Origin of the sequence: Agathobaculum sp. LCP25S3_E8, assembly GCF_052117165.1 — a bacterium.
Lineage (GTDB): Bacteria > Bacillota > Clostridia > Oscillospirales > Butyricicoccaceae > Agathobaculum.
On the sequence record NZ_JBQKJR010000018.1, the window covers coordinates 1 to 54,863 of the forward strand.

49 protein-coding genes, 1 tRNA gene and 1 pseudogene are annotated in these 54,863 nt (G+C 53.9%); 27 read left to right on the forward strand and 24 right to left on the reverse strand.

Annotated elements, in window-relative coordinates; all coding sequences use genetic code 11:
* Nucleotides 1-808, reverse strand: an 808-nt coding sequence (locus ACTQ34_RS08155) for an IS110 family transposase (protein WP_441363351.1), incomplete at its 3' end; no start/stop codon positions are given.
* Between the two features lie 273 nt (nt 809-1,081).
* Between ACTQ34_RS08155 and ACTQ34_RS08160 the strand changes: the two genes are divergently transcribed.
* From ACTQ34_RS08160 to ACTQ34_RS08185, 6 genes are all read left to right on the forward strand, one after another.
* Nucleotides 1,082-1,264 carry a hypothetical protein gene (locus tag ACTQ34_RS08160; protein WP_441363352.1) on the forward strand — a complete coding sequence of 61 codons (183 nt, stop codon included), beginning with the start codon at nt 1,082-1,084 and terminating at the stop codon, nt 1,262-1,264.
* Between the two features lie 228 nt (nt 1,265-1,492).
* Complete coding sequence (locus tag ACTQ34_RS08165; protein ID WP_441363353.1) at nt 1,493-6,661, forward strand: S-layer homology domain-containing protein; 5,169 nt, start codon at nt 1,493-1,495, stop codon at nt 6,659-6,661.
* 466 nt (nt 6,662-7,127) lie between these two features.
* A complete protein-coding gene (locus ACTQ34_RS08170; RefSeq protein ID WP_154473831.1) occupies nt 7,128-7,583 on the forward strand; it encodes a sigma-70 family RNA polymerase sigma factor in 456 nt (151 codons plus the stop codon).
* A gap of 525 nt (nt 7,584-8,108) precedes the next feature.
* Nucleotides 8,109-8,294: a hypothetical protein gene (locus tag ACTQ34_RS08175; RefSeq protein WP_441363354.1), complete on the forward strand. Its 186-nt coding sequence runs from the start codon at nt 8,109-8,111 to the stop codon at nt 8,292-8,294.
* A 138-nt stretch (nt 8,295-8,432) separates the two neighbouring features.
* On the forward strand, nt 8,433-10,127 hold the full coding sequence (locus ACTQ34_RS08180) for a recombinase family protein (RefSeq protein ID WP_340039129.1): 1,695 nt from the start codon (nt 8,433-8,435) through the stop codon (nt 10,125-10,127).
* The gene (locus ACTQ34_RS08185) at nt 10,111-11,751 is read left to right on the forward strand and encodes a recombinase family protein (RefSeq protein ID WP_340039128.1); all 1,641 of its coding nucleotides are present in this window, start codon (nt 10,111-10,113) and stop codon (nt 11,749-11,751) included. Before ACTQ34_RS08180 ends, ACTQ34_RS08185 begins: the two co-directional genes overlap by 17 nt.
* 139 nt (nt 11,752-11,890) lie before the next feature.
* Here the strand turns inward: ACTQ34_RS08185 and ACTQ34_RS08190 are convergent.
* The 3 genes and pseudogenes from ACTQ34_RS08190 to ACTQ34_RS08200 all read right to left on the reverse strand — a co-directional run.
* A pseudogene (locus tag ACTQ34_RS08190) lies at nt 11,891-12,268 on the reverse strand (recombinase family protein); the annotation flags it as partial.
* A gap of 385 nt (nt 12,269-12,653) precedes the next feature.
* Nucleotides 12,654-13,016 carry a VOC family protein gene (locus ACTQ34_RS08195; RefSeq protein ID WP_349141970.1) on the reverse strand — a complete coding sequence of 121 codons (363 nt, stop codon included), beginning with the start codon at nt 13,014-13,016 and terminating at the stop codon, nt 12,654-12,656.
* Between the two features lie 368 nt (nt 13,017-13,384).
* Nucleotides 13,385-13,461 (reverse strand) — tRNA-Arg (locus ACTQ34_RS08200).
* A 748-nt stretch (nt 13,462-14,209) separates the two neighbouring features.
* Here ACTQ34_RS08200 and ACTQ34_RS08205 point away from each other — a divergent pair.
* From ACTQ34_RS08205 to ACTQ34_RS08230, 6 genes are all read left to right on the forward strand, one after another.
* Nucleotides 14,210-15,577 (forward strand): pyruvate carboxylase subunit B, encoded by a 1,368-nt coding sequence (locus ACTQ34_RS08205; RefSeq protein WP_441363391.1) that lies wholly within the window; start codon nt 14,210-14,212, stop codon nt 15,575-15,577.
* Between the two features lie 2 nt (nt 15,578-15,579).
* A complete protein-coding gene (locus ACTQ34_RS08210) occupies nt 15,580-15,903 on the forward strand; it encodes an OadG family protein (protein ID WP_441363355.1) in 324 nt (107 codons plus the stop codon).
* Between the two features lie 14 nt (nt 15,904-15,917).
* Nucleotides 15,918-16,301, forward strand: a complete 384-nt coding sequence (locus tag ACTQ34_RS08215) for a biotin/lipoyl-containing protein (protein ID WP_441363356.1) — start codon at nt 15,918-15,920, stop codon at nt 16,299-16,301.
* A gap of 16 nt (nt 16,302-16,317) precedes the next feature.
* Complete coding sequence (locus tag ACTQ34_RS08220) at nt 16,318-17,469, forward strand: sodium ion-translocating decarboxylase subunit beta (RefSeq protein WP_441363357.1); 1,152 nt, start codon at nt 16,318-16,320, stop codon at nt 17,467-17,469.
* Between the two features lie 160 nt (nt 17,470-17,629).
* On the forward strand, nt 17,630-18,205 hold the full coding sequence (locus tag ACTQ34_RS08225; RefSeq protein WP_441363358.1) for a TetR/AcrR family transcriptional regulator: 576 nt from the start codon (nt 17,630-17,632) through the stop codon (nt 18,203-18,205).
* A 140-nt stretch (nt 18,206-18,345) separates the two neighbouring features.
* The gene (locus tag ACTQ34_RS08230; protein ID WP_441363359.1) at nt 18,346-18,642 is read left to right on the forward strand and encodes a sporulation transcriptional regulator SpoIIID; all 297 of its coding nucleotides are present in this window, start codon (nt 18,346-18,348) and stop codon (nt 18,640-18,642) included.
* A gap of 28 nt (nt 18,643-18,670) precedes the next feature.
* Here ACTQ34_RS08230 and ACTQ34_RS08235 read toward each other — a convergent pair whose 3' ends face one another.
* Nucleotides 18,671-18,913 carry an AbrB/MazE/SpoVT family DNA-binding domain-containing protein gene (locus ACTQ34_RS08235; protein ID WP_302667009.1) on the reverse strand — a complete coding sequence of 81 codons (243 nt, stop codon included), beginning with the start codon at nt 18,911-18,913 and terminating at the stop codon, nt 18,671-18,673.
* Nucleotides 18,914-19,002: 89 nt separating this feature from the next.
* On the opposite strand from ACTQ34_RS08235, the gene ACTQ34_RS08240 reads away from it, so the two are divergent.
* Both ACTQ34_RS08240 and ACTQ34_RS08245 read left to right on the forward strand, forming a co-directional pair.
* Nucleotides 19,003-19,587 carry a nucleoside recognition domain-containing protein gene (locus ACTQ34_RS08240; protein ID WP_441363360.1) on the forward strand — a complete coding sequence of 195 codons (585 nt, stop codon included), beginning with the start codon at nt 19,003-19,005 and terminating at the stop codon, nt 19,585-19,587.
* A 143-nt stretch (nt 19,588-19,730) separates the two neighbouring features.
* Nucleotides 19,731-20,249, forward strand: a complete 519-nt coding sequence (locus ACTQ34_RS08245; protein WP_441363361.1) for a nucleoside recognition domain-containing protein — start codon at nt 19,731-19,733, stop codon at nt 20,247-20,249.
* A 169-nt stretch (nt 20,250-20,418) separates the two neighbouring features.
* On the opposite strand, the gene ACTQ34_RS08250 is transcribed toward ACTQ34_RS08245, so the two are convergent.
* The 10 genes from ACTQ34_RS08250 to ACTQ34_RS08295 all read right to left on the reverse strand — a co-directional run bounded on the left by ACTQ34_RS08250 (nt 20,419) and on the right by ACTQ34_RS08295 (nt 31,030).
* A complete protein-coding gene (locus ACTQ34_RS08250) occupies nt 20,419-21,288 on the reverse strand; it encodes a 3-hydroxyacyl-CoA dehydrogenase NAD-binding domain-containing protein (RefSeq protein ID WP_441363392.1) in 870 nt (289 codons plus the stop codon).
* A 43-nt stretch (nt 21,289-21,331) separates the two neighbouring features.
* A complete protein-coding gene (locus ACTQ34_RS08255) occupies nt 21,332-22,147 on the reverse strand; it encodes an enoyl-CoA hydratase-related protein (RefSeq protein ID WP_441363362.1) in 816 nt (271 codons plus the stop codon).
* 124 nt (nt 22,148-22,271) lie between these two features.
* Nucleotides 22,272-23,459, reverse strand: coding sequence for an acetyl-CoA C-acetyltransferase (locus ACTQ34_RS08260; RefSeq protein ID WP_441363363.1), 1,188 nt, complete (start codon nt 23,457-23,459; stop codon nt 22,272-22,274).
* A gap of 180 nt (nt 23,460-23,639) precedes the next feature.
* Nucleotides 23,640-25,208 carry an acyl CoA:acetate/3-ketoacid CoA transferase gene (locus ACTQ34_RS08265; RefSeq protein ID WP_373163688.1) on the reverse strand — a complete coding sequence of 523 codons (1,569 nt, stop codon included), beginning with the start codon at nt 25,206-25,208 and terminating at the stop codon, nt 23,640-23,642.
* Between the two features lie 49 nt (nt 25,209-25,257).
* Complete coding sequence (locus ACTQ34_RS08270) at nt 25,258-25,524, reverse strand: hypothetical protein (RefSeq protein ID WP_441363364.1); 267 nt, start codon at nt 25,522-25,524, stop codon at nt 25,258-25,260.
* Nucleotides 25,525-25,610: 86 nt separating this feature from the next.
* Nucleotides 25,611-27,056 carry a 4-hydroxyphenylacetate 3-hydroxylase family protein gene (locus ACTQ34_RS08275; RefSeq protein ID WP_441363365.1) on the reverse strand — a complete coding sequence of 482 codons (1,446 nt, stop codon included), beginning with the start codon at nt 27,054-27,056 and terminating at the stop codon, nt 25,611-25,613.
* 133 nt (nt 27,057-27,189) lie between these two features.
* Nucleotides 27,190-28,371, reverse strand: coding sequence for a 4-hydroxybutyrate dehydrogenase (locus ACTQ34_RS08280; protein WP_441363366.1), 1,182 nt, complete (start codon nt 28,369-28,371; stop codon nt 27,190-27,192).
* A gap of 281 nt (nt 28,372-28,652) precedes the next feature.
* The gene (locus ACTQ34_RS08285) at nt 28,653-29,441 is read right to left on the reverse strand and encodes an amino acid ABC transporter ATP-binding protein (RefSeq protein ID WP_441363367.1); all 789 of its coding nucleotides are present in this window, start codon (nt 29,439-29,441) and stop codon (nt 28,653-28,655) included.
* A 12-nt stretch (nt 29,442-29,453) separates the two neighbouring features.
* Nucleotides 29,454-30,098, reverse strand: coding sequence for an amino acid ABC transporter permease (locus ACTQ34_RS08290; RefSeq protein WP_278730509.1), 645 nt, complete (start codon nt 30,096-30,098; stop codon nt 29,454-29,456).
* Nucleotides 30,099-30,184: 86 nt separating this feature from the next.
* The gene (locus ACTQ34_RS08295; protein WP_441363368.1) at nt 30,185-31,030 is read right to left on the reverse strand and encodes a transporter substrate-binding domain-containing protein; all 846 of its coding nucleotides are present in this window, start codon (nt 31,028-31,030) and stop codon (nt 30,185-30,187) included.
* A gap of 208 nt (nt 31,031-31,238) precedes the next feature.
* Between ACTQ34_RS08295 and ACTQ34_RS08300 the strand changes: the two genes are divergently transcribed.
* Both ACTQ34_RS08300 and ACTQ34_RS08305 read left to right on the forward strand, forming a co-directional pair.
* Nucleotides 31,239-32,579: a butyryl-CoA:acetate CoA-transferase gene (locus tag ACTQ34_RS08300; protein ID WP_441363369.1), complete on the forward strand. Its 1,341-nt coding sequence runs from the start codon at nt 31,239-31,241 to the stop codon at nt 32,577-32,579.
* Nucleotides 32,580-32,742: 163 nt separating this feature from the next.
* Nucleotides 32,743-33,297 (forward strand): ECF transporter S component, encoded by a 555-nt coding sequence (locus ACTQ34_RS08305; RefSeq protein WP_441363370.1) that lies wholly within the window; start codon nt 32,743-32,745, stop codon nt 33,295-33,297.
* Between the two features lie 56 nt (nt 33,298-33,353).
* Here the strand turns inward: ACTQ34_RS08305 and ACTQ34_RS08310 are convergent, their stop codons facing one another.
* The 7 genes from ACTQ34_RS08310 to ACTQ34_RS08340 all read right to left on the reverse strand — a co-directional run bounded on the left by ACTQ34_RS08310 (nt 33,354) and on the right by ACTQ34_RS08340 (nt 41,445).
* Entirely contained in the window at nt 33,354-34,652 is a 1,299-nt protein-coding gene (locus ACTQ34_RS08310) for a peptidoglycan DD-metalloendopeptidase family protein (protein ID WP_441363371.1), read from the reverse strand.
* Between the two features lie 135 nt (nt 34,653-34,787).
* Complete coding sequence (locus tag ACTQ34_RS08315; RefSeq protein ID WP_441363372.1) at nt 34,788-35,690, reverse strand: hypothetical protein; 903 nt, start codon at nt 35,688-35,690, stop codon at nt 34,788-34,790.
* Between the two features lie 233 nt (nt 35,691-35,923).
* Complete coding sequence (locus ACTQ34_RS08320) at nt 35,924-37,930, reverse strand: carbohydrate-binding domain-containing protein (protein WP_441363373.1); 2,007 nt, start codon at nt 37,928-37,930, stop codon at nt 35,924-35,926.
* 16 nt (nt 37,931-37,946) lie between these two features.
* Entirely contained in the window at nt 37,947-38,642 is a 696-nt protein-coding gene (locus ACTQ34_RS08325) for a DUF4956 domain-containing protein (RefSeq protein WP_441363374.1), read from the reverse strand.
* Nucleotides 38,635-39,354, reverse strand: a complete 720-nt coding sequence (locus ACTQ34_RS08330) for a polyphosphate polymerase domain-containing protein (protein WP_441363375.1) — start codon at nt 39,352-39,354, stop codon at nt 38,635-38,637. The genes ACTQ34_RS08325 and ACTQ34_RS08330 overlap by 8 nt, the downstream gene beginning before the upstream one ends.
* A gap of 181 nt (nt 39,355-39,535) precedes the next feature.
* Nucleotides 39,536-40,774 (reverse strand): sensor histidine kinase, encoded by a 1,239-nt coding sequence (locus tag ACTQ34_RS08335; protein ID WP_441363376.1) that lies wholly within the window; start codon nt 40,772-40,774, stop codon nt 39,536-39,538.
* Nucleotides 40,771-41,445, reverse strand: coding sequence for a response regulator transcription factor (locus tag ACTQ34_RS08340; protein WP_441363377.1), 675 nt, complete (start codon nt 41,443-41,445; stop codon nt 40,771-40,773). The genes ACTQ34_RS08335 and ACTQ34_RS08340 overlap by 4 nt, the downstream gene beginning before the upstream one ends.
* A 205-nt stretch (nt 41,446-41,650) precedes the next feature.
* Here ACTQ34_RS08340 and ACTQ34_RS08345 point away from each other — a divergent pair, with 205 nt between their 5' ends.
* The gene (locus ACTQ34_RS08345; protein ID WP_441363378.1) at nt 41,651-42,316 is read left to right on the forward strand and encodes a GTP pyrophosphokinase; all 666 of its coding nucleotides are present in this window, start codon (nt 41,651-41,653) and stop codon (nt 42,314-42,316) included.
* A 20-nt stretch (nt 42,317-42,336) separates the two neighbouring features.
* Nucleotides 42,337-43,605 carry a DNA recombination protein RmuC gene (locus ACTQ34_RS08350; protein WP_441363379.1) on the forward strand — a complete coding sequence of 423 codons (1,269 nt, stop codon included), beginning with the start codon at nt 42,337-42,339 and terminating at the stop codon, nt 43,603-43,605.
* Between the two features lie 290 nt (nt 43,606-43,895).
* Here the strand turns inward: ACTQ34_RS08350 and ACTQ34_RS08355 are convergent, their stop codons facing one another.
* Nucleotides 43,896-44,570: a response regulator transcription factor gene (locus tag ACTQ34_RS08355; protein WP_441363380.1), complete on the reverse strand. Its 675-nt coding sequence runs from the start codon at nt 44,568-44,570 to the stop codon at nt 43,896-43,898.
* 169 nt (nt 44,571-44,739) lie between these two features.
* Here ACTQ34_RS08355 and ACTQ34_RS08360 point away from each other — a divergent pair, with 169 nt between their 5' ends.
* From ACTQ34_RS08360 to ybaK, 5 genes are all read left to right on the forward strand, one after another.
* Nucleotides 44,740-46,596, forward strand: coding sequence for an efflux RND transporter periplasmic adaptor subunit (locus tag ACTQ34_RS08360; protein ID WP_441363381.1), 1,857 nt, complete (start codon nt 44,740-44,742; stop codon nt 46,594-46,596).
* A complete protein-coding gene (locus ACTQ34_RS08365) occupies nt 46,596-47,327 on the forward strand; it encodes an ABC transporter ATP-binding protein (protein ID WP_441363382.1) in 732 nt (243 codons plus the stop codon). The genes ACTQ34_RS08360 and ACTQ34_RS08365 overlap by 1 nt, the downstream gene beginning before the upstream one ends.
* Before the next feature lie 3 nt (nt 47,328-47,330).
* Nucleotides 47,331-48,506: an ABC transporter permease gene (locus ACTQ34_RS08370; protein ID WP_441363383.1), complete on the forward strand. Its 1,176-nt coding sequence runs from the start codon at nt 47,331-47,333 to the stop codon at nt 48,504-48,506.
* Nucleotides 48,507-48,519: 13 nt separating this feature from the next.
* On the forward strand, nt 48,520-50,367 hold the full coding sequence (locus ACTQ34_RS08375; protein WP_441363384.1) for an S-layer homology domain-containing protein: 1,848 nt from the start codon (nt 48,520-48,522) through the stop codon (nt 50,365-50,367).
* Between the two features lie 109 nt (nt 50,368-50,476).
* On the forward strand, nt 50,477-50,956 hold the full coding sequence (gene ybaK, locus ACTQ34_RS08380; RefSeq protein WP_441363385.1) for a Cys-tRNA(Pro) deacylase: 480 nt from the start codon (nt 50,477-50,479) through the stop codon (nt 50,954-50,956).
* Here ybaK and ACTQ34_RS08385 read toward each other — a convergent pair.
* Nucleotides 50,943-51,713, reverse strand: coding sequence for a hypothetical protein (locus ACTQ34_RS08385; RefSeq protein WP_441363386.1), 771 nt, complete (start codon nt 51,711-51,713; stop codon nt 50,943-50,945). The genes ybaK and ACTQ34_RS08385 overlap by 14 nt on opposite strands.
* 128 nt (nt 51,714-51,841) lie before the next feature.
* Between ACTQ34_RS08385 and ACTQ34_RS08390 the strand changes: the two genes are divergently transcribed.
* The 4 genes from ACTQ34_RS08390 to ACTQ34_RS08405 are packed head-to-tail and all read left to right on the forward strand — an operon-like array spanning nt 51,842 to nt 54,713.
* Nucleotides 51,842-52,354: a YqeG family HAD IIIA-type phosphatase gene (locus tag ACTQ34_RS08390; protein ID WP_441363387.1), complete on the forward strand. Its 513-nt coding sequence runs from the start codon at nt 51,842-51,844 to the stop codon at nt 52,352-52,354.
* On the forward strand, nt 52,347-53,207 hold the full coding sequence (locus tag ACTQ34_RS08395) for a TIM barrel protein (RefSeq protein WP_441363388.1): 861 nt from the start codon (nt 52,347-52,349) through the stop codon (nt 53,205-53,207). Before ACTQ34_RS08390 ends, ACTQ34_RS08395 begins: the two co-directional genes overlap by 8 nt.
* Nucleotides 53,204-53,638: a type II 3-dehydroquinate dehydratase gene (gene aroQ / locus ACTQ34_RS08400; protein WP_441363389.1), complete on the forward strand. Its 435-nt coding sequence runs from the start codon at nt 53,204-53,206 to the stop codon at nt 53,636-53,638. Before ACTQ34_RS08395 ends, aroQ begins: the two co-directional genes overlap by 4 nt.
* 10 nt (nt 53,639-53,648) lie before the next feature.
* A complete protein-coding gene (locus ACTQ34_RS08405; protein WP_441363390.1) occupies nt 53,649-54,713 on the forward strand; it encodes an aminopeptidase P family protein in 1,065 nt (354 codons plus the stop codon).
* Nucleotides 54,714-54,863: the final 150 nt, after the last annotated feature.

Sequence of the window (54,863 nt, forward strand, 5' to 3'; positions counted from 1 at the left end):
GTGAGGCGAGTCGTGTCATCTCTGCTCGCAGAGCAGCCAACGTAGTCTTTCCTGCAAGAAGCTGCTGTGCGGCTGTGGTAATGAGCAGCTTGGTGTTGTCGTTCTTCGGTAGCGTGGTGAAATGGCCGCAGCTTCCGGCGTAGATATACAGAGCTTTCTCTTCACTGAAATGGTAACCCTTACGCTTGCACCATTTCTGGTAGCGCTCGGTGAATGCCTTCTCGCTGACGCGGCAGATGCAGTCGCAGTGCCAGAATGTCATGACAAAGTCCACCCATTTCTGGTGGCCGTCCGCACGCTCCGGGCTGGAGAACAGTTCGTTCACGCCGGGAAAGGTCTTGTCGGTCAGAGAAATGAGATTGTTTTGCAGCGACACCACCGTTTTCATGTAGAGATTGTACTGGCGGCTGCACAGCTTCAGTTGTTGTCTTACAGTGTCCATGGGAGTATATTCCCGCAGATCCACCCAGTTGTCAAGGCCGTACTTGGCGATCTTCATGGCATCGGCCTTGTCGGTCTTGACCTTGCGAATGGAACCGCCTCCGCTCTGCTTGATGTACAGCGGATTCAGGACGCAGACATAGATGCCGTACTCATGCAGCGCTGCCGCAACCGGCTCATGGTAGCGACCGGTGGCCTCCATGACAACGCGGGTATCTTCTCCCAGCGCAAGGATGGTGTAAGCCATCTGCTCCAGACCGACCCCGGTGTGGAGAAATTCCTGTGGTAGCAATGCCACTTCACCCATTGGCCGCAGGGCAGCCACCATGCTTTTCCCTTTGGAAACATCAATTCCAACTGCGTTCATATCGCTCCTCCTTCTGATTGGATATGGCGTTCCGCCCTTTACTCATTGCCTGTTCAATCTCCTGGGTGACGCGAGCGCACAAGGTGGCTCTACCTGCGCAAATCGAATGCTGCGAATGAAAGAGGCGGCTGACGGACTCCTGTGCGGGCGTGTCAGCCCAAGGTCTTAACTGTCAGGCCATTTACTCTCTCATTCTAACAGCTTCGGCTTTGAGATGGAAAAAGACGCGGCTGGCTGCCGCGCCTTAAACCGTAATTATTATTGTAGGAGGTCATGGATTACAGTCCGGAGATCGGCGCGTGGCTGCAGGTGATCTGTTTTCCCACCTTCCAAGGTCACTGCGGGTGCATCCTGTTCGACCTCTCAGACATCGCATATACCAAAATCAGCAGGCAAGGTAGTCAGGCAATGATGCGCTATTTCGACAAGTCACAGGAGATGACCGATAGTCTGTAGCCGCTCCATATCCGAATCGCCGTCCACGTGTGTCCATTTCCATGGACAGACATGGGCGGCGTTTTTTTGCTGTCGTTTCACGCCTCTTAAACGTCGCTTCACGCCAAGTCGATTGACAGGAGCGAGAGCAGCCCTTATAATAATTTCTGTTTAACCTTTGCAAGCCGAAAAGACAGAGCTTGCCTTGCCATGCCGGCAAGAAAATTTTGACAGAAAGGATAGGAGAATATGAAAAGAAAACGAAGAATACTTAGCCTGCTGCTTAGCGGCGCAATGCTGTTTTCCCTCTGTACCCCAACGGTCTTTGCCGAGACGCCGACACAGGACAGGGGGCAGACCATTACGGAAACGGGCGGTTTATGCGAACACCACGCCGAACATACGGAGGATTGCGGCTATTCCCCCGCAGCCGAGGGGACGCCCTGCGGATATGTCTGCGAGCTATGCGGCGCGGGAGATAATACCCCGTCCAATGCGGAGGCTGTCACGGTGGCAAGCGTACAGGCCATGATCGACGCTTTACCGAACGCAGAAGAAATCACTGAAGATAACGCCGAAGATGTCAAGGCGCAGCTTGACGCCATAGACGAGGCGAAGGAGAAACTCTCCGACGAGGAAATAGATGAGCTGGATTTTACCCGGTATGCGGAAGCTGCCGCTGCATTGGGGGCGCTGGCTGCGCCAATGCTATTGGCTAATGATTCGCCTAACGAGCAGTTTTCCCTCACTCCCGGCGGCAGATATTATTTTGACCTCTCCGGCGCAAACATCCCCGGAACGGCAAACGGCAGCTTGCCGGACAGCACCCTGCACTATGTTCCCTTTACTTATGCCGGAACAATAGAAGCCTACAAGCTCACGTCTGCGACGGCAACCACCGAGGAGGATGCACAGCAGAACAAATACGCCCACAGCCTGTTTGTGGCGGACTATGCCGTAACGAATGATGTAAGCTGGGATACCCTGAATACCGCAAATCTGATTTTCGGCAAGGAATACCAAAGCGGCGGCGTGAACTATACCCTGCGCGCACCGTCTGTGGGAAGTGACTCTACAGGTTCGGACGATTCCCAACGCGGCGTGCCCCAAAGCAATGAATGGGACACGATGCTGAACAAGGACAACGAATATATCCAAAACTGGAATGAAATAATTTCGTGGGGACAGGATACTTTTTCTGGCGGCGCGTCGTACCGTGCGGTTCGCGGGTACGATTCGGCCCGCTACTGGGACCACCACGGTGCTTCGGTCTCCCACCCGGGCGTCGGTTTCCGCCCCATCCTTGAAGTCCTGAACCCTGACACACTGAAGTCTGACGGACTGAAGGTCGTTACCCTTGACCTGAACGGCGGAACGCTCGGCGGTAGCTCCGATGCTATTCAAATCATCGTGAAAACCGGCAGCGAGTTTGCCGCGCCCGCGTCCGATGGTCTGAACCGCCCGAACGGAGATACTGGCAGTTACTTCGTGTGGCTCGGAAGCAACGGGAAGCTCTACGCCCCCGGCGACAGTGTTCCGGCGGACGTTACCAAGCTCACGGCGCAGTTTACTTTATCAGAGCAGTTTTCCCTCAAGCCCGACGGCACCTATTACTTTGACCTATCGGCGATGAATATTCCCGGAACGGCAAACGGCAATCTGCCGGACAGCGCCCTGCACTATGTCCCCTTTACCTATGTGGGGACGATTAACGCCTATTCCCGCAACTCTGAAGGTGTAAGCACTGATGATACGGTAAAGCCTTACGCCCACAGCCTGTTTATCGCGGACTACGCCGTGACCCATACCGTCAGCTGGGATGAGCTGAATGAGAAGGGTCTGATTTTCGGCAAGGGCTATGTCGCCGGCGGCGTGGACTATACCCTGCGCGCACCGTCTGTGGGAAGTGCTTCTACAGGTTCGGGCGATTCCGGTCCCGGCACGCCCCAAAGCAACGAATGGGACACGATACTGAACAAGGACAACGAATATATCCAAAACTGGAATGAAATGTTTTCGTGGGGACAGGATACTTTTTCTGGCGACGCGTCGGGCCGTGCGGTTCGCGGGTACTCTTCGGCCCGCCTCTGGAGCCACCACTCTGCTACGATCTCCACTCCGAGCGTCGGTTTCCGCCCCGTCCTTGAAATCCTGAACCCTGGCGACCTGGGCGCTAACGGCCTGACGACCGTCACGCTGGACCTGAACGGCGGCCATGTGGGACGTGATGCTACTGCTGTTACTGTCAATTTGGCGGTGAAATCCAGCGGGACATACACCGCTCCCAGCAGCGACGGCCTGACCCGCCCCGATGGAGATACGGGCAGTTACTTCGTGTGGCTTGGAAGCAACGGCAAGCTCTACGCCCCCGGTGCCAGTGTTCCGGCGGACGTGACCAGCCTGACTGCCCGGTGGGAAAAGCAGGTTCCCACGCTGACCGCCCCCACCGCAAACACTCTGGTCTATAACGGCAGTGCGCAGGCGCTGGTCACCGCCGGTACTACAGCGGACGGCACCATGCAGTACAGTCTGAATAATACAAACTGGAGCGACAGTGTTCCCACCGGCACCACCACCGGCAGCTACACCGTTTATTACAAGGTCGTGGGCGACAGCAACCACACCGACAGCGAGCCGGCTTCGGTCAGCGTCACCATCGCGCCCAGGTCCATTGCGGACGCTTCGGTCACGCTGGGTGAATCGCTGACCTACAACGGCTCCAGCCAGACCCAGACGGTTACCGTGAAGCTTGGTGAAGTGGATATCACCAGCTCCTGCAACGTGTCCAACAATGTGCAGACCAACGCCGACAGCTACACCCTGACGGTCACGGCCAAGGACAATTCCAACTACACCGGCAGCGTGACCAAGGACTTCACCATCGCCAAAAAGTCCATCACGCCCACCATTGCAGTGAGCGGAACCTATACCTTCACCGGCAGCGCCATCACGCCCGCCTTCACGGTGAAGGACGGCGACACCGCTCTGACCGACAGTGATTATACCGCCGTTCTCGCCGACAACATCAATGCCGGCACCGGCAAGATCACGGTCACGGAAAAGACGACCGGAAACTACACCTTCAGCGAAGCGCAGCAGAGCTTTACCATCGGCAAGGCCGCCGCGCCGATGCTGAACAAAATTTCTGTCGAGCAGAAGTACACCGTGAACACCCAGCAGAGCAAAGACATCGGCCGCGCGGGCATGCCTGCCGACGCCGGCACCCTGACCTATACCAAAGGAACCATGTCCTGTGGTGATGTCGTTTCTATAACCGACTGGGATGTGGATAACACCGGAAAAGTGACCTACACCCTGTCCAGCAGCATGCCCAGCCGCGCGACCCTGCGGGTGGTCATCTCCTCCGACAACTATGAGAACGCCACCGTCGAGGTCAATATCGAACTGACGGAAAAGGATGTTCCCACGGTCAGCGCCAACGACATCACCGTGGCCTATACCGGCTCCGCTGTTCCGGACAGCGCCATTACCGGCACCGCCAGCGTGGAAGGCAGTTGGAGCTTCAAGAACGCGGCTCCCGTGAATGTTGCGGACAGCAGCGACAGCGTGACCGTGGTGTTCACCCCCGCGGACACGAACACCTATGAAACGGTTGAGGATATCATCAAGGTGACCATCAACAAGGCCACCCCCACCGGCACTCCCGCTTACACCGCCATCACCTCCTCCGGCAAGACCCTGGCGGACGCAGCTCTGGCCGTGGGCAGCATTACCCCCGCCGACGGTTCCATCGCGTGGGACGTTGCCGATGACACCGTTGTAACAGCTAACACCGCCTACAACTGGACTTATACTCCCACTGACGGGGACAACTACAACAATCTGACCGGAAGCATTACGCCCTATGTGGTGTCCTACTCCGGCGGCGGCTCTACCGGCGGTGGTTCTTCCTCCGGCGGCGGCTCCAGCAGCTCCACGGTTGTAGAGCGTCCGGATCAGACCAAACCGGACATCCCGACCACCAGCCAGACCAAGCCGGCAACACCGGATAAAAACGGAAATACCAGCATTGACGGCAACGCCGTACAGGACGCGATCAACAAGGCCACCGCTGACGCGAAGAAAAATGGAACCACCGCAAACGGCATTGCTGTGGTGGTTCCTGTAAAGATGGATGCCAAACTGAAGGATGTACAGATTACCCTGAAAGCGGACACGCTGGATAAGCTGGTGTCCTCCAATGTCAAGCAGTTCACCATCGACACCGATCGTATGGCAGACTTTGACTTCACACTGGATACCCTCAAGGAGCTAAACCGCCAGACCAGCGGCGAACTGATTTTGAAGATCAAAAAAACGGTTGTTTCCTATCAGGAAGCCAAGAAAGCCATAGGAAGCCGTCCGGTCTATGACATCACACTTGAGTGTGTTAAGGACGGCAAGAAAACTGCTGTCAATCTAAATGGAGAGACCATCAGCGTTGCCATCCCTTATGCTCCGGCGAAGAATGAGAAGACCGGAAATCTGTATGCAGTCTATGTGGACAAGACCGGAAAGGTGGAATGGCTGACCAAATCCAGCTATGACGCAGACCAGAAAGCCGTAATCTTTGAAGCGGCACATTTCAGTATCTATGGTGTGGGCTACAAGAACCCAGTTCCGAACTTCACCGACATCAATGGTCATTGGGCTAAGGAACATATCCTGTTTACGGTCAGCCGCGGGCTGTTCTCCGGCACAAGCAAAACCACCTTTAGTCCGAACACCACCCTGACACGGGGAATGTTTGTCACTGCCCTTGGGCGTCTGGCAGGAATCAATCCGGCAGATTACAAAAACGGGAAATTTACTGATGTGAAAACCGACGCCTACTACGCTCCCTATGTCAACTGGGCGGCAAGCAAGGGCATTGTGAATGGCACCGGTGCTACCACTTTCGCCCCGGATAACAAAATCACCCGTGAGCAGATGGCAGTGATTATGAAGAACTACGCCGATAAGATGGGCTATTCTATCCCGAAAATGCTGGAGGCTGTGACCTTTGCCGACAACGCGCAGATTTCCTTCTGGGCAAAGAATGCGGTCAAGACGATGCAGCAGGCAGGCGTTCTCTCCGGCAAGGCGAATAATCTGTTTGACCCGAAGGGCAACGCCACCCGCGCTGAAGCCGCCACCGTCCTACACCGGTTTGTGGAGGTCATCATCGACCCGCAGACCGCAAACGGCTGGAGGCAGAATGACAGCGGCGAATGGAGTTACTACAAAAACGGAGAGTCGGTGAAAGGTTGGCTCTCCGACGACCAGAAATGGTACTGGCTGGACAATAACGGCAAGATGTTCTCCGGCGGTTGGAAGCAGATCGACGGCAAGTGGTACTACTTCTATGCGGACGGCTCTATGGCGGTCAGCACCAAAGTGGACGGCTACGAAGTTGGCGCAGATGGCGCGAGAAGATAACTGACCACAAATTCAGAAAGGACACGAAGCAGCATTGGAGTATATTGAAACAGTAACAATAGATGCCGCAAGCGGTTTTCGGGACATATAACTTCTACTGCTTTGTTCCATTCCCATAGCGGTGCAAGGGAGGCCGCTTATGGGTAGATACCCCTTTTGACCTTTCTCCACCGCTAACAGGTGGAGACCTCCAAAATAAAATATTCAGTCCAATCAGGGCGCAAGTGATAGCAAGTTCACTTGTGCCCTCTTTTTGTACGCTTTTTTTCGATAAGAAACCCGCATTTTCTTCATTTAGAAGCAGAAATCGACGGGAGTATCACAAAAAGTCCGACAAACCGCCACCTGCTGAACCATCTTGCTCGGTGATTCGACAGAAACGATTCCGCTTTGTCGGCTGCCGTTCGCCGCCCTTCGAGAGTTTGAAAACCTATCTACTTTTCAAACTTTTTCGGAGGTAACGGCTATGAGTAAAAATCGTGAAGAAAGGGCGAATTATTATCTTTACATAGATGGACAGGCTGTGCCGGTAAGCGAACAGGTTTACCGTGTGTATCAGCACTATGAGCGAAAAGAAGAATACTTTTCCTACGATCTGAAAACGGAGAAGTTCCAGAAAGACACCGCAACTTTTCTGCCCAGCAGAGAGGATTCCTATGAGCGCCTGCTGGCAAAGGACAAGCAGTTTGCTACTTCTGGTCAACCCGTGGAGGAACAGGCGGTCTCGTCCGTTTGGCTGGAGGGATTATTGGAATGTTTGTCAGAGGATGAGAGGATTATTCTCCACAAACTGTATTTCGAGGACAAGTCAGAACGGATTGTCAGCATGGAGCTTGGAATTTCCAAAACAGCTCTGCATCAGCGCAAAGTCAAGCTGCTCCAAAAATTAAAAATTTTTTTGGAAAACATGGGAAAAGCATAGACCAAAACCACTCTCCCAACGGGGAAGTAAGTGAGAGGGTCTATCTCTCTCATGCAGCTTGACAACTGAATAGACGGCATTTCCGGTACATAACCCATGTACGAGCGAATATGAAACGCCGCGAAGATGGAGCAGTCAGGGAGGTGATGAAAGAACTGCTTCGGAGCGATCTACGATTTCATAAAACGGATTGTGGCAGATTCGGCGCGATGACTGCATGGGGGCTTAAAGATACTTCCTCACGGCCTCCTAAAGACTTGGGAGGAACCCTGCGGCGCACGAGTAAAACGACGCTGCGGAGTTATGACAGCCGCGCCAGCGGAGACCGGAATGTCCCCATCGTCAGGGGTGCGTGGCAAATGTGGCGAGCAATAACCAAACTACAATACAGCAGCCGTACCGATTAGCAGGTTCGCATATCCCCTCAACTTTATCGGTGCGGCTGCTTGTCTTTATATGAATTGAGACAACCTGTTTCCTCATATCTTATGAAGAAACAGGTTTTTTGACTGGAGGTGCGTCAATATGGATCAGAGGAATACCCCTATAACCTCCTACAAAGAGGTGAAAATCGGGAAAACCATTTACCGTGTGACCAGCTTTTTTTCGGGTGAAAAGGAACTGGGAAAGACTTTGGAGCAGCTGGCTGTCCGGCGCGCCATGTCGGAGGTTTCCGCACCTGCCAGCTGCTCTGCACACACGGCTACATAGTCACACCATCCTCCCGGCTTTGCCGCATACTTGCGCGGCGATGGATTCTCCGCTACGATGTTCATACAGGGATATTCCCTGTGGAGCCATCACGCCGCACGAGGTATGGAATCTGGATAATCGGGAGGGAAAATAAAGATGGCTACAAAAACATACAACGTCGGCATCTACTGCCGTTTGAGTAACGACGATGAACGCGACGGCGAATCCGTCAGCATCGAGAACCAGAAACTGCTGCTTCAGAACTATGTGCGGCAGCGGGGCTGGAATGAAATTGATACCTATATCGACGATGGATATTCAGGTACGAATTTTGACCGTCCTGGGGTCAAGCGGCTGATTGAGGACGCCAAGGCCAAGCGGATCAATGTGATTCTGGTCAAGGACCTGTCCCGTTTTGGCCGTAACTACATTGAGTTCGGGCAATACACGGATTACTTATTCCCATCTCTGGGCTGTCGGTTTATCGCTCTGAACAACGGCATTGACACGGAAAGCACCAATGGCAGCACCGATGTCATGTGCTTTTTGAACTTATTTAACGAATTTTATAGCCGCGACACCAGTAAGAAGGTCAAAGCAGTCAAAAAAGCCTGTGCGGAAAACGGGAAATTCATGGGAACCTATCCCGCCTACGGCTATAAGCGGGACCCGGCGGATAAGCACCATCTGGTGATCGACGAGGACACCGCCCCGATTGTGCGCCGTATCTTTGAGATGCGGGCAGCCGGAACAGGGTTTCACGCCATCGCCGTCACGCTGAACGAGGAAGGCATCCCATCCCCCGGTGTGCTGTACTACCAGCGCAAAGGTCAGAGCGATCCGCGCCGGGTCAACCACAAATGGGCAGACCAGACGGTGAAAAACATTGTCCGCAGCGAGGTTTATATCGGCAACATGGTTCAGGGAAAGACCGGAACGCTGTCGTATAAATCCCGTAAACTCATCAATAAGCCGGAGGAAGAATGGATTCGTGTGGAAGGAACCCATGAACCGATTATCTCACAGCAGCTGTGGGATACCGTAGTCAGCATTGATAAAAAGAAGGTGCGGAAATCTTCTTCCGCTGACGGTTACAGGAGCATCTTCACCGGCCTTGTGTACTGTGCGGACTGCGGTTTCAAAATGAGAAATCAGGTGGAGCGATTCACCTATAAAGACGGGACGCCGGGGCGGTACAGCTCCTTTATCTGTGGGAACTACTCCCGCAGCGGCAAAGGTGCCTGTACTATCCACACCATCTATGAGAATGTGCTGACCCATCTGGTGCTGGAGGACATTCGGGAAAAGGCTCGTTTTGCGGAATATGACCCGGAACAGCTGGTCCAGCAGATTATCCGCTTAAAGGATAAGGAAGCCAAAAGCCGCCTTTCCTCCTGTGAACAGGAGCTGAAAACATACACGGCGCGGCTTTCCGAGCTGGAACGGCTGATGCAGAATCTCTATGAGGATAAATGCGCCGGAACCATCCCGCAGACCGTTTTTCAAACCCTGATGCACAAATATGAAGCAGAACGGGCAGAAAAGTCCGAAGCAATCCCGGAACTGGAACGCAAGGTCAAAAGCTACCTGGAAAACCGCACGGATGCGAACCGCTGGCTGGCTATTATCCGCCGGTACACAGAGATTACCGAGCTGGATGAATCCATTCTCTTTGAACTGGTAGACCGCATTGAGGTTGGAGAAACCAAAAAAGTGGGCGGCCAGCGGGTTTGTGACCTCCGCGTTTACTACCGCTATGTTGGAAATGTGGACGCGGCGCTGGCAAGGGATATTGCCGCAAGCGAAAATATCCCGGAAGAAAGGAGGCTGCCACTTGAAGAAGCAATATAAGGTCGGCATCTACTGCCGCCTGAGTGTGGACGATGCTTCCAATTCCGCAAAGGCAAAGAACTATATCCCCGGCGATGAATCCACCAGCATTGAAAATCAGTATGAAATCCTCTCCAGATTTGTTATGCTGAATGGCTGGATGGAGGTCAAGACTTATCGGGACGATGGGTACAGCGGTGGAAATTTTCAGCGGCCCGGATTTTTGAAAATGCTGGAGGATGCCCGCCACGGCCTGATTAACCTGATCCTGGTCAAAGACCTGTCCCGTTTGGGGCGTGACTTTGTAGAGGTAGGCCGCTATACGGATGTGATTTTCCCGTCCCTTGGCTGCCGGTTCGTGTCTGTGCTGGACTGTCTGGACAGCGAGGGCGACAACACCGATATGCTGCACTTCCGCAGTCTGATGAACGACTACCATCTGAAAGACTTGTCGGGAAAAATCAAATCAGTGCTGTACTCCAAAAAGAAAAGCGGCCAATACCTGACCGCCTATGCTCCTTACGGATACCGCAAGAGTGATGAGGACAAACACCGGCTGGTGGTGGATGAAGAAGCCGCCGCTGTGGTGCGGGAGATCTACCGGATGCGCTATTCAGGCATGGCCTACGGCAAGATTGCGGCGGTGCTGAACAAGAAAGACATCCTTTCTCCCCGCTGGCACTGGGAACTGCACTACGGAAAAAAAGGCATCTGCAAATACTCCAAACTTTGGACCTATGCCACGGTGAAAAACATCCTGAATGACACCGTTTATCTCGGCATAGTCACACAGAACCGCACCGGCTCCCGTTCCTACAAGGACAAAACCATGATACAGAAGCCGGAAACGGAATGGATTTGCCACGAGGATGCCCATGAAGCAATCATTGACCGGAAACTGTGGGAGGCGGTTCAGGAAAAGAACCGGGTAGTCAAACAGCAGGTAGCAAACCGTGCCGACCCTCTGCCTGCCCTGTTCACCGGCAAACTGGTCTGTGCTGATTGCGGGCATCCCCTGGTAGCCACCCGCGAGACCCAGCGCAGAAAAAACGGGACATCCAAGCGGTATGTTTCCTATATCTGCTCACACTTTGCCACCACCGGACACAGCGCCTGTTCCTGGCACCGGATTTATGAAATCTCTCTGAAAACGCTGGTACTGAATGAAATCCGGGCGCACAGTCAAGCGGTGGCACAGGATGAAAACGAGGTGCTGGACAAGCTGAAACAGCAGATTCTTTATGGAAGCACCGCAAAGCAGGAAGATTCCAAACTGGAAATCAGCCGACTGCGGCGGCGTATTGGAGAACTGGAACACATGACCGTCAAACTCTACGAGGATAAGGTCAGTGGCACGATCAATAGCGATACCTTTGCTATTCTGATTCAGAAAAGCGAACAGGAGCGCATACAAAAGACTGACCGCTTAGACACACTTCTGGCAGAGGAACGAAAAGCCCAGCAGGAGGTTGAAAATATCCGGCAATGGGCAGGCATCGTCCGCCGCTATCTGGATGTGCAGGAGCTTGACCGGGAAATCGTTGAGGAACTGATTGACCACATCGAGATCGGGGAACGCTCCGTTATAGACGGTCAGCGTCACCAGGACATTAAAATCTTTTACCGCTTCGTAGGTGTGGTATAATGGGAAAAAGAAAAGACCCGGCTGCGGTCCGGGCATATACCTGACAACATTCTATAAAAACGGTTTGCGATTGAACCGCATCGCTTTGTCGAAAAAGAGTGATTCAGCAGAACACCCTTCCCAAACAGCTTATGTTCTTCATAATGTTGCGGAAAGGGGTAAAATCATCGTCCCCTCTGGCGCTGTCTACGCCGTCATTGATGGCGATAAGGCGAACGCCACGCTGACGTAGGATTTCCATAATCTGACCGACTTTCAGATAGTCACGACCCATGCGGCTCATGTCCTTGATACACAGGTACTCCACATTCCCGGCTTCAACCTCTTTCATCATTGCCAAAAATCCGGGACGGTCAAAGCAAGTACCACTAATGCCATCGTCCGTGAAATGGACAATGTTTGTAAAGCCCTGCCGTGCGGCGAACTCCTCCAACATTGCCTTTTGATTGGATATGGAATTTGCCGCACCTTCTTCCTTTGCGCGGTTAGCGCGGATTGCTCTGAGCCATGCGTCCAATTCCTTGTAGCAGACAGCGCTGACACAGGGATGGCCTTTGGCGTAACAGCAGCCCTCACATTTCTTTTCCTGCTCGGTCTTTACTGCCTCAGCCAGGTAGTAGCAGTTCTGCGTACCAAGCACACAGCCGACCTTGCGATTCTTCCAGAAGAAGCACTTGCGGCAGGTATCCGGCTTGTCATCATAGTATCTGATCCCGTCGATCAGAATGGTTTTGCGTTTCACTTTTTTTCTCATCACGATATCCTCCATAGTTTTGATCCGCCGCCGGGAAAGTCCGGAGACGACAAAAGCCCTGTGATGAGGATTAGTCACCACAGGGCTATGTAAGATATCGATATTAAGTCATTCAGGAGAACGACAAACTGAAAGTAGTCGAGATGTGTTACACGGGTGTTCCTACTTCAATCAGATTTCCGTCAGGGTCATAAAATCTGACTACCTTTTGCCCCCAACTGTGTGTCATCAGACGATTGACATATTCGGTTTCGGGGTAGAGCAGCTCAAGTCGTGCCACAAATTTTTCTATATCGGGTTCTTCAAAATATAATTCGGACTGATTGCTGTTTGAAATTATGCGTTTTTCCGTAAAATCTTCCCAGTAACCCAACTCCTGCAAATACAAATGATCCGTCAGTTCCATATTTCCGTCATTGTCTTGTAGAAGTTGAAGCCCAAACATATCACGATAAAACTTTAGAGCACGGTTGCAGTCTTTAACAACAATAAGCGTTCCTTTGTATTTCATATATGCTATCCTCCAAATCCCGGTTTGCTGCTTTCTCTAATTTTGGTGGTTGATTTTAGAATTCTAAAATCTCGTCACCCGATTTTCTAACGTCTTTAGAAATCAGCCCTCAAGTCTTTTCTTCCGTCATAGCAGTTCCAGGTATCGTATTTCAGATTTCTGCAGCAATAGGGGCGATTTATCACAGATTTACACCCAGATACACCGGTGAACACGGAAACATGCGCCATTTTTAGCGGAATCACCAGTTCAGGGCGTTTTTGTTCATTAGATAAAAGCCCTGTTTCTTTAGCACTTTATCAACGAAGCCTCTTTTTTATTAGAAGAAACGCGGAAGATTTCGTGAAAAATCTTCCGCGATAGTGCGCTGGCGTCCCTGACTGGATTCGAACCAGCGGCCTTCCGCTTAGGAGGCGGACGCTCTATCCTGCTGAGCTACAGAGACATCTATGAAGTTTCCTTGATTTTACGCGGTTTTTCACGTTTCGTCCAAGGTGACGATCTATATTTCAGAGGGAAAATCCATTAGAAAAACGGTCATTTTGCTAATGGATTTTTGTCCCTTGAAAGCAATTTTCTTAAAAATGTTCCTCTTCCCCGGCGTTAGAAAAACGCCGAAATCGCGACTCCATTCGAACCGGACTTCAGATTTCAAAAAATCATTTGGCCCGTGATTAACATATTCTTAGGAGGCGGTCGCTCTATACAACTGAGCTACAGGGGCATATGAAAAAATATAAAGTTTAGCGGCGTCAGCGGGCGAGGACCTGCCAGATGTTAGGAGGCGGTCGCTCTATACAACTGAGCTACAGGGGCATATGAAAAAATATAAAGTTTAGCGGCATCAGCGGGCGAGGACCTGCTAGATGTTAGGAGGCGGTCGCTCTATCGGGCTGAGCTGCAAGGCCTATAAATATATATTCCGGGTTGCGGGAATGGGCAGAGTTTCAGTGTATCTGCAATCAGACACGCAGCGCAGACTATTTATTTATCTTACTGCATTTGAAATGAAATGTCAATCGAGCGGCAAGAGAAAATAGAAACAAAAAAGGCGTTAAAAACTTTGTGAAAAGAAAAACATTGCGTGTCGAATAAGAACATGCTATGATACAGTTATGTAAAATGGGGGAGTAGGTATAGTTTGACTGAATCCTCTGTTTTTCGGCTATAAGGAGGGTATATTTGTGAAACAAATGCATATCACCGAAACTGTGCTTCGTGATGCACAGCAGTCGTTGATCGCAACCCGTATGCCGTTTGATGACTTTGAAGCTGTGCTGGATGAAATGGATAAAGCCGGCTATCATTCGATCGAATGCTGGGGCGGTGCGACCTTCGACAGCTGCCTGCGTTATCTGAACGAGGATCCCTGGGAGCGTCTGCGAAAAATCAAGTCGCACATGAAAAACACGAAGCTACAAATGCTGCTCCGTGGGCAGAATTTGTTAGGATATCACCATTATTCGGATGATACAGTGCGCCGGTTTGTGCGAAAAAGCGTGGAAAACGGAATGGATATCATCCGTATTTTCGACGCGCTCAACGACATGCGCAACATTGAAACCGCAGTGGACGAGTGCTTGAAGGCGGGCGGACATGCGCAAGGCTGCATCTGTTATACGCTCAGTCCGATTCACAATCTGGAGATGTTTGTCTCACTGGGCAAACAGATCGAGCAGATGGGCTGCAATTCGCTGTGTATTAAGGATATGGCAGGCATCATGTCGCCGCAGGAGTGCTATGACTTGGTTACAGCACTGCGGCAAAACATTAAACTGCCGATTTATGTGCACACACATGCAACAACGGGATTGGGCTATATGACCTATCTCAAAGCGGCCGAAGCGGGCGCAGCCGGCATTGATTGTGCGACCTCCTGTTTTTCGGGCGGTACCAGCCAGCCGGCAACCGAGTCAATCGTTTACGCACTCACGCAAATGGGTTACAATTGCGGGGTCAATGCGCAGGAACTCAACCGTATCAATAATTTCTTCCTGCCGGTTAAGGATAAGTTTGCGGCAAACGGCATGTTTGATCCGTATGTCCTGTCCACCAAGACCGATGCGCTGATTTATCAGATTCCGGGCGGTATGCTGTCCAACCTGGTGGCGCAACTTAAGGCGCAGAATGCAATCGACAAGCTGGATGCAGTGTTGGATGAAACGCCTCGCGTGCGCGCCGATTTGGGCTATCCGCCGCTGGTAACGCCGCTGAGCCAGATGGTTGGCGTACAGGCAACGGTGAACGTTTTGCTGGGTGAGCGGTATAAGTCCATCGGCAAGGAAATAAAGAACTATATTCGAGGCGAATACGGAAAAGCCCCCGGCAAAATCAATCCGGAGCTGGCACAAAAGGTGTTGGGCAATGAACAGCCCATGACCGGCCGCTACGCAGAAACGCTGGAGCCGGAGTTTGAGGTGGCCAAGTCGTATCTGGGCAGCCGTGCACGTTGCGATGAAGATGTGCTTTCTTTCATCGCGTTTCCACAGCAGGCCGAGCAGTACTTCGACCGTCGTGAGAAAACCTTCACCGCAAGCTATTCGTTTAAGGAGGTTGGCTGATTATGGTTCGAGATCCGCTGAGTCAGTTGGATGCGCTGGTTGTGGCGTTATCCGGTTTTGTCATCGTGTTTCTAATGCTTGCATTGCTGTGGGGAATTATTTTGGTGATTTCCCGCGCGGTATCTGGTATGGAGCACCATCCGCTTCCTGCTATGGCCGCATCCATGCCTCCGTCTGCACCGGCACGGGTGTCTGCACCGACAGCGCCGCAGGTTGTGCTGGAAGGCATTGACGAGACGCAAGCAGCCTGCGTCATGGCGATTGTAAGCCATGAGACGGGCATTCCGCTCGATCAGCTCGTGTTTAAATCCATCAAGGCGGTTTAAGGGGGAAATAAACGATGAAATACATGGTTACGCTGAACGGGAAACAGTATGAAGTAGAAGTGGAAAAAGGTTCGGTCAGTGCGGTAGCTGTTGACAAAACAGCTGGTGCTGCACCTGCGGCTCCAGCCGCAGCTCCGACTCCGGCTCCGGCTCCAGCCGCCGCTTCGGCGCCTGCCGCGCCGGCAGGCGGTGAGGTTGTATCCGCGCCTATGCCCGGCACAATTCTGGATGTACGCTGCACAGCGGGACAGGCTGTGAAGGCGGGCGATGTGCTGTTCATCTTGGAAGCGATGAAAATGGAAAACGAAATCTGCGCGCCGCATGACGGCACGGTAGGTTCGGTCAGCGTACAGAAGGGCGCGACGGTGGAAACCGGCGCGGCGCTTTGCACGATGTAACGGGAGGCGCAAGAATATGCAATTTTCGTTTATCGGTGCGCTGGGGGAGATTCTTGCAGGTTCGGGTTTCGCCGCTTTGGCGGATGATCCGCGTAGCCTGATTATGATCCTGATCTCCTTTGTGCTGCTTTATTTGGGTATTGGCAAGAAATTTGAGCCACTGCTGCTGATTCCGATTGCATTCGGTATGCTGCTGGCAAACTTCCCGATTACGGGCCTGCTCAATGCGCCGACGGCGACCTCTAGCCCAGGCATGCTGTGGGTGTTCTATCAGGGCGTTGAGCATGCGATTTATCCGTCGATTATTTTCCTCGGCATTGGCGCAATGACCGACTTCGGTCCGCTGATTGCGCGTCCGTCCTCGCTGCTGCTGGGTGCAGCAGCACAGCTCGGTATTTTCGCTGCGTTTCTGCTGGCCTTGGCGCTCGGCTTCCCGGGTGCGGTTGCTGCCGCTATCGGTATCATCGGCGGCGCGGATGGCCCGACTGCGATTCTGGTGGCATCGCGTTTGGCGCGTGATTATCTGCCCGCAATCGCCATCGCAGCGTATTCGTATATGGCGCTCATTCCGATGATTCAGCCGCCGCTCATGCGTCTGCTGACCACCAAGGAGGAGCGCGAGATCAAGATGGAACAGCTCCGCCCGGTTTCTAAGACCGAGAAGATCGTGTTCCCGATCGCGGTGGCGACTGTGGTCATTCTGCTGATTCCGGATACCGCGCCGCTGATCGGCATGCTGATGTTGGGCAATCTGCTGCGTGAGTGCGGCGTGACCGAGCGCCTGTCTGACACCGCGCAAAATGCGCTGTGCAACATCGTGACTATCTTCCTTGGCCTGTCGGTTGGATGCAAGGCTGTTGCCAACACGTTCCTGACGTGGGATACCATCAAAATCATCATTCTCGGCCTGATTGCGTTTATGTTCTCCACCATTGGTGGCCTGATTTTTGGCAAGATCATGTGCAAGCTGACTGGCGGAAAGGTCAATCCGCTGATCGGTTCGGCGGGCGTATCCGCGGTGCCGATGGCAGCGCGTGTTTCGCAGGTCGAAGGGCAGAAGGCTAATCCGGCCAACTTCCTGCTGATGCACGCCATGGGGCCGAATGTTGCAGGCGTTATTGGTTCTGCGGTGGCTGCGGGCTTCATGCTCAAGGTTTTCGGTGCATAAGAAAAATCAATCTATGCGTCAAAGGACGCCGGACAATACCGGCGTCCTTTGTTTTGCGCTTTTGAATGTCCGTCGATAAACGGGAAGAAAACCGAACGATTGTTGACAAAAAATCCAGAAATGCTATAATAAAGTAAGAAATGAACAGGTGGTCTTTATTGTGCAGGTGTTAAAGGATGAGCTCCGGCATAAAATTTTGCTGGAAGCGGAGCATTTGTTCTTGCAGCGGGGATACGACCGCACATCCCTGCAAATGATTGCGGATAAGGTCAACATCAGCAAGAGCAACTTGTATCATTATTTTAAGAACAAAGAGGAATTGTTTTATGAACTGACCGACGGTGCGGCAGAAGGACTGAAAAAACTGATTTTGCGCTTTAAGGATAAGCGCTTCGATCCGCGTACCGGTCAACGTGAATATCAGGTGCTGCTAACCGAGGAGGTCATATCGCTGCTTTTGGCGGAAAAGTACGGTTTGCTGCTCATTATGGAGCAGTCTCATGGCACGCGGTATGAGGCCCTCCGCAAAAGCATGATTGATATGCTGGCGGCCAAAACCGCCCCGTTGCTTGCGGATGAAGATAACAGCATGCTGCTGGCGCAAATCATGGCCCGCAACTTGCTAGATGGTACGGTACAGATCCTTAAAAACTGTGTTCGGCCGCGTGAAGTGCGTACAAACCTCAACCGACTGGTGGAATATCATACCAATGGCATCAATGCGCTGCTCAAGTAAGAGCAGCGCATTGTTTTATATGATAGAGTCTGTATTCTCATAGGAGGGGGCCACAAACAGCATAAGCCCGCGTTCTATATGGCGTGGATGACGCATAGATTGGGAGTAACGAAAGCGTCAACAGGTCAGGGGGGACGATGGTGAAAGGCTTACCAGAGGAGCGCACAATCCGGCTGGCACAATATATGATTCAGGAAGGGGCGACGGTGCGGCAGACTGCGGCGCAATTTGGCGTATCCAAGTCCACGGTACATAAGGATATTACCACACGGCTGAAAAAGCTCAACGCGGTGCTATACGAGCAAGTGCAGGCCGTTTTACAGACCAATAAGGAGGAACGTCATATACGCGGCGGCATGGCGACGAGGGAGAAGTATCGGGCGCAGGCTGCCGATGGACGGGCAAAACGGATGGCATCAAAAAACAGCCATCCCTGAATGATGGGATGGCTGTAAGGCGCTGATATTAGAGCAGCTTGAGTTCTTGTGCGCAGGACGCGCAGATGTTTTTGCCCTTGTAATGGATGATATCCTTTGCGTTGCCGCAGAAGATACAGGACGGCTCATATTTTTTCAGAACAATCTGATCGCCGTCTACGTAGATTTCCAGGGCATCCTTGACGTCTATGTTCATCGTACGGCGCAATTCAATAGGCAGTACGATACGGCCAAGTTCATCCACTTTTCGGACAATACCGGTAGACTTCATGTGTGAAACACTCCTTCATTTCTTTTCAGTCGAATCTTGTATCACCAAAACCCCTTGGGGGGAGCTTGGACAGAAAGGGGATTGCGCGGATGCTATCCGCTATTTGGGTTGTATTTTTGGTTTTGGCGCTGATTTGTGGCGCATTCACCGGACGGTTAGATGCAGTGACGACAGCGGTCGGCACGGGAGCCGGAGAAGCGGTCACACTCATTATCAGTATCGTCGGCCTGATGTGCTTCTGGAGCGGCATCATGGAGTTGGTACAGGCATCCGGACTGGCGGAAAAGTTATCCCGCATACTCATGCCGTTGCTGCGTCCGCTGTTTGGAAAAGCTGCGACAGACCGTGAAGCCATGGAGACGGTCAGCGCCAATGTCGCGGCAAATCTGCTGGGGCTATCCAATGCGGCCACACCGCTGGGTCTGCGTGCAGCAGACCGATTGTATGAGCTGGAAGGGCGTCGCGGATCCCCGAATACCGTCTTGACATTGATTACCTTAAACACAGCATCCATCCAGTTGATTCCTTCTACCGTTGCAGCGGTTCGTGCCGCGTGCGGCGCTGCATCACCGTTTGATATTATGCTGCCGGTTTGGGGCGCATCCATCTTTTCCGTGGCGGTGGTACTGCTCAGTGGAAGGCTGATGCGGCCATTATTTCCCGAGGGGAAATAGAAGGAAATGTTTGGTTGGATTACAATTTGTATTATTACATAAAGCAGACACAAAAGATGTCGAATTACCTGTTATTTCCAAAATTATTTTCCAAAATTTGAAATTCACGTCAAAAATGATGGAAAGGAGCGCATAGAAAGGTTGTGCAGGCAACACTAATCCCGCTGCTGCTGGCAGCAATCGGCTTATACGGATTGTATAAACATGTGGATGTGTTCCCGGTATTCTTGCGCGGTGCACAAAAAGGGTTGCAGACAGCGGTGGGTATTGTACCCACGCTGGTAGGGATGCTGACCGTAGTTTATATGCTGCGGGCTTCTGGTGCGATTGATTTGGCAGCGGGCTGGTTGGCGCCATTGTTTGGCTTGTTTGGTATTCCAAAAGACTGCGTAGCACTGGCATTGCTCAAACCGATCAGCGGAGGAGGGGGGCTTGCGCTGGGCAGTGAGCTGATTGGACGGTATGGACCGGACAGCTATATTGGCCGGGTTACAGCAGTTATGCTGGGGGCCTCGGAAACCAGCTTATATACCATCAGCATATATGGTGGGCACTTGGGATTGAAGCAAATGCGCTATGCCATACCGGCTGCATTATGTGCCGATTTGGCTGCATTTGCCGCTTCTGCCGCTTTGGTAAGATTTTATTTCCCACATATTTAATATTATATCCTATTTGTTCGAGAAATGCCATAGATTGGCGCAAAATTTGTTGATTTTGCCAAACAAATGTTAGAAAAAAACGACAAATGTGGCTAAAGCAACAAAAAAACAAAAATAATAAGGAGGCTACTGTGCGTTTTGCACAGTAGCCTCCTTTGGTATGGACAGGTTACTTCACAATTTCCTTGCCGTATTCGTCGTACTCGAAGAAGCCCTTGCCGGTTTTTACGCCCAGCCAGCCTGCACGAACCATCTTACGCATCAGCGGATGCGGACGGTACTTCGGATCGCCGGTTTCGCGGTACAGGGTTTCCATAATTGCCAGGTTGACATCATGGCCAACCAGATCAGCGGTATGGAGCGGACCGGACTTCATGCCGGCGCCCAGCTGCATTGCGATATCAATGTCCGCCGGGGAAGCGATACCATCGGCAACAATGCCCATAGCTTCATTCATCATCGGGATCAGGATACGGTTTACCACAAAGCCCGGACCCTCGTGCACGGCAACCGGGGTCTTGCCCAGAGAAGCCATCAGATCAAACGCAGTCTTAAAGGTTTCATTCGAGGTCTGGATCGCACGGGTTACCTCAACCAGCTTCATGATCTGAGCCGGGTTGAAGAAGTGGCAGCCGATGACCTTATCCGAACGCTTGACGGAGGCAGCCAGCTCGGTGGGGGACAGGGCAGAGGTATTGGTTGCAAAGATCGTGTGTGCCGGGCAGATATCGTCCAGTTCCTTGAGCAGTTCCTTCTTCAGATCCATGCGCTCGAGGATAACTTCCATCACGAAGTCTGCATCTGCAGCAGACTTGCGATCGATGGAGGTCTTCAGACCGGCCAGCAGCTCATTCTTGTGCTCCTCGGTGATCTTTTCCTTCTTCACCATGAAGGACAGATCGTTGGTGATGGTCTTAACACCGCGATCGAGGAACTCCTGCTTGATATCGATCATGGTTACGTCATGGCCGTTGGTCAAAAATACTTCTGCGATGCGTGCACCCATGTTGCCAGCGCCGAATACACAAACTTTCATGATAATATAACCTCTCTCTCACTCTTAACAATCCACAAAAAACAGCTTACTTATTCTTGAATTCCTTAGCAGGCTTCTCCTTGTTCTTGTCAAGGAAGTAAGCCATGCCGTACTTCTGATCCTCGGTAGCAAAGCACTGACCGAATACGTTGCCCTCAAACTTCAGGGCGGAATTCAGGTCGGTCTGCATGCCGACATTGATAGCTTCCTTGCACAGAGCAACCGCGATCGGAGCCTGCGCTGCAATTTCTTCTGCAAGCTTCATGGCTTCGTCCATCAGGTTTTCCAGCGGATATACGTAGTTGACCAGACCCATTTCAAGCGCCTGCTGTGCGGTGTAGTTGCCGCGGGCCGTGTAGATCATTTCCTTGGCTTTGCCCAGACCAACGATGCGGGCCAGACGCTGGGTGCCGCCGCAGCCCGGGGTGATGCCCAGACCGACTTCCGGCTGACCGAACATCGCATTGTCGGATGCCAGACGGATGTCACAGCTCATGGCCAGCTCACAGCCACCGCCGAGGCAGAAGCCGTTGATTGCTGCGATAACCGGGCGCTTGAAGTTTTCAATCTTCCAGCAGACACGGTTGGAGTCGTTGCCGAAGAACTTGCCTTCCGCAACCGTCATGGTGGACATCTGCGCAATGTCAGCGCCGGCAACAAAGGAGTTGACCGTCTTACCCTTCTTGTTGACCGTCGAGGAGCCGGTCAGGATAACGCAGTATACGTCGTCCATCTTACCGACTTCGTCAAACGCTTCTTCCAACTGAGCATACATGTCAGTGGAAAGTGCGTTCATAGCCTTCATGTGCTCGATCTTAACGATCGCTACATGGCCCTTTTTCTCAACTACTACATCAGTCATTGCTAAAGACTTCCTTTCAAACATTCTAACGAACCGGTATCCGTCAGAGCAAAATAGCTGACGGATACCCATTCAAATTACAGGAATCAATGCGGAGAGGACGCGAAAAGATGTCTGCCGGTTTTTACTTGCAGAGCTCGTCGCGCTCCACGATCAGGGCTTCGCCCATGCCGCCGCCGATGCACATAGTGGCAAGGCCGATGGTCAGGTCGCGCTTGATCATTTCATGAAGCAGGGTGGTGGTGATACGGCAGCCTGCTGCACCGATCGGGTGGCCGAGCGCGATAGCGCCGCCGTTGACGTTTACCTTATCCATATCAAAGCCCAGTTCGCGGTTAACCGCAGCAGCCTGAGCAGCAAACGCCTCGTTGGACTCGATGAGGTCGAGGTCAGCAACAGTCAGGCCGGCACGCTTGAGAGCCTGACGGGTGGATTCGATCGGGCCGATGCCCATGATAGACGGGTCGCAGCCGACCGAGCCGAACGCACGAATCTTCGCCAGCGGCTTGAGGCCGTGTGCCTTAACGAAATCCTCAGACGCAATGATCATGGCTGCGCCTGCATCGTTGATGCCGGAAGCGTTGCCTGCGGTAACCGTGCCATCCTTCTTGAAGGCCGGGCGCAGCTTTGCCAGACCCTCGATGGTAGTCTGGGGACGGCAGTGCTCGTCGGTATCAAAGATAACAGTTTCCTTCTTCTTCTTGACCTCGATCGGAACGATTTCGTCCTTGAAGCGGCCGGAGGAAATGGCCTTGGCAGCTTTCATCTGGGACTCATAGCCGATCTGGTCCTGCATCTCACGGGTGATGCCGTACTTCTCGGCAACGTTTTCCGCGGTGACGCCCATGTGGTACTGGTTGAATACGTCGAATACACCGTCATAAACCATCATGTCAACAAACTTCACGTCGTTCATGCGAGCGCCCCAGCGCATGTTGCGGGAAATATACGGTGCGCCGGACATGGACTCGCAGCCGCCGACCAGCATCATCTGATCCTCGCCGGAGCGAATGATCTGGGAGCCCAGCGAGATGGCGCGCATGGAGGATGCGCAAACCTTGTTGAGGGTCATGGCAGGGGTCTCAAGCGGCATACCGACGCCGAGAGATACCTGACGGGCTACGTTCTGGCCAACGCCGCCCTGCAATACCTGACCAAACAGGCATTCGTCGATAGCAGCTTTGTCAACACCGGCACGTTCAATGGCAGCGTTGGCAGCAGCGATACCGAGCTGAGCGGCAGGTACGTCGCGAAGGGTGCCGCCATAAGTGCCGATAGCGGTACGGGCAGCGGAACAGATGTAAACGTTCATTTGGCTGTTACTCCTTTTCTTCTCTGGCACCGGATACACCGGTGCAGTTTAATGTCTCTTGCGAGTTCGTTAATATTTTATCAAATGTGCGGAGAATTGCAAGGGGTTTTACGAAAGTTTGTTAAACGATTAACAATATACCCAACATCTGTACAACACACACACAGAAAAAAACGAAATTTAATCGTTCGCCAGACCCATCAGCTCTTCGCGGAAGATGCGGGCGTCCATCAGCTTGATCGAGCCGTCCGGCTGGTAAGCGATCTTGGGCTCAAATTCCATCTGGTCAAGGATCTGGGTTTGCAGGTCGATGCCCGGTGCGATCTCGATGAGCGTGACGCCTTCCGGACGCAGCTCGAACACGGCGCGCTCGGTGATGTACAGAACCGGCTGGTGTACTTCGTTGGCGTAGTCGCCGGAGAAGGTGATGTGCTCTACCTGATTGACAAACTTCTTCTTGGCGCCTTCCTGCGTAATGACAAGTTTGCCGTCCTCGCAGGCAGTCTTGAGGCCCTTGGCGGTGAAGGTACCGCAGTAGACAACCTTTTTGGCGTTCTGGGTGATATCGATGAATCCGCCCGCGCCGGCCAGACGGGTACCGAACTTGGAAACGTTCAGGTCGCCGTTGGGTGCAGTTTCAGCCAGACCGAGGAAGGCAACGTCCAAACCGCCGCCCTGATAGAAGTCAAACTGTACGTTGTGCGGGATGATGCACATCGCGTTTGCCGCTGCGCCGAACTGGGTGCCGCCGTAGGGCACGCCTGCAATCGATCCGGCCTCGACGGTCAGGGTCATTTTGTCCGAGATACCCTCTTCCGCCGCAACGTTAGCGATTTTCTCCGGTGCGCCGGTGCCAAGGTTGACAATCGCGTCCTGCGGCAGCTCCATCGCTGCGCGGCGGGCGATGATCTTCTTGGCGTCCATCGGGATGGGCGGAATAGCATCTACCGGGATACGGAATTCGCCGGTCAGCGCGCCGTCATACGGCATGCCGAGGCACTGCATGTTCTCTTCTTCTGAGCCGATGACAACCGAGTCAACATAGATGCCCGGGATGGCAACCAGCTTCGGATCGAGCGAGCCGCCCTGTACAATCTTCTCGACCTGTACAATGACCTTGCCGCCCGAGTTTTTGCACGCCTGTGCCATTGCGGTAACGTCCAGCGGACCGATTTCTCTATGTACGGTGCAGTTGCCGTATTCATCGCAGTAGGATGCGCGCAGGAATACGACGTTGATCGGGAAGCCCTTATACAGCAGGCGTTCCTTCCCCTCAATGTTGACGATCGTGACCAGATCTTCCTTGGTCTTTTCGTTGAGCTTACCGCCGCCGTTGCGCGGGTCAACAAAGGTCTTCAGGCCGACGTGGGTAATCGTGCCGATGTTGTGCGCGGCGATATCGCGGTACATGTGCGAGATAACGCCCTGCGGCAGGTTATAGGCTTCGATTTTATTGGAGAGCGCCAGCTCACCCAGACGAGGCGCGCGGTCCCAGTGGCCGCCGATAACGCGCTTGACCATGCCTTCATGGCCGTAGTGGTCGCCGCCCGTACCGTCGCGGTGGCCCTGACCAGCTGCAAAGAACAGGGTCAGGTTATTCGGGTGGCCGGTCTCAAGAAAACGCTTTTCCAGTGCCTTGGACAGAGTCTCCGGGCAGGCGCAGCTGACAAAGCCGCCAGTGGCGATGGTGTCGCCATCCTGAACTTTGAGTGCGGCTTCTTCTGCAGAGATAATGCTTACTTTCTTCATGTTCTATCATCCTCCTTTGAATAACGGACGCTTGATGCGGCCGTTCAATCTACGCGAATTGCCGAATTGTCTCAATGGCCTCCGGGATGCCGTCCGCAGAGTCCATGATGACGCGGTGGTCAGCGTCAATTTCCTCATACAGATAGGGGCAGCCGGTGCAGCCGCGGATAATCAGCAGTACGTCGTAATGGACGCCGTCCTCCGGATAGGAAAACGAAGCGACGTCCGCAAGGGAGGTGCGCACGGTTTGATAGGCTTCTCCGCGGTCATAGCGCGGATTGCAGCCGCCGCAGAATTTCACAGTGCAGCGCAGCATAGTGCGTTGAGCCTCCTTTGGCTGAATGAAATTGCAAACATAGGCACTCACGGGTGCTCCATGAGTGCCTATGGGATGCTCAGAGATTACTGGATACGAGCAATCTTCTTCGCCAGTTCCTTCTTCATTTCCAGATTGGACTGACGGGCAATCATGATGCGCTGAGCCTGGGGCGAACCTGCGCCATGCATGGACTCCGGCAGATAGCCGACAGCAGCAGTGCCCATCGTCATATTTTCAATCAAACGCAGTACGCGCATACGGTCCTCGGTCGGAACAGAAGCGACGCCCTTAAGGTACTTCTCGATGTAGGGCTTGAGAACCGGGTTGCGGTAGTCGGCCTCGGAAGGCTGAGTGACCATCAGGCCGCCGGCCAGATCCTGTGCCAGACGTGCGATTTCATACGGGAAGCGGGTCACGTTCTGCTTGCAGACGTTAGCCAGCAGCAGGTCGATGAGGTAGTTGCCCGCCTTGGTCTTGGTGCCCTGCGAAGAGCATGCGATGCCGCAGCAGTACAGGGTTTCGTTGAGGTGGGTCATTTCAATGAGCTTATCCTTGACGTGAGACGCCTTGGCGGAGCCTGCCATTTCGCCTGCCAGAGCGGTCGCGCCGATCAGAACGTCGCCCACGCCGACCTTGCAGCCGCCGTAGGACTGACGGTGATAGCCTGCGAAACGCTCCACGATCATGCCGGCAAACTTGACTTCGCCGTTGAGGAAAATGCGGTCGTTCGGAACGAACACATGGTCGAAGATAACCAGCACTTCGTGACCGCCGTACACCTTGTTGCCCACGTCGATGTCGTTGTACTCCTCGGTCTTGCGGGTGTCGCAGGACTGACGGCCGTAGATCAGCGTGATGCCTTCGGAATCGGTCGGAATCGCGAAAGAAATCGCGTAATCCTCGTCGCCTTCACGCATGGAGATGGTCGGCATAACCAGCACTTCATGGCTGTTTACAAAGCCGGTCTGGTGTGCCTTTGCGCCGGTGACGTATACGCCGTCCGCAGTGCGCTCGACAACATGCAGGAACAGGTCGGGATCGGCCTGCTTGGAGGGTGCCAGAGAACGGTCGCCCTTGACATCGGTCATTGCGCCGTCAACCGCGAGATCCTCGTCCTGTACGCGGGTGAGGAACTTGACGAAGTTTTCGTGATACTTGGTGCCGCAGGCCTCGTCGATCTCGTAGGTGGACGAGAATACGGCGTTCATAGCGTCCATACCAACGCAGCGCTGGAAGCAGGCTGCGGTTTTCTGGCCGAGCAGACGCTGCATCTTAACCTTTTTAATCAGGTCGTCGGTCGACTGATGCATGTGGGTGAAGCGGTTGATCTTCTTGCCGGAAATGTGGCTGGTTGCGGTCATCAGGTCTTCGTACTGGGGATCCTCCGCCAGCTCATAGGTAGCGGCAAAGGAGTTGAGCGAAGGGCGGATGATCGGGTTGTCTACCGGATTTTCCACCTTTTCACCGAACATATACAGATTGAGCTTCAGCTTTCGCAGGGACTCAATGTACTGGTCTTTGGTCATCATAGCGATCAAGTATCCTTTCTCTTTTCAAACTTTTTGGGAAACTTACCGACGGACGGCAAGCATACCTTCTAAGAAAAAACAGGGCGGGGAACGCGGGGGTCCCCGCCCTGTTCAGGCGAAACGCTTACAGAAATCAGAAGCACTCGCGGTATACGCGTTCGCTCAGTTCGATGCTCCACGGACGGTAGGAGTTGGTGATCAGACGCTGCTGGTTTGCTTCTACCGATACGGGGAAGCTCTTGATATCCTCTTCCTTGAAACCGTACTCGTGCAGCGGCTTGAGCGGCAGAACCTTCTCGAGGGTGACATTCAGGGTACGCAGAGCGTCATCCTTGGTGCAGCCCAGGCAGCGCGCAACGATTTCCTTGAACTTGCCCAGCTCGCCGTTCGGCTCATACTCGTTGTACAGCTCGAGAATCTTGCCAAACAGAGCGTAGTTGGATTCGCCGTGCGGGACATGGTAGGTGCCGCCGAGCGGGAAGGACATGCCGTGTACGGTTGCGCAGCCCGCCTTCAGGAAGGCGATGCCGGCAAACAGGGAAGCGGTAACGAACTCGCCCAGATAATCAATGCGGGCATCCGGGCCTTCCAGCGCAATGCGGCGGAAGCCCTCGAGGATCATTTCCATTGCCTTGACCGAGTACATCTCAGAGGTAACGGTCTTGCGATGCGGGGACAGGAAAGACTCGGTCGCATGAATGAGAGCGTCGATTGCGGAAGCAGCGAACGGCTTGTAGGGCAGGGTCTTGAGCAGATCCGGAACCAGGCAAACCTTGTTCGGGATGATGTCGTCGGAAACCAGACCGAGCTTGGTCTCGCCGCCGGTCAGCTTGCCGTCCTTCTCGTCCTTGACGATAGCAACCGAGATGTTGGTAACCTCGGAGCCGGTGCCGCAGGTGGTCGGGATAGCGATAACTTCCTTCTCATGTACAACGGGCTCGCGCTTGAAATACAGCTCATGTACGGAGGTCGGGCGCTTGCAGCCGAGCAGCTTGCACAGGTCCATGATGGCGCCGCCGCCGACAGCGATGACGCGGTCATAGGAATCATACGGAATGGCCTCGTACATGGTTTCGATCATCGCCTCGGAAGGCTCACCTGCGCCGAACTTCTCCTGGAAAACAAACTTGCTCTTCAGGCCAAGCTCCTCCATGAAGGGCTTGTAGATGAATTCGTTGGTCAGGACAACATCGCGCTCGCCAAGTTTGAACTCAGCAGCGAAGTCACCGAAGTTGGCAAACTTGTAAATAGTCGGGGCGATGATGATCTCTCTCTTGTCCTGCATCAGGGAGGCGCTGAAAGCATCCATAGCCATAATTGATACATCTCCATTCTAAAATTTTATAAAGGCCGTGCGGGCTTTTACATCTTTGGCAGGACAGAATTGTCCTGTGCCTTTATTGTAGCAAATCCATGCCACAACTTCAACACAAACAAACAAAAAAATCATCAAAAAATAACCAAGTGTTCCTGTACAAAAAGACAATAAAAAATCCCGCATTTTTCAATACGGGATTATTTTATCGTATTTAAAAGGGTTTGTAAATGGGAAGTTGGTGGAAAGTGCTGAAAAGTTTTTTCTATGTCTGCCGCTCTTTAGTTGTTTTGTGAAAAACGGCTCAAAAATGCTTTGGTACGCTCATTTTGGGTATTTTCAAACAACTCGGTCGGAGTGCCTTCCTCAACGATTATGCCGCCATCCATGAACAGAATGTGGTCGGCAACATCGCGGGCAAAGGCCATCTCGTGTGTGACAATAATCATGGTGGTGTGCTGATCTGCCAGTGAACGGATGACCTTGAGCACTTCGCCGGTCAGCTCGGGGTCGAGCGCGGAGGTCGGCTCATCGAAGCAAAGGATGTCAGGATGCAGCGCGAGCGCACGCGCGATGGCTACACGCTGCTGTTGACCGCCGGAAAGCTGATGAGGATAATGGTTCATGCGGCCCTCCAGACTCATCTGACTGAGCAACTCGATCGCATGATGCTCAATCTCTTCCTGAATGGCACGCTTGTTCTGCTTGTAGTCCGGCCGCTCTTTGGCAAGCAGTAGGCTGGCCAGCATGACATTTTCCAGTGCGGTGTACTGCGGGAACAGGTTGAACGACTGGAATACCATGCCGAAGTGCAGGCGGCGCTTACGGATCTCTTCATCGCTCTTGGAGGAACGGTCCGCAGCATCAAACAGCGTTTCTCCGTTGACAATGATGCGGCCTGCATTCGGCGTCTCCAAAAAGTTCAGGCAGCGCAGCAGGGTGGTTTTGCCCGAGCCGCTGGAGCCAATGATAGCCAGCGCCTTGCCGCGTTCGAGCGAAAAGCTGATATCGTCGAGCACCTTGGTGGTGCCGAAGCTCTTGTTGATGTTTTGTACTTCCAGAATAGGCATTTCGGCACCTCCTTACACGCGGAAATAATCCATTTTCTTTTCCAGCCAGTTAAACAGCAGCGTAAGTATGCCGCAGAACACCAGAAAGAACAAAGCGGTGGAAAACAGCGGCCAAATCAGACCCTTGGTAGCATATTCCTTGCTCATCATGATGATTTCCTTGGTGGCGATGACGTTGGCCAGCGCGGTATCCTTGATAAGTGTCATAAATTCGTTTCCCATGGGCGGAATGACACGCTTAATGACCTGTAAAAGCGTCACCTTGAAGAAAATCTGGCTTTTGGTCATGCCAAGAACCTGTCCTGCTTCATACTGACCGCGCGGGATGGACTGGATGCCGCCGCGGTAGATTTCAGAGAAGTAACAGGCATAGTTGATGACGAAGGCCACGCAGGTGGCAGTGATGCGGGGCAGCAACGTACCGTCCCATAGCAGGCCCGGACCGTAGAAAATGATAATGATCTGCAGCATCAGCGGCGTACCGCGGATGATCCAGACAAATAGTTTGACCAGATAGGCCAGCGGTTTAAACTTGCTCATTGAGCCAAAGGAGATGATAAGCCCCAATGGCAGCGCAAACAGCAGCGTGACAAAAAAGATCTGGCAGTTGATGCCGAAGGTTTTTGTCAGGCTGGAAAAGATAACAGACGCAGACATGAAAAAATATCCTTTCCCCAAACAAAGGCAGGCGGGGCAGCATAAAAATGCTGTCCCGTCGGCCATATCTTTCTTATTGTAATAGATTACTCGGCAAGACTCAGGCCGTATTTCTCAGCCAGCGCGGGAAGCGTACCGTCCTCGACCAGCTCTGCCATAATCTTGTTGACTTCGGTGCAAAGGTCGCTGCCCTTGCGGAAGCCAATGCCGTATTCCTCAACCGACAGCTCGACGCCATCGATCATCATCAGGTCGGTAAAGTCTGTGCCTTCACCGATCATGCTCTTGGCGAGAGTCCAGTCGAGCACCGCTGCGTCAGAGGCGCCGGACTCGATTTCCAACAGCGCGTCGGTCTGCTTGGTGACAGTGGTCAGATTGGCCTGCGACAGATTCTCGTCCGCTTCGATTGCCGACTGACCGGCAGAACCGGCCTCGGCAACCAGGTTGGCGCCGGACAGGGAAGCAGTGTCGGTAAACTTATCCTTGTTGCTATCCTTGATAACAATGACCTGCATGTTCTTGACATACGGATCGGAAACCGCAATGTTTTCCTTCAGATCATCCGTGATGGTCATGCCGTTCCAGATGCAGTCGATGCTCTTGGCGTCCAGCTCGACAACCTTGGTATCCCAGTTGATCTCTACAAACTCAGGCTCGACACCCAGCTTTTCACAGACCGCCTTGGCAAATTCGGTATCAAAGCCGGTAAACTCACCGTTTTCATCGGTGTAATTCATCGGCTCATATACGGTATAGCCGATTACCATCTTACCTTTGTCCTGTACATATGCCAGATCGCTGGTGGTTTCCGTATTTGCGTCGCCATTGGTGTCTGTGGTCGTATCTTCATTGTTTCCGCCGCCGCAGCCGGCCAGCATGGAAAGACTCATCGCGCCGGCGAGCATCAGTGCCAGCAGCTTTTTGGTTTTCATTAGAAACCCTCCTAAATTCACTTTATCGTACTGTGCCGTGAAAGTCATTTACCATTGTACCACTTTATTTCAGAAAATCAAGGAAAAGTTTTGGGATAATCATGAGAATGTTTTGACATAATACAAACCTTTGCTTGACCTGTATATGCGATTATAGTATAATGAATAAAGATTGTTAAAGAATAGACAATATGGAGGTTGTGGCAAAATGGATTACACAGCACTTTATCAAAGTAAACTGACAACAGCAGAAGAAGCCGTTCAGGTAGTTAAGTCGGGTGACTGGGTGGATTACGGCTGGTGTGTCGGCACCCCGGACGTGCTGGATCAGGCGCTGGCCAAGCGTTTGCCGGAGCTGACGGACGTCAATTTCCGTGGCGGTGTTTTGATGCGTGTGCCGGAAATCTATAAGATTGAAGATCCTGCGGCACATATGACATGGAATTCCTGGCACATGTCCGGTATTGAGCGCAAGTTCATCGCTACCGGCGCAGGCTTCTATTCGTCGATGCGCTATTCCGAACTGCCGCGCTTTTATCGAGAGAGCATCGGTCACGTCGATGTAGCCATGCTGCAGGTTGCGCCGATGGATAGCCACGGCTTTTTCAGCTTTGGTCCGCAGGCATCGCATTTGCGTGCCGTGTGCGATGTGGCGGATAAGATCATCGTAGAAGTGAATGAGAATATGCCGCGCTGCTTGGGCGGCATGGAGGATTGCATCCATGTTTCCGAGGTGGATATGATTGTCCAGGGAAATAATGCGCCCATGCCGGAGATGGGTGCGGCTGCGGCAACCGAGGTGGACAGAAAGGTTGCGGAGCTGATTGTGCCTGAGATTCCCAACGGCGCTTGCCTGCAGCTGGGCATTGGCGGTATGCCGAATACCATCGGTGCCATGATTGCGGAATCCGATTTGAAGGATCTGGGCGTGCACACAGAAATGTATGTCGATGCGTTTGTTGATATTGCCAAGGCAGGCAAGATCACCGGACGGAACAAGAACATTGACCGCGGCCGTCAGGCGTATGCATTTGCTGCCGGCACCCAGAAGCTGTACGATTACCTGGACAACAATCCGGAGTGCGCTTCCATGCCGGTTGATTATACCAATGATGTGCATGTCATCGCGGGGATTAACAACTTTATTTCCATCAACAATGCAGTCGATATCGACCTGTACGGTCAGGTTAATGCGGAGTCTGCCGGCACCAAGCAGATTTCCGGTACGGGCGGTCAGCTGGACTTTGTCATGGGCGCATATCTGTCCAAGGGCGGCAAGAGCTTTATCTGCCTGTCCTCGACCTTCAAGCAGAAGGACGGTACGGTGGCATCTCGTATTCGCCCGACGCTGGCAAACGGCTCGATCGTAACCGACCCGCGTTCGGCTACGCACTACATTGTAACCGAGTATGGTATGGTTAGCCTCAAGGGCAAGGCTGCCTGGCAGCGTGCCGAGGCGCTGATTTCGATAGCGCATCCGGACTTCCGTGAGCAGCTGATTGCAGACGCGGAGAAAATGCATATCTGGAAGCGTTCCAACAAGCGTTAAAGAAAAATTATATATGCAAAAAGCAGCCGTCTTATGGACGGCTGTTTTTTTTATGTGCGCATCTGGCATTATATAAAATATAAAAACTGACGCTTTCTTGAATGCCACAGTTGGACTATAATAGTACCATCGAAAGAGAAAACAGAAAGAAGGCGCTGATAACATGACGAATCGTAAAACCAAAACCATCATTATAGCCGCATTACTCGCGGCGTTGACCACCGTCGCCACAATGATCATTAAAATTCCGACTCCTACGCAAGGCTATATTCATCTTGGCGACGGCATGGTGCTGATTTGCGGCATTTTGCTCGGACCGGGATTAGGAGCTGTGGCTGCTGGTATTGGTTCCATGATGGCCGATTTGTTTGGTGGTTATATGGCATGGGTGCCGGGAACGTTTGCCATCAAGGCATTGACCGCACTGGTTGGCGGCTGGCTGTACCATCATATGGTGAAGCGGGAACACATGTCCACGCCGGTGCGCGTAGCACTCTGCGGCATTCCGGCGGAACTCGTTATGGTTACGGGTTATTATGTCTATGAAACCGGCATGGAGCTGCTGATGGGCAGTACGGTTGAGGCCGCGGCGACCGCTGTGTTGGCAGGCGTGCCGTTCAATGCGGTGCAGGGGCTTGCGGGTGTGATTGTATGCGCGGTGCTGCTGCCGGTGCTGAGCCATGCCAGCGCGGAAATGGGTGCACGCATCCGCACATGAGATACTTGCAAGAGGTACAAAAAAACGAGCCGTCAAAACGGCTCGTTTTTTGTATGTCAGGCAATGCTGATATATTGCTGGGGATCGACCTTTTCATCACCGACATGAACTTCAAAATGCAGGTGCGGTCCGGTGGAGTTACCCGTATTGCCGGAAAGCGCGATCTTATCGCCTTTGGCAACAATGTCGCCGACGGAAACCATCAACTGAGAGTTGTGCCCATAGAGGGTTTTATAACCATTTTGATGGTCCAGAATGATATAGTTGCCGTAGCCGTTTCCTGAATTCTCCGCTACGATCACCTTGCCGTTGTCCGCGGCATACACCGGTGTGCCTTCATCGGCCGCCAGATCCACGCCGCTGTGCAGCTTGCCCCAGCGCCATTTAAAGCCCGAAGTGAAAGTGTAGTTGCTGATGGGCACCATAAATTCGCCGGTGCCGATTCCGATATTGCGCGTACCGACTTCAATAATCTCGTCGGTTGCGTTGCTGAGTACCGTGCGTTCCAGAATGGTGCGTCCGTGCTCTTGTCCGTCTACGGTCTGGATTTCGGCAGTGACCACTGCTTCGCCTTCGCTTCCTTCCTGAATGGTGGCGCAGTAGGTTTGGTCCAGCTGGTCGTTTTCACGGGTGATGGTTTCATAGGGGATGGACTCGGTATAGGTCACTGCACGGGTGGAGGTTACATCCAGCCGTGGGGATAGCTGCTCATACAGTGTGGACAGGTCGGAAACTCGATCGGTCTCCGCAACCACCTCATCCACTCGCACGGTTTGCAGAAAATCCGTGTTTTCATCTGCTGCGGTGGTGTATTGGGCTTTCACTCGGTCGAGCAACGCCTGCGCATCCTCAGCGGAGCGGCATACGCCGGCACGCTCACCGTCGACCGAGATGACGGCCAGCGTGTCCAGTTCACCGCTGGCATCGATAAGGTCGCTTTTCAACTCTTCTTCGGTTAGAAATTGGGATGCAGGTGCGCGAAGGGTACAGGTTTCAATCGAGACCGGCAGGGTATATGCACCGTCCGACAGCGTGGAGGCGCTTTGCTCGATCCCGGCTACCGCCGCGGATAGCGTGTCCGAATTTTCCACCAGACCAAGCGGGCGATCGTTGGCATAGATCATCGTGCCGCTTTGCGTGAGCAGCGTACCGGGTACGAAAAATAACGGTACGAATACGGCAAGCGCGCAAGCTGCGCGTTGTCGTCCGACTGAGCGAACAACACGGCCAATACCGGACCACAACGGCAGATCATACAGCAGGCAGATCAGTCGGTCCAGCAGCAGGACAGCACGGACCAACCCGTACAGCAGGCCGGAAAACAAGCCGAAAACAAAAGATAACAGGTTTCGCATGATGGTAGTATGGAGAAAAAGTGCTCCCCATATTCCCTCCTTTCGCAATCCAAAAGTTACAGTTTGGTAACAATGGATAGCTTACGCAAACAGGAGGGCGAAGTCATACGAAACCTGTCGGATGATTTAAATATTTTATTTTTTTGGAACGTTGCCGGTGAAATCAGTGGGGAAAAAGCGCGGATCGAGCGGTTTTTGCTGATAATATCGGTCCAGAACGGCGCGTTGCAGCGAAACGGCCAGCGGCACGGCAGCATCGAACAAATCGAAGAAGGAATCCGTGCGATCCTCGTCATTTGCGGTCCAGACACGGTGCTCCTGATTGGCGCAGTCGGAGGGCAGCGGCTCTTCCGGACGGATAAGTGCGGAAGCCAGACCGGTCTTTCCCATCAGGCGTTCCAAGTGCAGCAGGCGGCTGCGGATATGGCTGCCGCTGTGGGTCAGATGCAGGACGCGGCGCATGTCGTGCAGCGAGCGGTACACCGCGGCGGGGGAAATGCGCATGCCGTAGGCATCGCGTGCTGCGTGCGCCAGCACACGGGCCAGCACAGTGCATTCTGCGGCATTCGGGTCGAGCAAACGGAACGCTTCATAGCCTGCGGGCTCGGCAGCAATATAGCTTGCAATCATGATGCCGTCGATATCGCTTTCGACCAGCTTGCGACGAGCTTCGGTTGAGTATCCGGGCATGTAGAGCGCCAGGCGGTCGGCCTGTGCCTCAATGAAAGCATGCGTGACGCGGCTGAGCGCATAATTTGTGCAAAAGCCGAACACATAGGCGAGTGCTGCGGTGTTGTGCTCCTGTACGGCAGCCGCGCAAAGCGCTTCAAACAGCGGTGCGGGCGGTTCGGTGCAGATGCGGTGGGCCAGACGGCGTACCGGACCGGGAAACGGCGCGTGATAAAAGGAAAGCGGGTCCGGCCCCTGTGCGCCCCAGCGGTAAGCCGCGGGGCAGGCATCCGCAATGTGCGCCACGGAATCTCCTGTGACACGCTGTACGGTTGTGGCAAAAATATGATGGGTGGCAAAAGACGGCATAACAGTTCACCTTCCGCAGACGGTTTTCCGGCCATGCCGCAACGCATGCGGCACAACCTTAACAAAACATTATCCATAGTATACCGCAATCGCCTGTAAAAAGCCAGTACAAGCGGCATATATATTTTCTGTCAAAAATGGAAGCGCGTTTTTGTGCAAAAGAAGGAAGGGCTGGACGGACTTTGCGCCGTCCGGCCCTTCGGGGTGGATGGTAATAGGTGTATTGCGGTGATTCAGGTTGAGGCAGCAGCGGTATCCTGTACCGCTTCGCCGCGGCTGCCGCGATTGCCGCCCATACCGTCGCGGCCCATGCCGCCGCCGCTTCCGTACAGCAGACCGTCCAGTGTGACTTCGGAGGAGGAGGTGCCGACTGTGACAGTGTAGGTTCCATCCGCTTCCAGTCCGGGGCAGCTGATGACAACCGAGCTGAAGGCCTGCGGCGCTTCCCAAGAGGCCAATACATTGCCCGCGCTGTCGATGACCGAAACCGTGCTGCCCGCCGCTTGCGCATCTATGGTCAGCAGAATTGCGCCCTGCGTGGAATTTTCGCCGAAATTCTGTGCCATACCGGACGAGCCGACGCCTATCACCGTGCCGCCGGTGATGGATGCATTGCCGTTGTAGTCGAGCGCCGAATCCGCGCTGCCATCCTTGGTGGAAACGTAGACCGTTCCGCCGCTGACCGTCAGGTCACCGTTGGAGTCCAGCCCGTCGCCGCCCGCATTGATGGTCAGATTACCGCCGGAGATGGTGATATATACACCGCTTTGTGCGGCAAACTGGTCCTGCCCGTTGCCGCCAAAGCCGCTCTGGTCGATACCGCCTGCGGCGTTGACCCCATCATCGCTGGCAACGACGTTGATTTCTCCGCCGCTGACTGTGACGGTCAGGCCCTCCAGCCCTTCATAGCAGGTGGAGATATCGATTTTGCCATCTGAGATAGCCAGCGCATTGTCTGCGTGGAATGCGTCGTCACCGGTCTGGATGCTGGCCGTGCCGCCGCTGACGGTCAGGTCGCCGTTGGAGTGGAACGCATCGTCGGCGCAGTCCAGTGTGAAGCTGCCGCCCAGAATGGTCAGCGCAGTACCGGCTTTGAGACCCTTGGTGCTGACCGTGTCGGTTGTGCCTGCTTCAGTAGAAGCGGCGCTGTCCGTCGTTTGAGCAGCATCCGTGGCGGCAGTGTTCGAAGCCGCGGTGTTTTCGGACGGAGCCGCATCCTGCGGCATATCGGCCGGAGGCTCCATGTCATCCGGAGGTGTTTCGCCTGTCGGACGTTCCGGAGGCTGCGTGCTGCCGTCTGGTGGGACGGTATCGCTGTCCGTCAGGGGCATGCGGCCGCCCTTGCCGCCGCCCATACCGCCGGGCGCGGTGTCGCTTGCATGGGTTTCGCCGTTTACGCTGCCGCCGCCGGTGGTGATGGTGCAGGCTGCGTCATCCACTTGCATCCAGCTGCTTGCGCTCAAACCGTCGCCTTCCGCTGTGATGGTGAAGGTGCCGCCGGCAAGATAGACAAAGCCCTTGTCGGTGTCTTCGGTATTGTCGCTCTGGATGGCGTCTTTGCCGGTCGTCAGGGCGAAGGTGCCGTCCGCGATGCGCACGCTGTCCTTACCGGACAGGCCCTGACCGGTGGCGTTGACCACATAGGTGCCGCTGGTGACCGCAAGGTTGTCCTTGGTGACCACGCCATGTCCGGCGGGGGAGTCCACCGTGAGTGTGCCGAGACCGTTGAGTGTCAAATCCGACTTGGAGAAGAGGACGCCGTCGATGTTATTGTCGTCGAGTTGGGTGAAGGTATCGCCGCCCGACAGCGTGTTCTGCGAGTCGGTCGCCGTGGTCACAAAGACCTTGTCGGCCTGCCGGATATAGAGGGCGGCGCAGTCCTCGCAGTGGATGCTCGCGCCGTTCAGCACAAGCTGGACTTTGTCCGTGTCATCGGCATCGACGATCACCATTCCGTCATCCAGCGTGCCTGACAGGATATAGGTACCCTCGTCGGTGATAGTGATGGTGCCGCCGTCTATGGTGACCGCATCGCTGTCGCAGGAGGCGGTGCTGCCGGAGAGCGTAATCGAGGCGGCAGTAGTCTCGTCATAGCCGACTTCCAGATCGCGGTCGGTGAACATATCGGATAACGTGACTGGTGCGGTCTGGCCGGTCGTGCTCGCCGCTTCAGCAGCTTGGCAGCCGGATACCAGCGTGACGGCTGCCAGAAGCAGAGGCAGCAGGCAATGTTTTTTCATAAACAGGTGCTCCTTCTTATAATTCGGCGGTGATGGTTTCCTGTTTGGAAACCGTAATTTCAAGATTGCCGTTGCGGCAGCGGAGCTTGTCAATCAGCTCTTTCTCCAGGCTTGCGCTGCGCAGTGTGATGTTGTAGGTCAGTCGGAACAGACTGCCCATGTTGGTGGTTTTCACCTGTGTCAGCTCACAAGTCGAGGTATATTCCCGCAGCAGTTCGTCAAAGACGCCGGTGTAATCCAAATCTTCCGGGATGGTGATATGAAGGGTTCGGTACAGCGCGGCCTGTTTTCCTGCGCCAAAGTCGATATGGTTATACAGCATGGTAGCTGCGCCCAGCACGATGGCAAACAGGAAGGCATATGCGATGTAGCCCATGCCGATGATTAAGCCAGTGCCCATGGCCAGAAAGATAGCGCCTATCTCTTTGGCGGTGCCGGGCACCGAGCGGAAGCGGACCAGACTGAACGCACCGGCTACGGCGACACCTGCGCCGACGTTGCCGTTGACCATCATAATGACTACGCATACGATGGCGGGCAGCAGCGCCAGGGTGGCAACAAAGCTGCGGGTGTAGCGCGTACGGTACATGTAGCAGGCCGCGAGCAGCAGCCCGACGATTAGCGCGCTTGCTACGCAGAGTAAAAAGTCGGTTACTGGGATGACGGCAGTCATCTCTGTGTCAAATAGACCGCGAAACAGGTTGTTAAGCATAAAGCAGTCCTCCGGAAAGGTCAGTGTCCAGCATGTTTTGGTATGCTGCGCCGTATTTGGAAAACGAGGTGGGGAAAATACCGTGTTCGGTTAGTGCATGTGTGATCCAGAGCGGCATACCACCGGCGGTTTTAATTTCCATGAGTGTCTGACCGCTCGAAAGCAAAGGCGTGCCGTAAACCGGACTGCCGAGCGAAAAGTCTTGGCAACGGTATCGGATATTCTCGTCAAAGGTGATGCGGAAGTCGCTGCCGTCCAGCGCATAGAAAGCTTCGCGCTCATACGAGAGAAAGACTGTGGGACGCAGTGTGCGGTAATATGCCCGGAAATACTCGATTTCATCGGCAATCTGCGACTGCACGGGCAGTGCATCGCCGGTGCGGAAGCTGGTCATGGCCTGTTCCTCCGGCAGCACCAGACGTCGCTTATAGACCACCGACTGAAACTTCTTTTTCAGCTCTACGAATACCGGTTCGTCCGGCTGCACCTGCCGGTAACTGCGGATGCGCAGCTTTTCTTTATAGGCGGGCTTCTCCAGCGACCGGCGAATCAGCCGGAAGGTGTCGGTATCATAGTAAATGTTGCGGATGGTGCTGCGGCCGAATTGATCCAGCTGCATCTGCCCCCGCATGGCGCGCAGCAGTTGTTCTTTTTGCTGTGCGTTTAACAGGTATTTGATTTCGTATCGTTCAAAGGTTGTCTGATACGCCATGAATGTGTCCTCCCTGTTGCAGACTTGCAGCGCACCGCCGCAGGTTGCCTGTTTATTGTTCGTATCTGAGTATACCGCCGCTGCCTTAACCAAACTTTAACCGAAACCTTAACCGAACTTAAAATTACGAACTGGTGCAAATAGAAACACCCGCCTCAGGGGGCGGGTGTTATATGGTTCGTTATGCGGGAAAAGTAACGGTGATGAGCAGAGAGGTTTCATCTGTGGTAGAAGCGGTGATTTTGCCCTTGTGCGCGGTGACGATGGCCAGCGCGATGGAAAGGCCGAGACCATATCCGCCGGTCTGCGAGTTACGAGACTGGTCAGTGCGATAAAATCGGTCGAACAGGTGCTCGGTCTGGGCTTTGGTGATGCGCTCAACTGCATTCCAGACCGATAGACGAATGAGGTTCTTTTGCCTTTCCAGTGTGCAGGAAATGGTGCTTTGCGGGGCTGAATATTTGACCGCGTTATCCAGCAGAATGGAGAACAGCTTTCGAAGAGATTTCTCGTCCCCGCACATCGAGAGCATCGGTTGAATGTGCAGCTCCAGCGTCTTATCCTGTGTCCGTGCCACGGCCTGAAACGGTGCGATGGTTTCTTCCGCAATGTCGGACAGCGGCAGCTCAAGCATTTGCAGCTGGGTTTGCTCCTCCTCCATGCGGGAGAGCAGAATGAGATCGTTTGTCAGGTCGGCCAGTCGTTTGGTCTGCGCTTGAATATCGCTTACCCATTCGTTTTCCCCATAGTCCATGGCAAGAATCTCTGCGTCGGCATTGAGGATGGTCAGCGGCGTTTTCAGCTCGTGTCCGGCATCGGTGATAAACTGTTTCTGTTTTTCGTAGTTTTCCAGAAATGGCCGCACGATGCGCCCGGACAAAAAAATCAGCAGCAGCAAAACCAGCAGCGAGCCGACCAATGACACCCCGATGCAGCTGAAAAGCAGCGTTTTAAAGTTGTCCAGTCCGCGGCTGCAATCAAGGAACAGGATGAGTGGTTCTGATGAGGAAGTGTCTACCAGAAAGCGATATTGGTCGGCAAACCCCTGTGTTTTGCCTTGTGCCCAGACGGTTTGCGCATAGGAAATGGCGTCCGAGGTGTCTACCGCAGCAATTTTTCCGGTGTTGACTGAGCGCACGCTGCCGTCCTGCGAGAGCTTGACAAAGAAATAGCGCGTTTCATAGGGAAGTTCGGGCGATAGAGGCGGTTCCTTTTTGGGGAAAGGCTCATCCGGAGGCGCATTATGATTGGATTTTGGAAAAAATCCATTGTTGGCGGCCAGCAGCGAGAGTGTGCTGTCCGCATCCCGGATGACCTGAGAGTAGTAAACAATATTAACGGCGCTCATGATGACCAGCAGCACCGCCAGCAGTGAAACCATGGAGGCAATAATCAGCTTGATACGCAGTTTTCGGATCATGGAAGTTCCTCCAGTGAATAGCCCGCGTTTCGGGTGGCCTTGATTTGAATGTTGGCTTGCAGTGCGGATAACTTTTTGCGTAAATAGGAGATATAGACCCAAACCACATTGATTTCCGCTTCGCTGTCATAGCCCCAGATTTTTTCCAGCAGGCGTTCGGACGTAATCAGGTTGTGTGGATTGCGCATGAGTAGCTCGAACACCTGAAATTCCTTGTTGGCCAGCCGGAAACTGCCCGTCGGGGTGGACAGTTCAAAGGTGGCACAGTCCAGCGTTACGTTTCCCATCTGCAGGCGCGAATCGGTCTGAGTAGTCTGGGTGCGGGTCATTGCCCGGATGCGTGCCAGCAGTTCCTGTGTGTGAAAGGGCTTGGTCAGGTAATCATTTGCCCCGGCGTCCAGCCCAAGCACCTTATCGTCTACCTCGGCTTTCGCGGTCAGCATCAATATCGGAATTCGATTGCCTTGGCTGCGGATGGTTTTGAGCACGGTGATGCCGTCGATCTTGGGCATCATGATGTCCAGAATGACGCCGTCGTAATTGTCCGCTTCCAGATAATCGAGCGCGGCCTGTCCGTCGTTTACGGCGTCTACTGAATAATTGTTCCGCTCCAAAATGGTGACCAGCGCTTTGGACAGAGCTTTTTCATCCTCGGCCAGTAATAATCTCATATGTTCTTCTCCTTATCAGAACGTGCTACAGCCGCTTGGTTTATTTTATTATACTATACCAATGCAACTTTAAATAGAGCTAAACTCGAGGCATACTGCGTTTTGGCAAATCAGACGAGGCGGTACGGCAGACGCCGCGGATTGTGTGCGCAGCGGAACTGTGGTATAATATAAAAAATATGTCGTTGCAAGTGGAGGGAATAGGATGGAACTTGCAGATTTTTTTGCAATGGATAAATTGTCACAGCATGACGAGGAACAGTTGCTTGAATCTGCGATGCAGCTGCAGCAGATGATGATGCTCTACGAGGCAGGCATTCGTGAGATTAAAACCAAGCTGGATATTTTAAGTGATGAATCGCGCATTTCGGGCAAGCCCAATCCAATCGACTCGATCAAAAGCCGTATCAAAACACCGCGCAGCATCATCGGCAAGCTCAAACGGCGTGGGTATCCCATCTCGTTGCAGTCCATGATGGAAAATCTCAACGATATCGGCGGCATCCGCGTGATCTGCCCGTTTATTGAGGATATCTACACCGTGGCTGACATGCTGATGCGGCAGGATGATTTGACGCTGATTGATCGCAAGGATTATATCGAAAATCCCAAACCCAACGGCTACCGCAGTCTGCATTTGATTCTGGAAGTGCCGATTTTCCTGTCCGACCGCACGCAGCCCGTGCATATTGAGCTACAGCTGCGCACAATTGCGATGGATTTCTGGGCCAGTCTGGAGCATCAGCTGCGTTACAAGTCCGATGTCAAGGTGCCGGCGCATATCTCAGATGACCTTAAGGCTTGCGCGGATGTCATTGCCGCGACGGATGAGGAGATGCAGCGCATCGCCAAGGAATTACATGTACTCTGAACCGAAAGGATTTACTTTTTATGCAATACATACCCGTTATCACGCTGGCGCTGGTCGTTGTGCTGCTGGTGCTTGTTATCGTGCTGCTGACTTGGCGGCCGCAGCCGTCCGGGGGCAGCGATGCGAACAGTTCCATCACGGCGCTGGGCACGCTGGTCAATCAGAACCTGCGCGAGGGGCGCGAGGCACAGATGAGTCAGCTTTCTGCTATGGACCAAAGCCTTGCAGGGAAAATGGGCGCGGTGACCGATCAGCTTGGCCAGTTTGAGCGGCGGCTGCACGGCTTTACCGCGGAAACCACCCAGAACTTGGAGAATATCCGCGTCACGGTGGATCAGAACCTGCGCGCCATGCAGGCGGATAACAATAAAAAACTGGATGATATGCGGCAGATTGTGGATGAGAAACTGCAAAAAACGCTGTCCGAGCGGATGAATGAGTCTTTCCGGCTGGTCAATGAGCGGCTGGAGCAGGTTTATAAGGGACTAGGCGAAATGCAGACGCTCGCGCAGGGCGTGGGCGATTTGAAAAAAGTGCTGACCAACGTCAAAACGCGCGGTATTGTGGGTGAAATCCAACTCGGCGCGATTTTGGAGGATATTCTTGCACCTGAGCAGTATGCCGTCAACGTTGCCACGCGGCCGAACAGCCGGAATGTGGTGGAGTATGCGGTTAAATTGCCGGTCGAGGACGGTGGCCATGTCTGGCTGCCGATTGATTCCAAATTTCCGGGTGATACCTATGGTGCCCTGCGTGATGCCTATGAGGAAGGTTCACGCGAGCAGATCGATGCCTGCGCAAAAGCGCTGATCGCCACGCTCAAGTCGGAGGCCAAGGATATCCACGACAAATATCTGGAGCCGCCGTATACGACGGATTTCGGCATCCTGTTTCTGCCGTTTGAGGGGCTGTATGCCGAGGCGGTCAGCCGCGGCATGGTAGAGGTGCTGCAGCGTGATTATCATGTTAATATCGCCGGACCCAGCACGATGGCGGCACTGCTTAACAGCTTGCAGATGTCGTTTCGCACGATTGCAATCCAGAAGCGTTCGGGCGAGGTGTGGAGCGTGCTGGGCGCAGTCAAGACCGAATTTGATAAGTTCGAGGCCTGCTTGACGCAGACGCAAACTCGACTGGATCAGGCCAGCCGCGAATTAGACAAGCTGGTTGGTACGCGCACACGGGCGATTCGCCGTAAGCTCAAGGGCGTAACCGAGTTGAGTGAGGCGGAAAGTCAGTCGGTGCTTGGATTAACGGACGGCGCAGATGTGCCGGAGGATGAGGAGTAACATAAAGGGGCTGTCCTGTGCAGGGACAGCCCCTTCATAAATTCTTAAGAAAAATTTCACAGTTTTGTGAAGGACAGGCAGTGCAAAACCGGATAAAATAAAATCAGAAACACAAAGGAGGATCGTGGTATGAATCAGGACAACGAAAAAACGATTGGACTATGGGATTGGTTCCGGCGCTGGACAGATGTCCTGTTCGGCCCGATTGAGCGCGGCAAGTACCGCGGCTGGTAACGCAGAAAAACGTCCCTGCGGCCCATGCAGATGCATGTGGCTGCGGGGACGTTTTATTATGCTTCGATGTAGTAGCCCACGCCGCGCTCGGCATGGATTTGTGCATTCGAGCCAATGGCGCGCAGCTTGCGCCGAACCAGAGATAAGTAGACTTCAATGGCATTGTAAGCGGATTCGCTGTCGATGCCCCACACCTTTTGTCGCAGAGTTTCGCGCGGCAGCACCTGTCCGGTGTGCAGCAGAAACAGTTCGATGAGCTGCATTTCCTTGCAGGACAAGCGCACCTCGCCCTTCGGGCCTTGCAGCATGCAGTGCCCGCGGTCAAGCGACAAATCGCCTGCCTGAAGCAAGCGGGGCTGCAATACCGGACTTCTTCGACTGAGCGCACGGACGCGTGCCAGCAGCTCGCCGATCAGGAATGGTTGGGTCAGCACATCGTCCGCGCCGGCGTCCAGCACCAGAATGCGGTCGCGCGCGGACAAATGTGCCGCCACAATCAGCAGCGGCACGGACATACCGTCCTCCCGCAGTGAAGGAAGGAGCGCGGTCAATTGCTGCGCTGCAGCTTTACCCACACTGTCGGTCAGCAGGACTGCGACGTCGTACAGTCCCTCCGGACAGAGAAGCGGCTCCGTGCCGGGCAATGGGATATGGTCGAATAAAATGTGGTCGTGTCGGAGCGCTTGCGGAATCTTTTCATTTTCGGTTGCCCCAATCAAAAGAACGCGCATGAAGAATCTCCTTTCTTTCAGGGGTGCCTTTTATTGTGCGCGATATATGTGGAGTTTTTGTGTAGGAGTGGTGGATAAATTGTTAAGTCTCAATTTCTTCAATCTTTCTTCAAACTGTCGCGCTTATGATGATACGCGGCAATAAAACCTGAGCAGGAGGGAGCAAAGATTGAAACTGCCGTTTGATAAATTGCGCGATAAAACGCGTCAAAAGGGTAGAAAGACGTTCGCTGCGGGCAATGAGAACAAAGTGGAGCATGCCGCGGAAAGCGCACCGCCCGGTGTGCACAGTAAAAAGAAAAAACGCCGGAAGCTGAAAAAGAAGATAGTTATCCCGATCACGTTGCTGGTCGTGCTTGCTGTCGTGTTCGGCGTGCGGCACTTTTTGCTGTCCGGAAAGGGAGAGGTGACGCAAACTTTTACCGAGAGCGAAGCCACAAGGCAGGACATCCAGCTGACGCTGTCTGCAACCGGCACCATTGAACCGGCCAATCAGTATGACGTCACCAGCTCGGTGCAGGGAGAGGTGATCTCCTGCACATTTGAGGAAGGCGACGAGGTGAAAAAGGGCGATACCCTGTATGAAATTGACAGCACCGATGCGCAGAATTCGATTGAACAGGCACAGCTGTCCTTACAGCAGAGCCAGAACAGCTATAATCAGACGGTTGAGAGTCTGGATGACCTCAATATCAAGTCGGATAAAGCCGGCGTGGTGACCAAGCTGTACGTCGAGACGGGTGATCAGGTGCAGGCAGGGGCGACAATTGCGGATGTGCGCGATTCTTCGTCCATGGAATTGACCGTGCCCTTTAACGCCTCGGATGCGGCTGCGTTCAGCGTGGGAGCGACGGCGACGGTCACAATGGACGGCTCGTTTGAAACTTTGACCGGCACCGTTACAGCGATCGACGCAGCAGATACTGTGCTGGATGGGTATCAAATCGTCCGTTATGTGACCATTCGAGTGAGCAATCCTGGCGGTCTGTCCACCTCCTCGGCGGCAAGCGCAACGATAAATGGGGTGGCCTGCAATCAGGGCGCAAACTTTACCTATCTGTCTGAATTTACCATCACGGCGAATGCTGCCGGAAAAGTAGCGAGCCTGTCTATCCGCGAGGGTTCGTCTGTATCGGCAGGGCAGACCGTGGCGACGCTGTCCTCTACTTCGGTGGAAAATCAGGTAGAAAACAGCAAGCTGTCGCTGGCTCAGCAGCAACTTTCCTATCAGAATACGGTCGATAAGCTGGACGATTATACCATCACCGCGCCTATCGACGGCACTGTGATCACCAAAAACACCAAGGTGGGCGACACACTTGACGCGACCAACGGACAGACAACGCTGGCGGTTATTTATGACCTGTCCTATTTGACCTTCGATATTTCGCTTGACGAGCTGGACATCAATCAGGTGGCGGTAGGGCAGACGGTCAATATTACCTGTGACTCACTGGAGAATGCCGGTACCATCGAAGGCGTGGTGACCAAGGTTTCGGTTGCAGGTACGACCGAAAACGGTGTGACCAGTTATCCGGTGACCGTGCAGATTGATAATCCGCCGGAGGATTTGCTGCCTGGGATGAACGTGGACGCGACCATCGTGGTGGATGAGGCACCGGATGCAATTGCTGTGCCGATTTCTGCGGTGCAGCGTGGGAATATCGTCTATGTCAAGGATGACAGCGCGAAAAATACAGATGGAACCATGGTGAACGGTACGCTGCTGCCTGACGGCTGGAAGGCGGTCGAGGTGGAAACCGGCTTGTCAGATGACAATTACATTGAGATTGTCTCCGGCATTGCAGAAGGAGATATTGTTTATGTGCCGCAGGTGATGCATGAATCCTCCGGTGAGGAGGGTGAGATGGGCATGATGCCCGGCGGCATGGGCGGTATGTCCGGCGGTGAGATGGGCGGTATGCCTGCCGGTGGCGGCGGCATGCCCTCTGGTGGCGGAGGCGGCATGCCCTCCGGCGGTGGTGGCGGTATGCCTTCCGGTGGTGGCGGAGGCGGTATGCCGTGATGAATACGCAACAGGAGACAACCGGAACACCGCTGATTGAGCTGCGCGATATCTATAAGATTTACCATATGGGCGACACGGATGTGCACGCTTCGGACGGTGTTTCGATGAAGATTTATAAGGGCGAATTTGTAGCGATTGTCGGGCAGTCGGGCTCGGGCAAAAGCACGCTCATGAATATCATCGGCTGTCTGGATGTGCCGACGAGCGGGCAGTATTTCTTGAACGGTGAGGACGTATCCGAGCTGACCGATGACGAGCAGGCCGAGATCCGCAATAAAACGCTGGGATTCATTTTTCAGCAGTATAATCTGATCCCCAAGCTCAACGTGCAGGAAAACGTCGAGCTGTCGCTATTATATGCAGGTGTACCCGCGGATGAACGTGCCGAGCGGGCGCGGTATCAGATTGCACGCGTCGGCCTTGCGGGCAAGGAGAAAAACCTGCCAAGTCAGCTTTCCGGCGGTCAGCAGCAACGTGTTTCCATCGCCCGTGCGCTCGCCGGAAACCCTTCGGTCATTCTCGCGGACGAACCAACCGGCGCGCTGGATTCGCGCACCAGCCGCGAGGTGCTGGATTTTTTGCAAAAGCTCAACGACGAGGGAAACACCATTGTTCTGATTACGCATGATAACAGCATTGCGCAGGAGGCAAAGCGTGTCATCCGCGTGGCGGACGGAAAAATCATCTTTGACGGCCCGGCACGCGAGGCCTTCCCGAGAGGAGACTGACGGATGGGATTTACACAGGCGTTCAAACTGGCGCTCAAAAGTCTGGCTGGCAGTAAGATGCGCGCATTTCTGACCATGCTGGGTATTATCATTGGCGTCGGATCGGTGATCATTCTCGTTTCGCTTATGCAGGGCATGACGGGCGAGGTTACCTCGATGTTTGAGGATATGGGCACCAATATGCTGACCGTCAATGTTACCGGGCGTGGCTCGTCCCGCACGGTGGATGTGGACGATATGTATGACCTTTATGAAGAAAACACGGATGTGTTTATGGGCATGAGTCCGACGGTAGCCATTATGGGTTCGGTCAAAACCGCAACCGATTCGGACAGCTTTTCATCCACCTCGGTCAGCGGCGTTTCTGAACAATATGCAGAAATCAACGGTCTTGGGCTGCAAAGCGGCCGCTTTATCAGCTATGCGGATTTGGAGGCACGCAGCAAGGTTGCCGTGGTCGGCACTTATGTAGCAAATATGCTGGGCGGGAATGCGGTCGGGCAGACGGTTAAGGTCAACGGAAACGCGCTGACCGTTGTCGGCGTGATCGAGCAGCAGGATGACTCAACCGAAGGTTCGCTGGACGATTGCATTTATCTGCCGTATACCACCGCTTCTAAGCTGACTTTCGGGCAGATTTCTACGTATACCTTTGCTACATGGGATTCTTCGCTCAATGCGCAGGGTACGACCATTCTGGATAATGCGCTGTATGCGGTGTTTGAAAATGATGATTTTTACAACATTTCCGATATGCAGGAAATGATTGACTCGATGGGGGAGATGACCGGCATGATGACCATGGTGCTGGTCGGTATTGCGGGCATTTCTCTGCTCGTGGGCGGCATCGGTATTATGAATATCATGCTGGTATCGGTTACGGAGCGCACGCGTGAAATTGGCATTCGTAAATCGCTTGGCGCCAAAAAACGCGATATCATGCGACAGTTTGTCATCGAGGCAGGCACAACCTCAGCGCTCGGCGGCGTGATTGGCATTGTGTTTGGTGCGGCGGTGGCGCTCGCGCTGGGGCAGGCAATTGGCATCAATGCGGCGCCGTCGGTCAGCGCGGTCGGTGTCAGCTTCGGCGTTTCGGTGTTCATTGGCGTATTTTTCGGCTTTATGCCGGCCAATAAGGCGGCAAAGCTCAACCCGATTGACGCACTGCGCTATGATTAAAAGGAGGAGAAGTATGAAAAGGATACTTTCGCTGCTGCTGACGGTGGCGATGCTGCTCAGCTGTCTGCCGGCGGCGTTTGCCGCGTCAGCAGTTTCGGAAAGCGTGGTGGAGCAGGTCATCCGTTCGACCGGCATCATGGTGGGCGATACAAGCGGCAATATGAATCTGGATAAAACAGTCACTCGTGCGGAGTATGCCAAGATGCTGGTCGCGGCGTCCAGCTATAAAGACAAGGTGGCGGGCACGTCCAATGTTTCGCCGTTCAAAGATGTGCCCTACACGCACTGGGCGGCAGGTTACATCAAGACTGCGGTGCAGCAGGGGTGGCTGACCGGTTATCTGGACGGCAGCTACAAGCCGAATCAGACAGTAACACTGGAGGAGGCGGCAACCAGCTGCCTCAAACTGCTCGGCTATACCACCGAGGATTTTTCCGGCTCTTACCCTTACGGACAGCTTGCGCTTTATCAGTCGCTTGGGCTGGACACGGGCGTAACTGCTTCTCAGGGCACAACTATGACCCGTCGCAACATGATGTACCTGTTCTATAATCTGCTCAACGCCGATACCAAAGATGGGCAGGTTTATGCGCAGACGCTGGGCTATACCCTGAACAGCAACGGGGAAATCGACTATCTGAGCATGGTGACGGACACTATGGAAGGGCCGTTTGTAGTGGAAGGCAGTCTGTCTGAGCTGGTTTCAACCGAGAACAAGACGGTTTATCGCAATGGCTATGCATCCACGGCTGATGCGGTGCAGAAATATGATGTCATTTACTATAATGACTCGACCATCTGGGCTTATGCCAACGCGGTCAGTGGCACCTATCAGTCGGCGTCGCCCTCGACCTCTTCGCCGACCTCGGTGACGGTTGCAGGCAATACCTACGAAATCGAGACAAGCGAGGCGGCGTATGCGCTCTCGGCGCTCGGCGGACTGAATATCGGGGATGTGGTTACGCTGCTGCTCGGCCGAGACGGCAAGGTAGCTTATGCGCTGCCCGCGGAGGACTATGCCGCATCGGTTGCCGGTGTGGTGACTGCGGTTGGTACCGGCACATACTATAACGCGGTTGGCAATGCATACACTGCCCGCACCATCACCGTCACCGCAACTGACGGAGAAAGCTATATCTACCCTTGTGCAAAGACCACGATTTATGAAGGAGACTTGGTTTCTATCGGTTTCGGCTCGTCCGAAACCGATGTTTCTATCCTGCAATCTTCTTCTCTGACCGGAACGGTATCGGGCCGCACCATTGGCAGCCGTGCCATGGCGGATGATATCCGGATTCTGGATGTCAATGATACCGCAGCTGTGCGCGTTTATTATTCGCGGTTAGACGGTGCGGTGCTGGAAAGCAGCGATGTGCGCTATTATGCGGTAAACGACGCGGGAGAGATTACGGATTTAATTCTGCGGGACTTTACGGGCGACCTGTATGAGTACGGCATTATTACCTCAGCCAAAAATGAGTCGAACGATATGAGCACATCGGGCGAGTACACTTATCTGGTAAATGGTGAGAAAAAAACGCTGACCACCAGCGGCAGTTCGCTGGGGGCATCAGCCGGACCGGCGCGGCTGACGATGGAAAACGGGCAGTTACAATCCGTGCGTGCACTGAGCCAGATTAAAAATCCGGACAGCATCACACAGCTGGGCGTAACCAAGGATGACGAAAGCTGGCTGTTCTGGGATAACTGCGCGGTATATCTGTATCAGAATTCAAACTACAGTTTGTTTTCGCTGACTGAGTTGCGGAACAACTTGGATGCCTATGACATCACCTGCTATTACGACAAGGATACGGATGACGGTGGACGTATCCGCATTGTGATTGCGCGACCTGCATAATACTGACAAAAAAGGGTTTCTCTCTTGGAGAAACCCTTTTGATATTTCTTGCGCTTTGCACAAATGGAAGCTATAATATCTGTATAAAACGCAGATTGGAGCGAGAAAAATGGCTTCGGACAAAACCAATGTGATGCGCGTGCTGGAACAGCATAAAATCGCGTATATCGCACATGAATATCCGCACGGCAAGGAAGCGGTGGACGGCGTGACGGTGGCTGAATTACTTGGTCAGAACGTGGAACAGGTGTTCAAAACGCTGGTCGCGCGCGGCCGATCGGGCAGCTACCATGTGTTTGTCATCCCAGTGGCAAAGGAGCTTGACCTGAAAAAAGCCGCCAAAGCCGCTGGGGAGAAGTCGGTTGAGTTGGTGCATGTCAAAGAATTGTTGGGACTGACCGGCTATGTGCGCGGCGGCTGCTCACCAGTCGGTATGAAAAAAGCATTTGCGACTGTATTTGATGAGAGTGTGAACGCTATCCCGACCGTAATTGTATCAGCGGGTAAAATCGGCTACCAGATTGAATGTGCTCCCGGTGAACTGATTGCGCTGACCCGGGCAAAAACCGCGCCTATTACGACGGATTGAGTAACTCCTCTGCATCCGGAAACAGCGCGAATACGGTCTGTACGCCGCATCCTGTCAGCTGCGCGAGCTTGGCCTCTAATGTGGAGGCATCATCAAACAAGACAAAGTGCGCGCGTCCGTCGGTGTCGGTGTAGGTGAAGTATTTGGCGCACAGCTCGCGGGAGAAGAACGCCTGCGCCCCGGTGTGCGTGAGCAACGCCTCGCGCTCGACTTTGGTCAGGGTCTTGCCGTTCGGGCTGGAAGAGGGCAGGGTGAAATCCTGCGAGACCGGCTGCAAAAACGCCGCGATGCGCGCCGCGCCGTAGATGCCTTGCAGGGACGAAATATAGGCGGTCAGGCTGCCGCCCGAGAGCGCGGTCGGTGTGGTCAAAATCGCGTGTGTCAGCTGGCGGCCGCAGGCAAGCGGGACGAAAAACGGGATATCCGCTTCATGAAGCGCAGTATCAAAAGCGGTCAGCAGTGCACGGCCGCGCGGTGTGTCGTGTTCAAAGTCTGCGAATACGCCGGGGGCGCCCGTGCGCTTAGCCTCAAAAACCAGATCGGCCGCCAGTCGGTCCGGGTTGCAGAGGGCCAGATCGAGCGGTGGGTCACATAGGCCGAGCAGACAATTCGCCTGCGCGGTGGGCAGCTGTAAACGCTGCAAAGCGCCTTTGGGCGTAATACCCAGACAGAGATGTAGAACGGGCATGCCTTGCCCGGCTGCGCGTGCCGTATCCCGGCCGGTGCATACCAGCACCAGATTTTTCGTATATACCATCATGATCGACTCCCTTGTGTTCGGGGCAGCGCGCATGGTGGAGAATGCGGCGCCGCACTGGACTTTTTGGACAAATTCTATTACACTATATGTGGCAGTTGCCAAAGTGAGAACGCAGGAGTGAACGAATGAGCAAACTGATTCCGGATTATGTGTTTGATTCTATTTATGATATTACGCCCGCGCTGCTCGAGCAGCATGGGATTCGCGGCGTGCTGATTGATCTGGACGGCACAATGGCCTCGCACAAGGCGGCGCTGCCGCCGGATACGCTTGCGCCTTTTGTGCGTACGCTGCGCGAGGCCGGCGTGCAGGTGCTGGTGTTTTCCAACAACCGGGAAAGACGGGTGGGAAAGTTTTGCGAGGCGCTGGGTGCGGAATATATTTGTCGGGCGACAAAACCCCTGTCGTTTGGCTTTCGCCGCGCGGCAAAGCGGCTTGGTTTGCCGCTCAGTCAGATTGCTGTGGTGGGCGACCAAATTTTTACCGATGTGCTTGGCGGGAACTGCGTCGGCGCGCTGACCTGTTATGTGCAGACGCTGGACCGTCATTATTTCTGGGTGAACGTGCGCTATCAGATTGAGCGTGGCTTTATTGAACGCGGCAAGCGCAGAATGGAGGCAAGAGGACGGCATGAGTAAGGCAAGATTCGGCCCGGCGGGCAATTCCGAGTCCTTTGCTGCCGAAGGCTTCAAAAAAAGTGAGGACGCGCCCGCGTGGCTGGCCGCCAAGGGGCTGACCGCGTTTGAATACCAGTGCGGTCGCGGTGTGCGCTGCGGAGAGGAGACCGCGCGCAAAATCGGCGCGGCGGCAGCGCTGCATGATATCCGAATGAGCATTCACGCACCGTATTTTATCAACCTGTCCTCTGAGGAAACCGAACGGATGGAAAAGAACATCGGCTATGTGCTGGAAACGGCGCGGCTGGCGGTGCCGCTGGGTGCGACGCGCATGGTGGTGCACTGCGGCGGACAGGGCAAGCTGACGCGCGAGCGCGCGATGCGCAATACGCATGAGAACGTAAAAAACATCCTGCGTGCACTGGACGAAGCGCATCTGACCGACTGCACGGTTTGTCTGGAAACTATGGGCAAGAAAAGTGTACTCGGCTCGGCGGAAGAGGTTTGCGAACTGGTCGCGGCGGACGAGCGCTTGCTGCCCTGCATCGACTTCGGCCATCTGAACTGCCGCACGGATGGCGGCATGTCCACCCGCGAGGATGTGCGGCGATTATTTGACCTGATGGAGAACACCATCGGTGTGGAACGCACGCGCGTGCTGCATGCGCATTTTTCGCATATTGAATACAATACCAAAGGCGAGGTACGGCATCTGACCTTTGCCGATACGGAATACGGACCGGACTTTACGCCGGTGGCGCAGGAGGCTGCGGCGCGTGGCTATACCCCGACTTTCATTTGTGAATCGGCCGGAACACAGGCCGAGGATGCTGTGACGATGATGCAAATTTTTCACAAGGAGATAGAAAAATGAAAAAAGTGCTGCTGATTCATGGACCCAATCTCAATCTGACCGGCCAGCGAGAGCCGGGCATTTACGGCTCGGACACGCTTGCCACCATCAACGCGGAAGTGGTCAACAAATGCCAGCGTCTGGGGATGGAGTGCACAGTGTTCCAGTCTAACTCGGAGGGCGCGCTTATCGACCGCATTCATGCCGCGCGCGAGGACTGTGATGCCATCATCATCAACGCGGGCGCGTATACGCATTACAGTTATGCGCTGCGTGACGCGATTGCCGCGGTGCGGCTGCCGGCTGTGGAGGTGCATATGTCAAATGTACATGCGCGCGAAGAATTCCGTCACAAGTCGGTCATTGGGCCGGTGTGCGCGGGCGCTATCGCTGGCTTCGGAAAGCACAGCTACCTGTTAGCTGTGGACGCTGTCAAGGCGATCATCGGGTAAGGGGAAAATAATGAAACGAAAACAATTGCAGGAGATGCTGCTGGAAGCACCGTATGATGCATTGGTATTGACAAGCGAGGTTAACCGCCGCTATGCGACTGGTTTTCATTCGACGGCGGGCACGGTGTATCTGTCCGCTCAGCAGGCGGTGTTCTATACGGATTTCCGCTATGTTGAGGCGGCACGCGCTGCGGTTACGGATTTTGAGGTGCGCGAGATTGGCGTTGGACGCAGCTACACCGCAGCTATCAATGAGCTGATTGAGCAGGACGGTGTGCGCACAGTAGCGCTGGAGGATGAAGCGCTGACGCATGCCGAATATACGCGGTGGGCGACTGCACTGCATGCCACCGTCATGCGGCTAGAGGACAGCGTTGCCCGTCTGCGTATCATCAAAGAGGATGACGAGGTCGAAAAGATCGTTGCAGCGCAGCGCATCGCTGAGCAGGCGTTCGAGGAGGTTATGAACGACATCCGCGTTGGCGTGACCGAAAAGGAGATTGCCGCGCGCCTGACCTATCTGATGCTGCACTATGGGGCGGAGAATATGTCGTTCGACCCGATTGTGGTGTCGGGTGCGAACAGTTCCAAGCCGCACGGAGTCCCCACCGATAAAACGATTGCGGCAGGGGATTTTGTGACGATGGATTTTGGCTGTATTGTAGACGGCTACTGTTCGGATATGACGCGCACAGTTGCGGTTGGGCATGTGACTGAGGAAATGCAGCGCGTATATGACATTGTTCTGGATGCGCAGTTGGCGGGCATCGCGTGCTGTAAGGCGGGGATATCCGGCCGAGAGGTGGATGGTGCGGCGCGTCGTGTGATTGAGGCGGCGGGTTACGGTGACGCTTTTGGTCACGGCTTCGGTCATGGCGTGGGTCTGGAAATTCACGAGATGCCGACGGCGTCCTCGCGTGCAGAGGCGATACTGCCCGCGGGCAGTATCTTGACGGCGGAACCGGGCATTTACTTACCCGGGAAATTTGGTGTGCGCACTGAGGATATGCTGTATGTTATCGAGGACGGCTGCATCAATTTGACCGAAGCACCTAAGACACTGCGTATTCTGTAAATATAAAATCGCATGACAGAACAAAGCACCGGAAACGCTTGAAGTGACCCCCAAAAGTTAGACAATATTTGAAAGCAAAAATTGTTTAAGCAGCCGAAAGGGCTTGTTGTCTGTGAATTGCAGGCGGCAAGCCCTTTAGCTTTGCCTTGA

Bases quoted from the DNA above. Each gene is read 5' to 3' on its own strand.
- ACTQ34_RS08160 (WP_441363352.1), top strand. From the start codon at position 1,082: ATGGATTACAGTCCGGAGATCGGCGCGTGGCTGCAGGTGATCTGTTTT.
- ACTQ34_RS08165 (WP_441363353.1), top strand. From the start codon at position 1,493: ATGAAAAGAAAACGAAGAATACTTAGCCTGCTGCTTAGCGGCGCAATG.
- ACTQ34_RS08170 (WP_154473831.1), top strand. From the start codon at position 7,128: ATGAGTAAAAATCGTGAAGAAAGGGCGAATTATTATCTTTACATAGAT.
- ACTQ34_RS08175 (WP_441363354.1), top strand. From the start codon at position 8,109: ATGGATCAGAGGAATACCCCTATAACCTCCTACAAAGAGGTGAAAATC.
- ACTQ34_RS08180 (WP_340039129.1), top strand. From the start codon at position 8,433: ATGGCTACAAAAACATACAACGTCGGCATCTACTGCCGTTTGAGTAAC.
- ACTQ34_RS08195 (WP_349141970.1), bottom strand. From the start codon at position 13,016: ATGAAATACAAAGGAACGCTTATTGTTGTTAAAGACTGCAACCGTGCT.
- ACTQ34_RS08205 (WP_441363391.1), top strand. From the start codon at position 14,210: ATGCATATCACCGAAACTGTGCTTCGTGATGCACAGCAGTCGTTGATC.
- ACTQ34_RS08210 (WP_441363355.1), top strand. From the start codon at position 15,580: ATGGTTCGAGATCCGCTGAGTCAGTTGGATGCGCTGGTTGTGGCGTTA.
- ACTQ34_RS08215 (WP_441363356.1), top strand. From the start codon at position 15,918: ATGAAATACATGGTTACGCTGAACGGGAAACAGTATGAAGTAGAAGTG.
- ACTQ34_RS08220 (WP_441363357.1), top strand. From the start codon at position 16,318: ATGCAATTTTCGTTTATCGGTGCGCTGGGGGAGATTCTTGCAGGTTCG.
- ACTQ34_RS08235 (WP_302667009.1), bottom strand. From the start codon at position 18,913: ATGAAGTCTACCGGTATTGTCCGAAAAGTGGATGAACTTGGCCGTATC.
- ACTQ34_RS08240 (WP_441363360.1), top strand. From the start codon at position 19,003: ATGCTATCCGCTATTTGGGTTGTATTTTTGGTTTTGGCGCTGATTTGT.
- ACTQ34_RS08255 (WP_441363362.1), bottom strand. From the start codon at position 22,147: ATGACTGATGTAGTAGTTGAGAAAAAGGGCCATGTAGCGATCGTTAAG.
- ACTQ34_RS08260 (WP_441363363.1), bottom strand. From the start codon at position 23,459: ATGAACGTTTACATCTGTTCCGCTGCCCGTACCGCTATCGGCACTTAT.
- ACTQ34_RS08265 (WP_373163688.1), bottom strand. From the start codon at position 25,208: ATGAAGAAAGTAAGCATTATCTCTGCAGAAGAAGCCGCACTCAAAGTT.
- ACTQ34_RS08270 (WP_441363364.1), bottom strand. From the start codon at position 25,524: ATGCTGCGCTGCACTGTGAAATTCTGCGGCGGCTGCAATCCGCGCTAT.
- ACTQ34_RS08275 (WP_441363365.1), bottom strand. From the start codon at position 27,056: ATGATGACCAAAGACCAGTACATTGAGTCCCTGCGAAAGCTGAAGCTC.
- ACTQ34_RS08280 (WP_441363366.1), bottom strand. From the start codon at position 28,371: ATGGCTATGGATGCTTTCAGCGCCTCCCTGATGCAGGACAAGAGAGAG.
- ACTQ34_RS08285 (WP_441363367.1), bottom strand. From the start codon at position 29,441: ATGCCTATTCTGGAAGTACAAAACATCAACAAGAGCTTCGGCACCACC.
- ACTQ34_RS08290 (WP_278730509.1), bottom strand. From the start codon at position 30,098: ATGTCTGCGTCTGTTATCTTTTCCAGCCTGACAAAAACCTTCGGCATC.
- ACTQ34_RS08295 (WP_441363368.1), bottom strand. From the start codon at position 31,030: ATGAAAACCAAAAAGCTGCTGGCACTGATGCTCGCCGGCGCGATGAGT.
- ACTQ34_RS08300 (WP_441363369.1), top strand. From the start codon at position 31,239: ATGGATTACACAGCACTTTATCAAAGTAAACTGACAACAGCAGAAGAA.
- ACTQ34_RS08305 (WP_441363370.1), top strand. From the start codon at position 32,743: ATGACGAATCGTAAAACCAAAACCATCATTATAGCCGCATTACTCGCG.
- ACTQ34_RS08310 (WP_441363371.1), bottom strand. From the start codon at position 34,652: ATGCGAAACCTGTTATCTTTTGTTTTCGGCTTGTTTTCCGGCCTGCTG.
- ACTQ34_RS08315 (WP_441363372.1), bottom strand. From the start codon at position 35,690: ATGCCGTCTTTTGCCACCCATCATATTTTTGCCACAACCGTACAGCGT.
- ACTQ34_RS08320 (WP_441363373.1), bottom strand. From the start codon at position 37,930: ATGAAAAAACATTGCCTGCTGCCTCTGCTTCTGGCAGCCGTCACGCTG.
- ACTQ34_RS08325 (WP_441363374.1), bottom strand. From the start codon at position 38,642: ATGCTTAACAACCTGTTTCGCGGTCTATTTGACACAGAGATGACTGCC.
- ACTQ34_RS08330 (WP_441363375.1), bottom strand. From the start codon at position 39,354: ATGGCGTATCAGACAACCTTTGAACGATACGAAATCAAATACCTGTTA.
- ACTQ34_RS08335 (WP_441363376.1), bottom strand. From the start codon at position 40,774: ATGATCCGAAAACTGCGTATCAAGCTGATTATTGCCTCCATGGTTTCA.
- ACTQ34_RS08340 (WP_441363377.1), bottom strand. From the start codon at position 41,445: ATGAGATTATTACTGGCCGAGGATGAAAAAGCTCTGTCCAAAGCGCTG.
- ACTQ34_RS08345 (WP_441363378.1), top strand. From the start codon at position 41,651: ATGGAACTTGCAGATTTTTTTGCAATGGATAAATTGTCACAGCATGAC.
- ACTQ34_RS08350 (WP_441363379.1), top strand. From the start codon at position 42,337: ATGCAATACATACCCGTTATCACGCTGGCGCTGGTCGTTGTGCTGCTG.
- ACTQ34_RS08355 (WP_441363380.1), bottom strand. From the start codon at position 44,570: ATGCGCGTTCTTTTGATTGGGGCAACCGAAAATGAAAAGATTCCGCAA.
- ACTQ34_RS08365 (WP_441363382.1), top strand. From the start codon at position 46,596: ATGAATACGCAACAGGAGACAACCGGAACACCGCTGATTGAGCTGCGC.
- ACTQ34_RS08370 (WP_441363383.1), top strand. From the start codon at position 47,331: ATGGGATTTACACAGGCGTTCAAACTGGCGCTCAAAAGTCTGGCTGGC.
- ACTQ34_RS08375 (WP_441363384.1), top strand. From the start codon at position 48,520: ATGAAAAGGATACTTTCGCTGCTGCTGACGGTGGCGATGCTGCTCAGC.
- ybaK (WP_441363385.1), top strand. From the start codon at position 50,477: ATGGCTTCGGACAAAACCAATGTGATGCGCGTGCTGGAACAGCATAAA.
- ACTQ34_RS08385 (WP_441363386.1), bottom strand. From the start codon at position 51,713: ATGGTATATACGAAAAATCTGGTGCTGGTATGCACCGGCCGGGATACG.
- ACTQ34_RS08390 (WP_441363387.1), top strand. From the start codon at position 51,842: ATGAGCAAACTGATTCCGGATTATGTGTTTGATTCTATTTATGATATT.
- ACTQ34_RS08395 (WP_441363388.1), top strand. From the start codon at position 52,347: ATGAGTAAGGCAAGATTCGGCCCGGCGGGCAATTCCGAGTCCTTTGCT.
- aroQ (WP_441363389.1), top strand. From the start codon at position 53,204: ATGAAAAAAGTGCTGCTGATTCATGGACCCAATCTCAATCTGACCGGC.
- ACTQ34_RS08405 (WP_441363390.1), top strand. From the start codon at position 53,649: ATGAAACGAAAACAATTGCAGGAGATGCTGCTGGAAGCACCGTATGAT.